Origin of the sequence: Actinomadura monticuli, from assembly GCF_041463655.1 — a bacterium.
Lineage (GTDB): Bacteria > Actinomycetota > Actinomycetes > Streptosporangiales > Streptosporangiaceae > Spirillospora > Spirillospora monticuli.
In genome coordinates, this window is the sequence record NZ_JAXCEI010000021.1 from 55,582 (window position 1) to 111,385 (window position 55,804).

At 75.1% G+C, this 55,804-nt stretch carries 55 protein-coding genes and 1 riboswitch (2 of these 56 running past the window's edge); of the genes, 30 read left to right on the plus strand and 25 right to left on the minus strand.

Annotated features, from left to right (window positions below; all coding sequences use genetic code 11):
* From SM611_RS32950 to tsaA, 4 genes are all read right to left on the minus strand, one after another.
* Positions 1–991, minus strand: partial view of a sugar phosphate nucleotidyltransferase gene (locus SM611_RS32950; RefSeq protein ID WP_371954241.1) — the 5' portion only. Its footprint begins 1,508 nt before the window's first position; only the first 991 of its 2,499 coding nucleotides appear in the window; it begins with the start codon at positions 989–991; its stop codon lies beyond the left edge, outside the window.
* Entirely contained in the window at positions 988–1,689 is a 702-nt protein-coding gene (gene clsA, locus SM611_RS32955) for a cardiolipin synthase ClsA (protein WP_371954242.1), read from the minus strand. The genes SM611_RS32950 and clsA overlap by 4 nt, the downstream gene beginning before the upstream one ends.
* A gap of 230 nt (positions 1,690–1,919) precedes the next feature.
* The gene (locus SM611_RS32960) at positions 1,920–2,453 is read right to left on the minus strand and encodes a sensor histidine kinase (RefSeq protein WP_371954243.1); all 534 of its coding nucleotides are present in this window, start codon (positions 2,451–2,453) and stop codon (positions 1,920–1,922) included.
* A 397-nt stretch (positions 2,454–2,850) separates the two neighbouring features.
* Positions 2,851–3,273 (minus strand): tRNA (N6-threonylcarbamoyladenosine(37)-N6)-methyltransferase TrmO, encoded by a 423-nt coding sequence (tsaA, locus tag SM611_RS32965; RefSeq protein ID WP_371954244.1) that lies wholly within the window; start codon positions 3,271–3,273, stop codon positions 2,851–2,853.
* Positions 3,274–3,363: 90 nt separating this feature from the next.
* Positions 3,364–3,477: riboswitch (TPP riboswitch) on the plus strand.
* Here tsaA and thiC point away from each other — a divergent pair.
* Both thiC and SM611_RS32975 read left to right on the plus strand, forming a co-directional pair.
* Positions 3,473–5,194 (plus strand): phosphomethylpyrimidine synthase ThiC, encoded by a 1,722-nt coding sequence (gene thiC, locus SM611_RS32970; RefSeq protein ID WP_371954245.1) that lies wholly within the window; start codon positions 3,473–3,475, stop codon positions 5,192–5,194. (Overlaps the previous riboswitch by 5 nt.)
* 172 nt (positions 5,195–5,366) lie before the next feature.
* Entirely contained in the window at positions 5,367–5,951 is a 585-nt protein-coding gene (locus SM611_RS32975; protein ID WP_371954246.1) for a TetR/AcrR family transcriptional regulator, read from the plus strand.
* A 12-nt stretch (positions 5,952–5,963) separates the two neighbouring features.
* On the opposite strand, the gene SM611_RS32980 is transcribed toward SM611_RS32975, so the two are convergent.
* The 3 genes from SM611_RS32980 to SM611_RS32990 form a co-directional block, all read right to left on the minus strand.
* On the minus strand, positions 5,964–6,800 hold the full coding sequence (locus tag SM611_RS32980) for a metallophosphoesterase family protein (protein WP_371954247.1): 837 nt from the start codon (positions 6,798–6,800) through the stop codon (positions 5,964–5,966).
* A 190-nt stretch (positions 6,801–6,990) separates the two neighbouring features.
* On the minus strand, positions 6,991–7,494 hold the full coding sequence (locus SM611_RS32985) for an anthrone oxygenase family protein (RefSeq protein WP_371954248.1): 504 nt from the start codon (positions 7,492–7,494) through the stop codon (positions 6,991–6,993).
* 2 nt (positions 7,495–7,496) lie between these two features.
* Positions 7,497–8,342: an NAD(P)H-binding protein gene (locus SM611_RS32990; RefSeq protein ID WP_371954249.1), complete on the minus strand. Its 846-nt coding sequence runs from the start codon at positions 8,340–8,342 to the stop codon at positions 7,497–7,499.
* 82 nt (positions 8,343–8,424) lie between these two features.
* Here SM611_RS32990 and SM611_RS32995 point away from each other — a divergent pair, with 82 nt between their 5' ends.
* Positions 8,425–9,360 carry an AraC family transcriptional regulator gene (locus SM611_RS32995; RefSeq protein WP_371954250.1) on the plus strand — a complete coding sequence of 312 codons (936 nt, stop codon included), beginning with the start codon at positions 8,425–8,427 and terminating at the stop codon, positions 9,358–9,360.
* Between the two features lie 76 nt (positions 9,361–9,436).
* On the opposite strand, the gene SM611_RS33000 is transcribed toward SM611_RS32995, so the two are convergent.
* Entirely contained in the window at positions 9,437–10,552 is a 1,116-nt protein-coding gene (locus SM611_RS33000; protein ID WP_371954251.1) for a carbohydrate kinase family protein, read from the minus strand.
* A gap of 317 nt (positions 10,553–10,869) precedes the next feature.
* Here SM611_RS33000 and SM611_RS33005 point away from each other — a divergent pair, with 317 nt between their 5' ends.
* The 6 genes from SM611_RS33005 (at position 10,870) to SM611_RS33030 (ending at position 14,940) form a co-directional block, all read left to right on the plus strand.
* Positions 10,870–11,604, plus strand: a complete 735-nt coding sequence (locus SM611_RS33005) for a GntR family transcriptional regulator (RefSeq protein ID WP_371954252.1) — start codon at positions 10,870–10,872, stop codon at positions 11,602–11,604.
* A gap of 12 nt (positions 11,605–11,616) precedes the next feature.
* Positions 11,617–13,083: a PTS ascorbate transporter subunit IIC gene (gene ulaA, locus SM611_RS33010; protein WP_371954253.1), complete on the plus strand. Its 1,467-nt coding sequence runs from the start codon at positions 11,617–11,619 to the stop codon at positions 13,081–13,083.
* Between the two features lie 28 nt (positions 13,084–13,111).
* Positions 13,112–13,414, plus strand: coding sequence for a PTS sugar transporter subunit IIB (locus tag SM611_RS33015; RefSeq protein ID WP_371954254.1), 303 nt, complete (start codon positions 13,112–13,114; stop codon positions 13,412–13,414).
* The gene (locus SM611_RS33020) at positions 13,411–13,848 is read left to right on the plus strand and encodes a PTS sugar transporter subunit IIA (protein WP_371954255.1); all 438 of its coding nucleotides are present in this window, start codon (positions 13,411–13,413) and stop codon (positions 13,846–13,848) included. Before SM611_RS33015 ends, SM611_RS33020 begins: the two co-directional genes overlap by 4 nt.
* Entirely contained in the window at positions 13,841–14,584 is a 744-nt protein-coding gene (locus tag SM611_RS33025) for a sugar isomerase domain-containing protein (RefSeq protein WP_371954256.1), read from the plus strand. Before SM611_RS33020 ends, SM611_RS33025 begins: the two co-directional genes overlap by 8 nt.
* 98 nt (positions 14,585–14,682) lie before the next feature.
* The gene (locus SM611_RS33030; protein ID WP_371954257.1) at positions 14,683–14,940 is read left to right on the plus strand and encodes an EF-hand domain-containing protein; all 258 of its coding nucleotides are present in this window, start codon (positions 14,683–14,685) and stop codon (positions 14,938–14,940) included.
* A 105-nt stretch (positions 14,941–15,045) separates the two neighbouring features.
* On the opposite strand, the gene pgi is transcribed toward SM611_RS33030, so the two are convergent.
* Positions 15,046–16,692 carry a glucose-6-phosphate isomerase gene (gene pgi, locus SM611_RS33035; protein WP_371954258.1) on the minus strand — a complete coding sequence of 549 codons (1,647 nt, stop codon included), beginning with the start codon at positions 16,690–16,692 and terminating at the stop codon, positions 15,046–15,048.
* A gap of 192 nt (positions 16,693–16,884) precedes the next feature.
* Here pgi and SM611_RS33040 point away from each other — a divergent pair, with 192 nt between their 5' ends.
* From SM611_RS33040 to SM611_RS33050, 3 genes are all read left to right on the plus strand, one after another.
* Complete coding sequence (locus tag SM611_RS33040) at positions 16,885–17,679, plus strand: acyl-CoA thioesterase (RefSeq protein WP_371954259.1); 795 nt, start codon at positions 16,885–16,887, stop codon at positions 17,677–17,679.
* A 173-nt stretch (positions 17,680–17,852) separates the two neighbouring features.
* Entirely contained in the window at positions 17,853–18,872 is a 1,020-nt protein-coding gene (locus SM611_RS33045) for a lactonase family protein (RefSeq protein WP_371954260.1), read from the plus strand.
* 115 nt (positions 18,873–18,987) lie between these two features.
* Positions 18,988–20,367 (plus strand): NADP-dependent succinic semialdehyde dehydrogenase, encoded by a 1,380-nt coding sequence (locus tag SM611_RS33050; RefSeq protein ID WP_371954261.1) that lies wholly within the window; start codon positions 18,988–18,990, stop codon positions 20,365–20,367.
* A 21-nt stretch (positions 20,368–20,388) separates the two neighbouring features.
* On the opposite strand, the gene SM611_RS33055 is transcribed toward SM611_RS33050, so the two are convergent.
* Positions 20,389–21,366: an ornithine cyclodeaminase family protein gene (locus tag SM611_RS33055; RefSeq protein WP_371954262.1), complete on the minus strand. Its 978-nt coding sequence runs from the start codon at positions 21,364–21,366 to the stop codon at positions 20,389–20,391.
* 111 nt (positions 21,367–21,477) lie between these two features.
* Positions 21,478–23,535, minus strand: a complete 2,058-nt coding sequence (gene paaZ / locus SM611_RS33060; RefSeq protein WP_371954263.1) for a phenylacetic acid degradation bifunctional protein PaaZ — start codon at positions 23,533–23,535, stop codon at positions 21,478–21,480.
* Positions 23,536–23,663: 128 nt separating this feature from the next.
* Between paaZ and SM611_RS33065 the strand changes: the two genes are divergently transcribed.
* The 4 genes from SM611_RS33065 (at position 23,664) to SM611_RS33080 (ending at position 27,470) form a co-directional block, all read left to right on the plus strand.
* Positions 23,664–25,238: an AMP-binding protein gene (locus SM611_RS33065; RefSeq protein ID WP_371954264.1), complete on the plus strand. Its 1,575-nt coding sequence runs from the start codon at positions 23,664–23,666 to the stop codon at positions 25,236–25,238.
* A 332-nt stretch (positions 25,239–25,570) separates the two neighbouring features.
* Entirely contained in the window at positions 25,571–26,596 is a 1,026-nt protein-coding gene (gene mgrA, locus SM611_RS33070; RefSeq protein ID WP_371954265.1) for an L-glyceraldehyde 3-phosphate reductase, read from the plus strand.
* 21 nt (positions 26,597–26,617) lie between these two features.
* Positions 26,618–27,091, plus strand: a complete 474-nt coding sequence (locus SM611_RS33075; RefSeq protein WP_371954266.1) for a YbhB/YbcL family Raf kinase inhibitor-like protein — start codon at positions 26,618–26,620, stop codon at positions 27,089–27,091.
* A gap of 4 nt (positions 27,092–27,095) precedes the next feature.
* Positions 27,096–27,470, plus strand: coding sequence for a DUF6343 family protein (locus tag SM611_RS33080; RefSeq protein WP_371954267.1), 375 nt, complete (start codon positions 27,096–27,098; stop codon positions 27,468–27,470).
* Between the two features lie 33 nt (positions 27,471–27,503).
* On the opposite strand, the gene SM611_RS33085 is transcribed toward SM611_RS33080, so the two are convergent.
* On the minus strand, positions 27,504–28,403 hold the full coding sequence (locus tag SM611_RS33085) for a helix-turn-helix transcriptional regulator (RefSeq protein WP_371954268.1): 900 nt from the start codon (positions 28,401–28,403) through the stop codon (positions 27,504–27,506).
* Between the two features lie 108 nt (positions 28,404–28,511).
* On the opposite strand from SM611_RS33085, the gene SM611_RS33090 reads away from it, so the two are divergent.
* Positions 28,512–29,951: an MFS transporter gene (locus SM611_RS33090; RefSeq protein ID WP_371954269.1), complete on the plus strand. Its 1,440-nt coding sequence runs from the start codon at positions 28,512–28,514 to the stop codon at positions 29,949–29,951.
* Positions 29,952–29,970: 19 nt separating this feature from the next.
* Here the strand turns inward: SM611_RS33090 and SM611_RS33095 are convergent, their stop codons facing one another.
* Positions 29,971–30,825 carry a glycosyltransferase family 2 protein gene (locus tag SM611_RS33095; RefSeq protein WP_371954270.1) on the minus strand — a complete coding sequence of 285 codons (855 nt, stop codon included), beginning with the start codon at positions 30,823–30,825 and terminating at the stop codon, positions 29,971–29,973.
* A gap of 226 nt (positions 30,826–31,051) precedes the next feature.
* On the opposite strand from SM611_RS33095, the gene SM611_RS33100 reads away from it, so the two are divergent.
* Genes SM611_RS33100 through SM611_RS33145 form a run of 10 tightly spaced genes read left to right on the plus strand, consistent with a single transcriptional unit; the run spans position 31,052 to position 42,031 of the window.
* Positions 31,052–32,701, plus strand: a complete 1,650-nt coding sequence (locus SM611_RS33100; RefSeq protein WP_371954271.1) for a carbamoyltransferase family protein — start codon at positions 31,052–31,054, stop codon at positions 32,699–32,701.
* On the plus strand, positions 32,695–34,197 hold the full coding sequence (locus SM611_RS33105; RefSeq protein WP_371954272.1) for an HAD-IIIA family hydrolase: 1,503 nt from the start codon (positions 32,695–32,697) through the stop codon (positions 34,195–34,197). Before SM611_RS33100 ends, SM611_RS33105 begins: the two co-directional genes overlap by 7 nt.
* On the plus strand, positions 34,194–35,201 hold the full coding sequence (locus SM611_RS33110) for a glycosyltransferase family 9 protein (protein WP_371954273.1): 1,008 nt from the start codon (positions 34,194–34,196) through the stop codon (positions 35,199–35,201). Before SM611_RS33105 ends, SM611_RS33110 begins: the two co-directional genes overlap by 4 nt.
* Positions 35,198–36,193 carry a glycosyltransferase family 4 protein gene (locus SM611_RS33115; protein WP_371954274.1) on the plus strand — a complete coding sequence of 332 codons (996 nt, stop codon included), beginning with the start codon at positions 35,198–35,200 and terminating at the stop codon, positions 36,191–36,193. The genes SM611_RS33110 and SM611_RS33115 overlap by 4 nt, the downstream gene beginning before the upstream one ends.
* Entirely contained in the window at positions 36,190–37,425 is a 1,236-nt protein-coding gene (locus SM611_RS33120) for a glycosyltransferase (RefSeq protein WP_371954275.1), read from the plus strand. The genes SM611_RS33115 and SM611_RS33120 overlap by 4 nt, the downstream gene beginning before the upstream one ends.
* Positions 37,426–37,475: 50 nt before the next feature.
* A complete protein-coding gene (locus SM611_RS33125) occupies positions 37,476–38,027 on the plus strand; it encodes a D-sedoheptulose-7-phosphate isomerase (protein WP_371954296.1) in 552 nt (183 codons plus the stop codon).
* On the plus strand, positions 38,020–39,438 hold the full coding sequence (gene rfaE2, locus SM611_RS33130) for a D-glycero-beta-D-manno-heptose 1-phosphate adenylyltransferase (protein ID WP_371954276.1): 1,419 nt from the start codon (positions 38,020–38,022) through the stop codon (positions 39,436–39,438). The genes SM611_RS33125 and rfaE2 overlap by 8 nt, the downstream gene beginning before the upstream one ends.
* Complete coding sequence (locus SM611_RS33135) at positions 39,435–40,112, plus strand: SDR family oxidoreductase (protein ID WP_371954277.1); 678 nt, start codon at positions 39,435–39,437, stop codon at positions 40,110–40,112. Before rfaE2 ends, SM611_RS33135 begins: the two co-directional genes overlap by 4 nt.
* Positions 40,103–41,065: a glycosyltransferase family 9 protein gene (locus tag SM611_RS33140; protein ID WP_371954278.1), complete on the plus strand. Its 963-nt coding sequence runs from the start codon at positions 40,103–40,105 to the stop codon at positions 41,063–41,065. Before SM611_RS33135 ends, SM611_RS33140 begins: the two co-directional genes overlap by 10 nt.
* A gap of 9 nt (positions 41,066–41,074) precedes the next feature.
* Positions 41,075–42,031: an NAD-dependent epimerase/dehydratase family protein gene (locus tag SM611_RS33145; protein ID WP_371954297.1), complete on the plus strand. Its 957-nt coding sequence runs from the start codon at positions 41,075–41,077 to the stop codon at positions 42,029–42,031.
* A gap of 83 nt (positions 42,032–42,114) precedes the next feature.
* Here SM611_RS33145 and SM611_RS33150 read toward each other — a convergent pair whose 3' ends face one another.
* The 5 genes from SM611_RS33150 to SM611_RS33170 form a co-directional block, all read right to left on the minus strand.
* Positions 42,115–42,519 (minus strand): DUF2267 domain-containing protein, encoded by a 405-nt coding sequence (locus tag SM611_RS33150; protein WP_371954279.1) that lies wholly within the window; start codon positions 42,517–42,519, stop codon positions 42,115–42,117.
* A 55-nt stretch (positions 42,520–42,574) separates the two neighbouring features.
* Entirely contained in the window at positions 42,575–43,471 is an 897-nt protein-coding gene (locus SM611_RS33155; RefSeq protein ID WP_371954280.1) for a polysaccharide pyruvyl transferase family protein, read from the minus strand.
* Between the two features lie 202 nt (positions 43,472–43,673).
* Entirely contained in the window at positions 43,674–44,030 is a 357-nt protein-coding gene (locus tag SM611_RS33160) for a fluoride efflux transporter FluC (protein ID WP_371954281.1), read from the minus strand.
* Entirely contained in the window at positions 44,027–44,503 is a 477-nt protein-coding gene (locus SM611_RS33165; RefSeq protein WP_371954282.1) for a fluoride efflux transporter FluC, read from the minus strand. Before SM611_RS33165 ends, SM611_RS33160 begins: the two co-directional genes overlap by 4 nt.
* 128 nt (positions 44,504–44,631) lie before the next feature.
* A complete protein-coding gene (locus tag SM611_RS33170) occupies positions 44,632–45,132 on the minus strand; it encodes an SRPBCC family protein (RefSeq protein WP_371954283.1) in 501 nt (166 codons plus the stop codon).
* 159 nt (positions 45,133–45,291) lie between these two features.
* On the opposite strand from SM611_RS33170, the gene SM611_RS33175 reads away from it, so the two are divergent.
* Positions 45,292–46,077, plus strand: coding sequence for a SigB/SigF/SigG family RNA polymerase sigma factor (locus tag SM611_RS33175; protein ID WP_371954284.1), 786 nt, complete (start codon positions 45,292–45,294; stop codon positions 46,075–46,077).
* 25 nt (positions 46,078–46,102) lie between these two features.
* Here SM611_RS33175 and SM611_RS33180 read toward each other — a convergent pair whose 3' ends face one another.
* The 5 genes from SM611_RS33180 to SM611_RS33200 form a co-directional block, all read right to left on the minus strand.
* Positions 46,103–46,972: a trypsin-like serine peptidase gene (locus tag SM611_RS33180; RefSeq protein ID WP_371954285.1), complete on the minus strand. Its 870-nt coding sequence runs from the start codon at positions 46,970–46,972 to the stop codon at positions 46,103–46,105.
* Positions 46,973–47,082: 110 nt separating this feature from the next.
* Positions 47,083–48,600: a glycerol kinase GlpK gene (gene glpK / locus SM611_RS33185; RefSeq protein ID WP_371954286.1), complete on the minus strand. Its 1,518-nt coding sequence runs from the start codon at positions 48,598–48,600 to the stop codon at positions 47,083–47,085.
* A gap of 34 nt (positions 48,601–48,634) precedes the next feature.
* A complete protein-coding gene (locus SM611_RS33190) occupies positions 48,635–49,471 on the minus strand; it encodes an MIP/aquaporin family protein (protein ID WP_371954287.1) in 837 nt (278 codons plus the stop codon).
* A 172-nt stretch (positions 49,472–49,643) separates the two neighbouring features.
* On the minus strand, positions 49,644–51,344 hold the full coding sequence (locus tag SM611_RS33195; RefSeq protein ID WP_371954288.1) for a thiamine pyrophosphate-binding protein: 1,701 nt from the start codon (positions 51,342–51,344) through the stop codon (positions 49,644–49,646).
* The gene (locus SM611_RS33200; protein ID WP_371954289.1) at positions 51,341–52,114 is read right to left on the minus strand and encodes a cyclase family protein; all 774 of its coding nucleotides are present in this window, start codon (positions 52,112–52,114) and stop codon (positions 51,341–51,343) included. Before SM611_RS33200 ends, SM611_RS33195 begins: the two co-directional genes overlap by 4 nt.
* A gap of 449 nt (positions 52,115–52,563) precedes the next feature.
* On the opposite strand from SM611_RS33200, the gene SM611_RS33205 reads away from it, so the two are divergent.
* Entirely contained in the window at positions 52,564–53,412 is an 849-nt protein-coding gene (locus tag SM611_RS33205; protein ID WP_371954290.1) for a siderophore-interacting protein, read from the plus strand.
* A 16-nt stretch (positions 53,413–53,428) separates the two neighbouring features.
* Here SM611_RS33205 and SM611_RS33210 read toward each other — a convergent pair whose 3' ends face one another.
* Both SM611_RS33210 and SM611_RS33215 read right to left on the minus strand, forming a co-directional pair.
* The gene (locus tag SM611_RS33210; protein WP_371954291.1) at positions 53,429–54,802 is read right to left on the minus strand and encodes an ABC1 kinase family protein; all 1,374 of its coding nucleotides are present in this window, start codon (positions 54,800–54,802) and stop codon (positions 53,429–53,431) included.
* A gap of 91 nt (positions 54,803–54,893) precedes the next feature.
* The gene (locus SM611_RS33215; protein ID WP_371954292.1) at positions 54,894–55,532 is read right to left on the minus strand and encodes a QsdR family transcriptional regulator; all 639 of its coding nucleotides are present in this window, start codon (positions 55,530–55,532) and stop codon (positions 54,894–54,896) included.
* Between the two features lie 91 nt (positions 55,533–55,623).
* On the opposite strand from SM611_RS33215, the gene SM611_RS33220 reads away from it, so the two are divergent.
* Positions 55,624–55,804 carry the start of a cyanophycinase gene (locus tag SM611_RS33220; RefSeq protein ID WP_371954293.1) on the plus strand. 656 nt of this gene lie beyond the right edge of the window, so only the first 181 of its 837 coding nucleotides appear in the window; its start codon is at positions 55,624–55,626; the stop codon falls past the right edge of the window.

Here is a 55,804-nt window from a genome sequence, read left to right on the forward strand (position 1 = left end):
CGGCCATGATGTCGGTGTTCTTGCCGACGACGCAGCCGCGCAGGTTCGTGGACGGCGCGACGAACACGTTGTCGTGGACGATGGCGCGGTGCAGGAACGCGCCCTCCTTCACGACGACGTTGCTGCCGAGGACGGTGTACTCGCGCAGTTCGACGCCCGCCTCGACCTTGGCGTAGTCGCCGATGTAGAGCGGCCCCTTGAGGACGGCCTCGGCGTCCACCTCGGCGCCCTCGGCGACCCACACGCCGGGCGACATCTCGAAGCCGTCCAGTTCGATGCCGACCTGGCCGGACAGCATGTCGGCCTGGGCCTTGAGGTAGCTCTCGTGGGTGCCGACGTCCTCCCAGTAGCAGTCGGCCACGTACCCGAACAGGCGGGCGCCCTCGGCGAGCAGCTTCGGGAACACGTCCCCGGACCAGTCGACGGACTCGCCCTCCGCGACGTGCTCGAGGACCTCGGGCTCCATCACGTAGATGCCGGTGTTGACGGTGTCGGAGAAAACCTGCCCCCAGGTGGGCTTCTCCAGGAACCGCTGCACGCGGCCCTCGTCGTCCACGATGATGATTCCGAACTCGAGGGGGTTCGGGACGCGCTTGAGCCCGATGGTGACGAGCGCGTCGTTCTCCTCGTGGAACCGCACCATGTCGGTGAGGTCGATGTCGGTGAGGGCGTCGCCGGAGATGACGAGGAACCGGTCGTCGCGCAGCGCCTCCTCGGCGTTCTTGACGCTGCCGGCGGTGCCGAGCGGGATCTCCTCCGTCGCGTAGCTCAGCGACATGCCGAGCTCCTCGCCGTCGCCGAAGTAGTTGCGGATCAGCGCGGCCAGGAACTGGACGGTGACGACGGTCTCGGTGAACCCGTGCCGCTTCAGCAGCCGGAGCACGTGCTCCATGATCGGCCGGTTGACGAGCGGCAGCAGCGGCTTGGGCTGGTTGGCGGTCATCGGACGCAGCCGCGTCCCCTCGCCTCCCGCCATCACGACGGCCTTCATCGGGGGGTCTCAGCTCCCTTCTGGTCGCCGGCCGGCGGTTCCGCGCCCGGGTCGCCCCGCCGCCCCGGTGCGGGCGCCGGGTCCGGCCCCGGAACCGCCCCGGGGCCCGGGGGCGAGCCGCGGCCGGCCAGCACCAGTTGCCGCGTCTGCTCCCAGTAGAGGACGGCCGACCACCAGTACAGGCCCGTCCCCCAGATGGCGAAGGACCATCCGGTGACCTTCGCCGCGGTCGCCGCGCCGCCGCCGTGGTCGCCCAGCAGCAGCAGCGGGAAGGCGTACAGCAGGCACATGGTGCCCGCCTTGCCGATGAAGTGGACGGGGAGCGTGCCCCCGTACCCGAGCCGCCGGACGATCGGCGCGATCGGCGCGATCGCGAACTCCCGGGCGACCAGCAGCACCACCAGCCACAGCGGGATGATGTCGCGGATGGTGAGCCCGACGAGCGTCGCGAGGATGTAGAGCCGGTCGGCGGCCGGGTCGAGCACCGTCCCGAGCTTGCTCGTCTGGTTCAGCACGCGCGCCAGCTTGCCGTCCAGCCAGTCGGACAGGCCGGCGAACACCAGCACGCCGAGCGCCCACCAGTCCGCCTCGGCGAGGACGAGCCACAGGAACAGCGGGACGCCGACCAGCCGCGCCAGGCTCAGGATGTTCGGCACCGTGAGGATCCGGTCCTGCGGGGCCTCCTGCAGTGTGCTCACCGACGCGTTCGCCTCCCCTGGTCCCCTTGATCCTGACCCTACCGGTAAGGGTTTGAAAGCCCTCGGGAGCGTCCGTCCGTGCGACGGGGACCGCCGGACGGCGCTCATCGGGCGGCTCTGCTTCATCAGCGGCCGGCGGGGTTGGGAGGTTCCCGGCGGACGTGCCGAACCGGGCGAAGACCCCCCGGAGGGCCGGCCAAGGCGGGGGCGGAGCGGTGCGCGCCGGCCCGTCAGCGCGGGCTGACGGCGTCCGCCAGCGGGAGGACCGCGGTGACGACGAACCCGCCGTGCTCCCCCGGGCCCGCGTCCAGGGTGCCGCCGACGCTGCGCGCCCGCTCGATCATCCCGAGGATCCCGAACCCGCCCGGGACGCCGCCGGACGGCCCGCGCCCGTCGTCGGAGACGCGCACGACGAGCCCGCCGCCGTCGCGCGTCACGGTCACCGCGGCGCGCTCGGCGGCGGCGTGCTTGACAACGTTGGTCAGGGCCTCCTGGACGATCCGGTACGCGGCGACGCCGATCTCCGGCGGCAGCGTCCCGAGGCCGCCGGCGGAGACCTCCACGTCGAGCCCGCCGTCGCGCGCGGCGCGCACGAGGCCGCCGATGCCCTCCGGGCCGGGCAGCGCCCCGGGCGCCTCCACGTCGGTGCCGCGCAGGACCTGCAGGGTGCCGCGCAGCTCCGTCCGGGCGTCCCGGCAGGTGCCCGCGATCGAGGCGAGCGCGTCGGCGATCTCCGTCCGGTCGAGCGGCCGGTCCCCGCGCACCAGGTGCGCGGCGGCGGGTCGCCGAGGACGATCCGCACCCGCCGCCCGAGGACCGCGTACGCGAACGGCGCGATCACCTCGGCGGGCACCAGCGCGTGGTGCTGGTACTGCGCCAGGTGGTACGGCAGCACGATGATCACCAGGGCGGCCAGCCCCGGCGCCGGCCACCGCCGGATCACCGCGAGCGGCACGTGCGCCGCGACCAGCAGCAGGGCCCCGGCGGCGTCCAGCCCCCGGACGCCCGGCCAGGCCACCGCCGCCACCGCCGCGAAACCCGCCAGCGCCGCCGCGAGCAGGGCGTCCCCTGCCGTCACACCGATCCGAGGAAGCCTCACCACCCGTCCATCTTCCCGGCCGCCCCCGGCCACCGCGCACCGCCCCGCCGCTCCGGCGGCCGTTATGCGCCGGGCTCGCTGGGGAGGACCGGCTTGACGTCCAGGATCGGGGTGCCGTCGAGGGCCTCCAGGTCGCGGACGAGGACGCGGCGGCCGATCACCCGCACGACCTCGACCGGGTGCAGCCCGATCGGGTTGGGGCGGTCCGGGGAGCGCGTCGCGAACACGCCGCGCATCGGGGCGGCCGGGTCGTCGCGCGGGTGGACGCTCAGGACGTCGCGGGGCGACAGGTGCAGCCAGGTCAGCACGAAGACCCGGTCGCCCGCGCGCAGGCCGTCCAGCGCCGGGAGGACGGCGGGCTCGAAGACCAGCCATGCCTCCGGCGCGCCCTCCGTCCCCTGCTTGGGCGCGGACGCCCGGTCGGTGAGCGCGGACGACACGTGGCCGACCGGGGTGAGCGTGAACTCCTGATGAGGGTCGGTCATGCCCCGATCCTGCCAGGCTCCGCGCGCGGGCGCGTTCTACCTCGGCGGCGGCGGTTGCGGCAACGGGGGTGCGGCGGGTTAGCGTCGGGCACGACAGATCGCGGGGGCCCGGCGAACCGGGCTGAGATAGCGGCTGGGACGGCCGCTGACCGCATGAACCTGACCGGGTAATGCCGGCGTAGGGAGAGATCGAGTCGTCATGACAGAACGTGTGGTTCCGGCTGCCCGCAAGACCTACCTCCAGGGCGCGCGCCCGGACGTCCGGGTCCCGATGCGGGAGGTGCCGCTGACCAACGGCGACGTCGTCGTCCTGTACGACACGTCGGGGCCGTACACCGATCCGGCGCGGGAGACCGACGTCCGGCGGGGGCTGCCCGCGCTGCGGGAGGCGTGGATCGCCGAGCGGGGCGACACCGCGCCGTACGCGGGGCGGGCCGTCCGCCCGGGGGACGGCGGGCGGGGCGCGCCCGTGCGGGAGGACGTCCTGCCGCGCCGGCCGCGCCGCGCGACGGGCGGCGCGGTGACGCAGCGGGCGTACGCGCGGCGCGGCGAGATCACCCCCGAGATGGAGTTCGCGGCGCTGCGCGAGGGCGCGGCGCCGGAGTTCGTCCGGGACGAGCTGGCGGCGGGGCGGGCGGTCCTGCCCGCGAACGTCAACCATCCCGAGAGCGAGCCGATGGTCATCGGGCGGAACTTCCTCGTCAAGGTGAACGCGAACATCGGCAACTCGGCGGTGGCGTCGTCCGTCGAGGACGAGGTCGAGAAGATGACGTGGGCGACGCGGTGGGGCGCCGACACGGTCATGGACCTGTCGACGGGGCGGGACATCCACACGACGCGGGAGTGGATCCTGCGCAACTCGCCGGTGCCGGTCGGGACCGTCCCGCTGTACCAGGCGGTGGAGAAGGTCGGCGGCGACCCCGCGGAGCTGACCTACGAGGTCTTCCGCGACACGGTGATCGAGCAGGCCGAGCAGGGCGTGGACTACATGACCGTCCACGCCGGGGTGCTGCTGCGGTACGTGCCGCTGACGGCGCGGCGCAGGACGGGCATCGTGTCGCGCGGCGGGTCGATCATGGCGGCGTGGTGCCTGGCGCACCACGAGGAGAACTTCCTGTACACGCATTTCCGGGAGCTGTGCGAGATCTTCGCCGCCTACGACGTCACCTGGTCGCTCGGGGACGGGCTGCGCCCCGGCTCGATCGCGGACGCCAACGACGAGGCCCAGTTCGCCGAGCTGCGCACGCAGGGCGAGCTGACGAGGATCGCCGCCGAGTACGGCGCCCAGGTGATGAACGAGGGGCCGGGCCACGTCCCGATGGACAAGATCAAGGAGAACGTCGACCGGCAGCAGGAGTGGTGCGACGGGGCGCCGTTCTACACGCTCGGCCCGCTGACCACCGACATCGCGCCCGGCTACGACCACATCACCTCGGCGATCGGCGCCGCGATGATCGGCTGGCACGGCACCGCGATGCTCTGCTACGTCACGCCGAAGGAGCACCTCGGGCTGCCGGACCGCGAGGACGTCAAGGCCGGCGTCATCGCCTACAAGATCGCCGCGCACGCCGCCGACCTGGCGAAGGGGCATCCGGGGGCGCGGGCGTGGGACGACGCCCTCTCGGACGCGCGGTTCGGCTTCCGGTGGGAGGACCAGTTCAACCTCTCGCTCGACCCGGACACCGCCCGCGCGTTCCATGACGCCACGCTCCCGGCGGCCCCGGCGAAGACCGCGCACTTCTGCTCGATGTGCGGCCCGCACTTCTGCTCGATGAAGATCACCCGGGACGTCCGGCGGTACGCCGAGGAGCGCGGGCTGGACGGCGAGGCGGCCCTCGGCGCCGGCCTGCGGGAGAAGGCGGCGGAGTTCCGGGCCGCGGGCGGCCGGCTCCACCTGCCCCTGTCCCCCGGCGGCTCCTGACCGCGGACGCGGGCCCGCGCCGGCCCGCCGCGGCGGCGACCGCGGCGGGCCGGCGCATCCCCGGCGCGGGTCCGGACACCCGGCGCGGCTACTATCGAAGGACCGTTCCAAAGCCGCGGATCCCCCGAAGCGCCGCCGGCCCGTACCCGCCGGGAAAGGATCGACAACCCACGTGACCAGCGACGACACGCCGAAGGCCCCCGCCCGCGCGGTGCGCGCCGACGTGCGCCGCAACCGGGCGCGGCTGCTCGCCGCGGCCCGCGAGACCTTCGAGCGCGACGGGGCGGACGCGTCCCTGGAGGGCGTCGCCCGGCTCGCCGGCGTCGGCATCGGGACGCTCTACCGCCACTTCCCGACCCGCCGGCACCTCCTGGAGGCGCTCCTCGCCGACGCCTATGAGGAGCTGGCCGGGACGGCCCGCGACCTCCTGGTGTCCGCCGCGCCCGGGGAGGCGCTGATGACGTGGCTGCGGGCGTTCGTGGCGCGGGTGACGGTGTTCCGCGGGCTCGCGGCCTCGGCCGTGGTGTCGCTGCGGGACGAGCCGCCGGAGCCGGCCCGCTCCCGGCGGGCGATGTTCGAGGCGGGCGAGGCGCTGTTCGCCCGCGCGCAGCGGGCCGGGGACGCGCCCGAGGGCGCGCAGTTCGCCGACGTCCTGTGGCTCACCGGCGCGATCGCGTCGGCCACCGAGCGGGAGCCGGAGGCCGCCGGGCGGCTGCTGTCGCTCGCCGCCGCGGGCATGGCGCCGGGCAAGCCGTAGCCGGACCGGCCCTCAGTCCGTCTCGGGGACGGGCAGGATCCGGCGCGGGCCGCGCGGCGCCCCGCCGCGCTTGCGCCATTCGCGCGGGTAGCCGACCGACACCTCGATGTGCGGGACGTCGCCGGTCCAGATCGTCCGGGGGATGTGCAGGTGCCCGTACACGACGGAGGCCGCGCGGAACCGGTCGTGCCAGCCGGCGGTGCGCACGGTGCCGCACCACTGCGCGAACTCCGGATACCACAGGACGCGGGTGGGCTCCCGGACGAGCGGCCAGTGGTTGACGAGCACGGTCCGCGTGCCGGGCGCGAGGGCCGACAGGCGCTCCTCGGTGTAGGCGACGCGGGCGTCGCACCAGGCGTCGCGCGTCGGGTACGGGTCGGGATGCAGGTAGACCTCGTCGGTGCACACGACGCCCGTCTCGTGCGCGTACTCCAGGGCCTCCTCCTTGGTGGACGTCCCCTCGGGCCGGAACGTGTAGTCGTAGAGGACGAACAGCGGCGCGATCGTCACGGGCCCGCCGTCGCCGTCCCAGACGGGGTACGGGTCCTCCGGGGTGAGCACGCCCAGGCCGCGGCACATGTCGACGAGCCGCCGGTAGCGGGCCTCGCCGCGCAGCCGCACGGGATCGTCCTTGACCGTCCACAGCTCGTGGTTGCCGGGGACCCACACCACCGTGGCGTAGCGCTCGGCGAGCGTGCGGAGCGTCCACTCGACGTCGGCGAACCGCTCGGCGACGTCGCCCGCGACGATCAGCCAGTCGTCCGCGGAGGCGGGCCGCAGCCCGTCGGTGAACGCGCGGTTCTCGGGGAATCCCACGTGCAGGTCGCTGATCGCGTAGACACCGGCCATCCAGAGATCGTAAGCCCCGGCCGGGTTCGGCGGCCGCCGGCGGGCAGGGTGAACGGGCGGATGCGGACGGGGCGCGCGCCGGGCGCGGTGCATCAGGGCCCGTTCTCCCCCGGACGCGAAGAGGCCCGCGCTCCGGCATGGAGCGCGGGCCTTCCCCGGCTTCTCGTCCTCAGCGTCCGTCTCCGGCGCCTCAGTCGTTCCCGCCCCAGAGGTAGACGCCGAGGCTCATCGCGAGCAGGCTCGCCCAGCCGGCCACCGCCCTGAGGTTGTTCCAGGCGGTCCAGCGCCCGGAGTAGTCCGACCAGATCCTCGCCGCCTCGGCCGCGTCCCCCGGGATCGTGACGCGGTCGATGCCGTTGTTCAAGGGGATGTTCACGGCGAAGCTCGGGACGAGCGCGCCCGCGAAGTACACGGCCGCCGCGACGAAGAACAGGACCGCCGCCGGCTTCTGGCCGAGCGTCAGCAGCAGCACGCCCGCCGCGACCGCCAGCACCGGGACCAGCAGGAACATCGCGATGAACAGCGGGTTCTGGATCTTCTGGTTGATGCCCTGCATCGCGTCGATCGCCGACTGCGGCCGTGCCGCGTTCAAGCCCGGCATCACGCCGGTCGAGAAGCCGAAGAACGTCCCGGCCATGCCGGCCGCCATGATGAGGGAGAGCGTCACCGAGACGCCCGCGAGCGCGTTCCTCATGGTCACTCCGTCCAGGTCCAGATGCCGCTGGCCGCGGCGTCGCGTGCGTATTCGGCGAAGTCGCGGGGCGCCCGGCCGAGCGCCCGCCGGACCCCGTCGGCGGGCTCGGCGTTGCGGCCGTCCAGCACCGTGGTGAACAGGTGCGTCAGGAACCCGGTGATCTCCTCGGGCAGGCCGTGCTCCCTGAGGACCGCCGCGTAGTCGTCCGCGCCGACCCGGACGAAGGCGATCTCCCGCCCGGACGCGCGGCCGATCTCGGCGACCGCCTCGGCGAAGGTGAGCGCGCGGGGGCCGGTCACCTCGTAGACCTCGCCCGCGTGGCCGTCGCGGGTGAGGGCCGCGGCGGCGACGTCCGCGATGTCCTCGGCGTCCACGAACGGCTCGGGCACCTCGCCCGCCGGGAGGGCGACCTCGCCGGCGCGGACGGGGTCGAGGAGGTAGTCCTCGCTGAAGTTCTGCGCGAACCAGCTCGCCCGCACCACCGTCCATTCCAGGCCCGACGCCCGGACGATCTCCTCGCACCGCAGCGCCCCGGGCTCGCCCCGCCCGGAGAGCAGGACCACGCGCCGCACGCCCGCGTCCGCCGCCTCCGCCGTGAACGCGCCGACGGCCTCCGGCGCGCCGGGCGCCGCCAGGTCCGGGTAGTAGGACAGGTACACGTTCCCGACGCCCCGCAGGACGGGCGCCCAGGTGGCCTCGTCCTCCCAGTCGAAGGCCGGCGACGCCGACCGCGAGCCCATCCGGACCGGGACGTCCATGGCCTCCAGCCGCTCCACCACGCGGCGGCCGGTCTTGCCGGTACCGCCGAGGACGAGGGTCGGGCCGTTCTCCGCTTCCGTGTTCGTCATGCCCTCGAGTCAACAGCGCGGCGGTTCCAGCGACCATCGTTGAGAAGCCGGCCCGCATACGCGAGCGTCTAGGCTGGCGGTCGTGGACGCTCTCACCGACCTCCTCGACGGCCCGCGCGCCCGGGGGGCGTTCATGCTCCGCTCGACCCTCGCGCCGCCGTGGTCCCTCCGCATCCAGGACGAGGCGCCGCTGACGCTGCTGTCCATGGTCGCGGACGACGCGTGGCTCGTCCCGGACGACGCGGAGCCGCAGCGCGTCGGCCCCGGCGACATGGTCGTCTTCCGCGGGCCCGACCCCTACACGGTCAGCGACGACCCGGCCACCGAGCCGCAGGTCGTCATCCATCCCGGCCAGCGCTGCACCACCCCGGACGGGACGAGCCTGTCGGAGGCGATGGACCTCGGCGTCCGCGCCTGGGGCAACGACCCCGACGGCACCGCGGTCATGCTGATCGGCACCTACCAGATGCGCGGCGCCGTCACCCGGCGGCTGCTGTCCGCGCTGCCGCCGATCGCGATCGTCCGCGGCGACGCCTGGAAGTCGCCGCTCGTCGACGTGCTCGGCGAGGAGATCGGCAAGGACGAGCCCGGCCAGGACGTCGTCCTCGACCGGCTCCTCGACCTGCTGCTCATCGCGACGCTGCGCGCCTGGTTCTCCCGCCCGGACGCCGAGGCGCCCGGCTGGTACCGCGCCCACGGCGACCCCGTCGCCGGGCCCGCGCTGCGGCTCCTGCACGACGACCTCGCGCACCCGTGGACGGTCGCGGACCTGGCCGCCCGGGTCGGGACGTCCCGCGCGGCGCTGGCGCAGCGGTTCGCGAAGCTGATCGGCGAGCCGCCCATGGCCTACCTGACCGGCATCCGCCTCGCGCAGGCCGCCGACCTGCTGCGCGAGAGCGACGCGACGCTGGACGCCATCGCGCGCCAGGTCGGCTACGGCACCGCGTTCGCGCTGAGCACCGCGTTCAAGCGCGAGCGCGGCGTCAGCCCGCAGGAGTACCGCGCCGGCCGCGGCTAGTGCCGGGTGCGGCCGGTACCGGGTGCGGTTAGTGCCGGGTGCGGTCAGTGCCGGGTGCGGTCAGTGCCGGGTGCGGCTAGTGCTGGGTGCGCAGCGTGGGCTCGGCGCGGACGACCGAGTCGGCCGCCGCGTCCGGGATGAAGGGGATCACGAAGGCGTACTCCGCCAGCACCGCCTCGGGGACCTCCGCCGACTCGCCGAACGCGGCGATCTCCCCCCAGCAGGGCGAGCCGAGGGAGCCGCTGCGGTGCCGCACCGACAGCCCGGCGCACAGGTTCGCGAACCGGAGCCGCTCGGCGAGGGGCAGCCCGGCGAGCGTGGCGAACACGAACCCGGCGGCGAACACGTCGCCCGCGCCCGTCGGATCGAGGGCCTCCACCGGCAGGGCGCCGACCTCGGCCCGCTCCCCCGTCCGCGCGTCGATCGCGAGGGCGCCGTCGCCGCCGCGCTTGACCACCACCACCGGCACCCGCCCGGCGAGCGCCTCGGCCGCCTCCGCCGGGCTCGCGGTGCGGGTGTAGGCCATCGCCTCGGCGGCGTTCGGCAGGAAGACGTCGACGTGCGCGAGGCGGTCGAGGACCTCCGCCGGCCAGGCGCCGGTCTGATCCCAGCCGAGGTCGCCGAACACCAGCGCGCCCCGTGCGCGCATCTCCACCGCCCACGGCGGGACGGGGCGGTCGACGTCGACGAAGCAGGCCCGCGCGTCCGGCGGCGGCGCGCCCAGGTCGTCCAGCGGGGATGGGACGGGCTTGACGAACGTCACCATGGCGCGGTCGGAGTCGTAGGCCATGGAGACGGTGACGGGCGTCGACCAGCCGGGCACCCGCCGCGACAGCCCGAGGTCGACGTCCTCCTGCTCGGCGAGGGTGCGCCACAGGTAGGCGCCGAACATGTCGTCGCCGAACGGCGCCGCCAGCCCGACCCGCAGTCCGAGCCGGCTCATCGCGACCGCGATGTTGGCGACGCCGCCGGGCGCCGAGCCCAGCCCGTCGGTGACGATCTCGGTTCCGGGCGGCGGCGGCCCCGGCAGCCCGGTGAAGATCATGTCCATGAAGACCTGGCCGGACAGGAACACGTCCAGGCGCGGGCCGGCCCCGCCGGCGTGCAGCCGCTCCCCGGCGGGCTCCCGCTCCGCGCAGGGGTCGGCGAGGGACGGCTCGGGCGCCCGTCCCGTCGCGGTCTCCTGAGTCACGAGGCCCCCCGTGGCGAGGCGTGGGCTGGATCTCCCGGACCCTACCCGCCGCCTCCGACATCCGACGTCTACTCAGGAACGTACAACCGGATGTCGTCCACCTGCGCCTTTCCCCCGTGGAGTTCTCTCCTCCAAGATCGAGGAGGCGAACCGCGCCTGTGTTCGGCGAGCATCGTCCACCAGTCGCGCAACAGGTTCCACTGACGGGGCGAGCCCGGCATGGACCACGGCGAACATCGCCAAAGTGGTATTGACCAGTCGACTTAATCGGACATACGGTGTGCTGCGACAGGAACAACCCCCAGGAGGTGGACGGCGTGCCATCTGGCGGTGAGGCCCGGTCCGGGAGCACGAAACGGCAGGCGGTGCGCCGCGAGCTCCTCGCCATGCTGGACGGCATGGAGGCCGGGGACGCCCTCCCGCCCGAGCGCCGGCTCGCCGGGGAGCTCGGCGTCTCACGGCCCACGCTGCGCCAGGCCATCGACGGGCTCGTCGCCGACGGGCTGCTCGACCGGCGGCACGGCAGCGGCACCTACGTGGCCGAACCCCGGATCGCGGTGTCGCTGACGATGACGTCGTTCACCGAGGACATGCTCAGGCGCGGCATGAAGCCGGGCGGGCGCGTCCTGTCGTTCCGCACCGGGACGGCGGGGGCGCGGATCGGCAGGCGGCTCGCCCTCCCGCCCGAGGAAGAGGTATTTACCATTCGGCGGCTCCGGCTGGCCGACGGGGCGACGATGGCCATCGAGACCCTCTACCTGGCGCGCGCGCTGATGCCGGGCCTGCGCCGGCACGACCTGGAGGGTCAGTCGTTCTACGACCTGCTGCGCGGCGCCGGCGTCGTGATCGCCTCGGGCACCGAGACGATCGAGCCGACCGTCACCACCCCCGAGGAGGCCGCCGAGCTGGGCGTGCCGGTGCACACGCCGGCGTTCCTGTTCGAGCGGATCACCAGGGACGCGGGCGGGCGGCCCCTGGAGTACGTCCGGTCCGTCTACCGCGGCGACCGCTACCGCCTGGAACTCGACCTGCGACCACCCCCCGGGAAGTGAGGCGACCCCACCATGGACGTCGTCAAGGACATCCTCACCTTCCTGGCCGACAACGTGTTCGGCCAGGTCCCCATCCTCATCGGACTCATCACCCTGATCGGCCTGATCCTCCAGCGGAAGCGGTTCGAGGACGTCTTCGCGGGCGCGCTGCGCGCCACGATCGGCGTCGTCATCCTCTTCATCGGCGTGGAGGTGTTCACCGGCGGGCTGACCAGCTTCCAGACCGTCCTCGCCAGCGCGATGGACACCACGCCCCCGAAGGCCGACAACACCCTCGCCGACTTCCTCACCGACCAGGGCGGGACGGTCGCGCTCGTCATCACGGTCGCGTTCCTGCTCCACGTGCTGGTCGTCCGGCTGTTCCCGGCGGCCCGCTACCTCTACCTGACCGGGCACCTGATGTTCTGGATCAGCACGGTGACCGTCGCGTCGCTGGTGACGATCGCGCCGGGCGCCGACCAGCTCACGCTGGTGCTGTGCGGGGCCGGGTTCGTCGCCGCGTACTGGACGCTGCAGCCGCTGTGGATGCGCCCGCTGATGCGCCGCGTCATGCCCGACGACCGGTTCGGTTTCGCCCACACCAGCTCGCTCGCGTGCCTGATCACCGGATACGCGGCGCGCCCGCTCGGCAGCCGCGAGAAGCACGACACCGAGAAGCTGAGACTGCCCCGCCAGCTGTCGTTCTTCAAGGACGTCAACGTCAGCACCGCGCTCATCATCACCGTGATCATGCTGATGGGGGTCGCGCTCGCCGACGACGGCGTGGTGACCCGGGCGGCGGCCGAGATGGACGACAAACTGTCCCCGTGGGTGTGGGCGATCCTGGTCGGCCTCCGGTTCGCGGGCGGCATCGCGATCCTGCTGTTCGGCGTGCGGATGTTCCTCGGCGAGATCGTCCCGGCGTTCAAGGGATTCAGCGACCGGGTCATCCCCGGCACCCGCCCGGCGCTGGACGCGCCGACCGTGTTCCCCGTCGCGCCGACCGCCGTCATGGTCGGGTTCGTCTCGTCCACGGCGGTGTTCCTGGTCTGCCTGGGCGTGTTCGCGGGGGCCGGCTGGTTCACCCTCGCGCCGCCCATGATCATGCTGTTCTTCGTGGGCGGCGCGGCGGCGCTGTTCGGCAACGCGGTGGCGGGCTGGCGCGGCGCCGTCCTCGGCGGCGTGATCACCGGGCTGATCCTCGCGGCCGGGCAGGCCGTCACCTGGGACCTGTACGAGAAGACCGCGCCGGAGCTCGCCACCCTCGCCGACCCCGACTGGTACGCGATCGCGTGGCTGCTGAAGGCCGCGGACCCCGTCGCCGGCGGCGGCGCGGTCTGGCTCGTGCCCGGGGTCGCGCTCGCCGCGATGGTCGCGACGCTGCTCCTGCTCGGCCGCGCCGAGAAGCGCCGGGCCGCGAGCGAGGGCGGCGCGCCCGGGGACGGCGCGGACGGGGACGAGGGCACCGCGCCCGAGGACACGGCCGCCGCGCGGGCCTGACGACACCTACGACGGGAGAGGAACCGAGATGGCACTGGACCGGCAACTGGAGGTCCTCGCGGTCTGCGGCGTCGGCATGGGCTCCAGCCTGATGCTCAAGATGACCGCCGAGGACGCGCTGCGCTCGCTCGGCGTGGACGCGCGGGTGGAGAACACCGACGTGTCGACGGCGCGCGGGATGTCGCCCGACGTGGTGATCGGGCAGGGCATGCACACCGAGGAGATCGCCGAGCTGGCGCCCGTGGTGATCACGATCAGCGACTTCCTGGACAAGGAGGGCCTGGAGGCGCGGTTGCGCGAACGCCTGACCGAGCGGGGCTGGCTCTCGTGACGGTCATCGCCGCTCTGGACGGCGTGGCGGCGCACGGCTGGCGGGAGGCCGTCCGGGAGGCGGCCTCCGCGCTGGTCGGCGCGGGCGCGGCGGCCGAGGGCTACCCGGACGCGTGCGTCCGCGTGGTCGAGGAGAACGGCCCGTACATCGTGCTGACCAAGGGCCTGGCGCTCGTCCACGCGCGTCCCGAGGAGGGCGGGCTGGCCGTCGGCGTCGGCGCGGCCCGGCTGGCGGCGCCGGTCGAGTTCGGCCATCCCGACAACGACCCCGTCGACCTGCTGCTCGCCTTCTGCACGCCCGGCGCCGACGCGCACGTCGGCGTCCTGTCCGGGCTGGCGCGCGCGCTGTCCGGCGGCCTGGCCGACCGGCTCCGCGCTGCGTCCGGCCGCGACGGCCTGGCCCGCACCCTGGAGGAGGCACTGCCCGATGCCTGACACCGCCCGGACGGGTTTCCCCGACCGGGTGCGGGCCCTGCTGGACGACCTCGACGCGGCCTCCGGCACGGCGGTCGGCGCCGCCGCCGCGGCCGTCCTGGAGGCGGTCGAGGCCGGCGGGATCGTGCACGTCGCCGGGGCGGGGCATTCGCTCGCCATGGTGTTCGAGACGTTCTACCGGGCCGGGGGCCTCGCGGCCGTCCGGCCGATCTGGGACCCGGGCGTGGTCCCGCTCGGCGACGCGGTGCGCAGTACCCGCGTCGAGCGGGAGGCCGGGGTCGGGCGCGCCGTGGTCGAACGGGCGGCGCCGGCCCCGCCCGACGTGGCGGTGGTGTTCTCCACCAGCGGCCGCAACCCGTACCCGGTCGAGGTCGCGGCGGAGTGCCGGGCACGGGGGGTGCCGGTGATCGCGGTGACGTCGGCGCGGGCGGCGGAGGGCGCGGCGGCGCGGGCGGAGACGACGCTCGCCGACCACGCCGAGATCGTGCTGGACACGCGCGTCCCGCCCGGCGACGTGCTGCATCCGGCGGCGGCGCCGCGCACCGCGGCGGTCTCCACGATCCTCGCCGCGTACGCGTGGTCGCGGGTGCTGGCCGCCCTGGACGACCTCGCGGCGGCGCGCGGGGCGGACCCGCCGCGCTGGACGAGCGCGAACGTCCCCGGCGGCGACGAGGTGAACGCCGCGCTGCTCGCGCGCTACCGGCACCGCGTCCCCGAGCTGACCGGGGATGAATAGCCGGAAACCTGGGCACTTCCCTGTGGCGTTTCACCTATGGCCGGGGTTGCTCCCTGTGACATGATGCGTGGCCACCATCGCACAGAACGAGGAGCGAGATGACGACACGACCGACCGAGGACGACCTTCTGGCGCTGTTCACGCGCGCGGACCTCGGCGGCGACCAGAAGCTCGACCTGATGGAGTTCACGCTCGTGCTGGACGAGCTCGGGCTCGCCTGGACGCGCGCCGAGACGCAGGACAGGTTCGAGAAGGCGGACGGCAACCTCGACGGGTTCATCTCCTACGAGGAGTTCCGCGCCATCCTGGACTCCCAGGGCTGGGCCGGGGGCCCGCTGCCGGCCGCCGGAGCCTGACCCGGCGCCGGCCGGAGCCTGACCGACGACGGAGCCTGACCGACGACGGAGCCTGACCGACGAGGGCCCGCCGGCGCGGCCGGCGGGCCCTGGCGCGTGCCGGGGTCAGACCCGCCGGCCGCGCAGCTCCCGATACCGGCGGACGAGCGCGGCCGTGGACGCGTCGGGCGCCTGCGCGGGCGGCTCCGGCGAGGTGAGCGCGGGCGCGAGGTCCATGGCCATGACCTTGCCGAGTTCGACGCCCCACTGGTCGAAGGAGTCGATGCCCCAGATCGTCCCCTCGACGAACACGACGTGCTCGTAGAGCGCGACGAGGCTGCCGAGGGTCTTCGGGGTGAGCTTCGGGACGAGGATCGTGCTGGTCGGCCGGTTGCCCGGCATGACCTTGTGCGGCACGACCGCGGCGGGCGCGCCCTCGGCGGCGATCTCCTCGGCGGTCTTGCCGAACGCGAGTGCCGACGTCTGCGCCAGCATGTTCGCGGTGAGCAGGTCGTGCATGCCGGCCCGCCCGTCGGCGGCGGGCTCCGCGAACGGCTCGGCGAAGCCGATGAAGTCGGCCGGGACGAGCCGGGTGCCCTGGTGCAGCAGCTGGTAGAAGGCGTGCTGGCCGTTGGTGCCGGGCTCGCCCCAGAAGATCGCGCCGGTCTGCGCGACGACGGGCGCGCCGTCGGCCCGCACGGACTTGCCGTTCGACTCCATCGTGAGCTGCTGCAGGTAGGCGGGGAAGCGCGCCAGCCGCTGGCTGTAGGGCAGCACCGCCCGGGTCTGCGCGCCGAAGAAGTCGGTGTACCAGACGCCGAGCAGGCCCATCAGCACCGGCATGTTCGCCTCGAACGGCGCGGCGCGGAAGTGCTCGTCGATCTCGCGGAAGCCGGCGAGCATCTCGCGGAACGCCTCGCCGCCGATCGCGATCATCAGGGAGAGGCCGATGGCGCCGTCGAAGGAGTACCGGCCGCCGACCCAGTCCCAGAAGCCGAACATGTTGGCGGTGTCGATGCCGAAGTCGGCGACGCGCTCGGCGTTCGTGGAGACGGCGGCGAAGTGCCGGGACACGGCCTTGTCGTCGCCGAGCCGCTCGACGAGCCACCGCCGGGCGGCCCGCGCGTTGGTGAGGGTCTCCAGCGTGCCGAACGTCTTGGAGCTGATCACGAAGAGGGTCTGCTCGGGGTCGAGCCCGGCGAGCGTCCCGACGATGTCGGCGGGGTCGATGTTGGAGACGAAGCGGCAGGCGATCCCGGCGTCGGCGAAGTCGCGGAGGGCCTCGTAGGCCATGGCGGGGCCGAGGTCGGAGCCGCCGATGCCGATGTTGACGACCGTCGTGATGCGCTTGCCGGTGAAGCCGGTCCACTCCCCCGAGCGGACGCGTCCGGCGAAGTCGGTCATCTTGTCCAGGACGGCGTGCACGTCGCCGGCGACGTCCTGGCCGTCCACGGTGAGGGCCTCGCCGGGCGGGAGCCGCAGCGCGGTGTGCAGGACGGCGCGGTCCTCGCTGACGTTGATGTGCTCCCCGGTGAACATCGCCTCGATCCGGGCGCGCAGCCCGGCCCGCTCGGCGAGCGCCACGAGGAGCGCCAGCGTCTCCCCCGTGGCGCGGTGCTTGGAGTAGTCCAGGTGGAGGTCCCCCGCGGTCACCGTCATGCGGTCGACGCGCCCCGGATCGTCCGCGAACAGGTCCCGCAGGTGCCGCCCGGCGAGCGCGGCGTGGTGCTCGGCCAGCGCGGACCATTCAGGCGACTCGGTGATATCTGCCATTGCCTCTCTCATCTCCTCGCGGGGCGGGCGCCGAAGTCCCCCGGGCGCCGTCCCCACGGCGATCATAGGTCGGCCGCGCGCGTGACCGTATCAGTGCCGTCCCCCGCCGCGCAGGCGACCGCCCCGGCCGGCCGCGCCCGCCCGGCGCCCCAGTAGGGTCGCCGCGACGGCGCAGGTTGCAGGAGGGTTCCCATGGGCGATGGCATCACGCGAATGTTCGACCTGGCCCCGCTCGGCGAGGACTCCTTCCAGGCCACCTCGCCGTCGGTGGGGCGGCCGAGGCTGTTCGGCGGGCAGGTCGCGGGGCAGAGCCTGCGCGCCGCCTGCCTGACCGCCGGCGGGCGCCCGCCGCACTCCCTGCACGCCTACTTCATCCGGCCGGGATCGCCGGACGAGCCGCTGACGTTCGACGTGGCCCGCACCCGCGACGGCCGCTCGTTCTCGACCCGGCACGTCACCGCCAGCCAGGGCGGCAAGCCGATCCTGGAGCTGATCGCCTCGTTCCACGACCCGGAGGACGGCTTCGACTGGCAGCCGGACCCGCCGTCGGGCGTGCCGGGCCCGGAGGGGCTGGGCGAGTCGGTGATCCCGTCCTTCCTCAAGCACCCCGCGGGCTTCGACATCCGCGTGGTGGACCCGCCCGGCGGCGACGAGTTCCCGCTGGCGCACCCGTTCTGGGTCCGGGCGTCCGCGCCGGTCGGCGACGACCCCGCCCTGCACGCGTGCCTCATCACCTACCTGTCGGACATGGCGGTGGTCAGCAGCGCCCGCGCGCCCGGCTCGCCGAGGCGACTCGTCACCGCGGTCACGCTGGACCACGCGATGTGGTTCCACCGCCCGCCCCGCGTCGACCAGTGGCTGCTCTACTCGGTGGACCCGGTCACCAACCACGGCGCCCGCGGACTCGCGCGCGGAACGCTCCACACGGCGGACGGGACCCTCCTGGTCTCGGTGGCGCAGGAGGCCCTGCTGCGGCCCGGGTCCTGACGGCCCACGTCGACCAGGCCACCACATCGTTGAGCTGCGGCGTGTTGTTGCTTCAGGCGCGCTCATACCAACAACACGCCGCAGCTCAACGCACTCGGTGAACCTTGGTGGACAGCGCACTAGGCTCGCCTCGGCCGCGGCGGCGGACGGATCACGATCGGGGTGGGGACCGGGTGGGCGAACGGGCGTTCTGGATCGGCACGTACACCGGCGGGGCCGGGCACGGCGCGGGGATCTACCGGGTGACGCGGCGCCCCGACGGGACGCTCGGCGCCCCCGAGCTCGCCGCCGAGGCGGTGTCCCCGTCCTACCTGGCCGCGCATCCGGGCAAGGACGTCCTCTACGCGGTCCACGAGGAGGACGAGGGCGGGGTCGCCGCCTACGAGGCGGCCGGCGGGCGGCTCCGGGAGATCGGCCGGCGGGCGGCCGGGGCCCTCCCCTGCCACCTGTCCGTGACGCCGGACGGCGCGCGGCTGATCGCCGCCGACTACGGGTCCGGGACGGTCCGGGCCTACCCCCTGGCACCGGACGGCGGGTTCGCCGGTGACGCCTCCGTCGCCGCGGGCCACGGCCGGGGGCCCCGCTCCGACCGCCAGGAGGGCCCGCACGCCCACATGTCCGCGCACGCCCCGGACGGGACCGTCCTGACGACCGACCTCGGCGCCGACCTCGTCCGCTCGTTCCGGCTTGAGGGCGGCGCGCTGCGGCTCACCGGGGAGACGCCGCTGCCGGCCGGGTACGGGCCGCGGCACCTGGTCGTCCACCCGGGCGGGTTCGTGCACGTGCTCACCGAACTGGCCGCGGCGGTACTCGTCCTGCGCCCGCTGGACGGGTACGCGGCGCTGGAGGTCGCGGCGGAGTCCCCGGCCACGGCGGGGCCGGCGGGCGACCCTGCCCAGGGCGCGGCCGTCAAGCTCGGCGACGGCGGCCGGTTCGTCTACACCACGATGCGCGGCACGGACGTGGTGACGGCCCACCGGGTCCTGGACGGCGGCGCGGCGCTCCGGCCCGTCGCCGACGTCCCCTCGGGCGGGCACTGGCCGCGCGACCTGCACGTGGACGGCGACGGGATGCACGTCGCGAACGAGCGGAGCGGCACGGTCACGACGTTCCGCATCGGCGGCGACGGCGTCCCGGTGCCGGCGGGGCCGCCGCTGAGCGTCCCGTCGCCGGTGTGCGTGGTCCCCGCCTGACGGGCACCGGCCCGACGGACGCCGGCCTGACGGGCACCGGCCCGACGGGCGTTTCCCGCAGGGGCTCACGGGCACGTCCGGACCAACGGGCCGGACACGCAGGGAGCATCCCGACATGACGACGATCGCCACGACCAACCCCGCGACCGGGGAGATCGAGAAGACCTTCGACGCGCTGACCGACGAGGAGGTCGACCGGCGCGTCGCGCGGGCGGCGGACACGTTCGCCTCGTACCGCGAGACCCGGCTGGAGCAGCGCGCGGAGTGGATGAACGCGGCGGCGGACATCCTCGACCGGGAGGCCGAGCAGATCGGCGCCATGCTGACGACGGAGATGGGCAAGACGCTGAAGGCCGCCGGGGCGGAGGCGCGGAAGTGCGCCCAGGCGTGCCGGTTCTACGCCGCGCACGCGGCGGAGTTCCTGGCCGACCGGCGGCCCGCCGATCCGGGCCGCGTGGGGGCGTCCGACGCCTACGTGCGCTACCGGCCGCTCGGGCCGGTGCTGGCGGTCATGCCCTGGAACTTCCCGCTCTGGCAGGTGATCAGGTTCGCGGCGCCGGGGCTGATGGCGGGGAACGTGGGGCTGCTGAAGCACTCCTCGAACGTCCCGCAGACGGCGCTGTTCCTGGAGGACCTGTTCCGCCGCGCCGGGTTCCCCGAGGGCGCGTTCCAGACACTGCTGATCGGCTCGTCGAAGGTGGAGCGGGTGCTGCGCGACCCGCGGGTGAAGGCGGCGACGCTGACCGGCAGCGAGCCCGCCGGGCGGTCGGTCGCCGCGATCGCCGGGGACGAGGTCAAGCCGACGGTGCTGGAGCTCGGCGGCAGCGACCCGTTCGTGGTGATGCCGTCCGCCGACATCGAGGCCGCGGCCCGCACGGCGGCGGAGTCGCGCTGCCTGAACAACGGGCAGAGCTGCATCTCGGCGAAGCGGTTCATCGCCGACATCGGCTGCGCGGACGAGTTCGAGCGGCTGTTCGTGGAGAGCATGCGCGCGCAGCGGGTCGGCGACCCGATGGACGACTCGACCGACGTCGGTCCCCTCGCCAGCGAGCGGGGCCGCGCCGACGTCGAGGAGCTGGTCGCGGACGCGGTGGGCAAGGGCGCGACCGTGCTGTGCGGCGGGGAGCGGCCGGACGGGCCGGGCTGGTTCTACCCGCCGACCGTGGTCTCCGGCGTCACGCCGGACATGCGCATGTACCACGAGGAGGTCTTCGGGCCGGTCGCGTCGCTGTTCCGGGTCCGCGGGGTGTCGGAGGCGGTGGAGGTCGCGAACGCGACGGGCTTCGGGCTCGGCTCGAACGCCTGGACGCGGGACGACGCCGAGCGGGAGCGGTTCGTCCGCGAGCTGGACGCCGGGCAGGTCTTCATCAACGGCAAGACGACGTCGTATCCGGAGCTGCCGTTCGGCGGGGTGAAGCGCTCCGGGTACGGACGCGAGCTGTCGGCGGACGGCCTGCGCGCCTTCTGCAACGCCAAGACGGTGTGGGTCGGCTGAGCCGCGCCGCGGGCGGCCGCGTCACAGCTCCACGTGCCGTCCGACGCCCGCCGCGCGGGCGCGCTCGACGATGACCGAGGCCGCCGCCGTGTCCTGCACGCCGACGCCGACGCTGTTGTAGAAGACGATGTCGCCGGGCGACTCCCGGCCGGCGGCCAGGCCCGCGACGACGGGTCCGAGCGGCCGCACCTCCTCCGGGCTCAGGTGCCCGGCGCGGACGGCGGCGACGACGGGACCGGCGTGGTCCAGCGCGGTGGGCACGTCGTCCACGACGACGGCGGCGGCGCGGGTGAGGACCTCGTCGTCGACCTCGGCCCGGTCCGGGGCGAAGGACCCGACGCTCAGGACGGTGCAGCCCGGGTCGAGCCAGGCGCCGAAGACGACCGGTTCGGTGCTGGTGGTGGCGGTGACGACGATCTGCGCGCCCTCGACCGCCTCCCGGACCGACGCCGCCCGCTCGACCGGGATCCCCAGCTCGTCCGACAGCCCGGCGGCGACGGTGCACGTGTCGGGGTGGCGGCAGGCCAGGACGACCCCGCTGACCGGGCGGACCGCCGCCATCGCCGGGACGTGCGCGCGGCCCTGGACGCCGCACCCGACGACGGCGAGCCGGGACGCGCCCGGCGCCGCGAGATGGTCGGCGGCGACCGCGCTCGCCGCCGACGTGCGCAGCGTCGTGACGGCCTCCCCCTCGATGATCGCGACGGGCCGCCCGTCGACCGGGTCTTGGGCGGTCACGAGGGCGGCGACGGTGGGCAGCCCGCGCGCCGCGTTGCCCGGGTTGACGCTGCCGAACTTGGCGACGGCGCCGGTGCCGGGCAGCCGGGAGACGTAGCAGAACGCGACGTCGCCGTCCGGGCCGTCCAGCAGCAGCCGCGGCGCGAGCCGCGCCTCCCTGCGGCCGAGCGCGCCGAACGCGGCCCGCTGCGAGGCGATCGCCGCCGGGAGGTCGAACACCGCGCGCACGTCGGCGCCGGAGAGCAGCAGGACATCGGCCATGGGGCGATCTTCGCGAGCGCGGCGCGGCGCTGTCGAGGGGAGAAGGGCAAGCGGTTCTTATCGATCACTACATGAGATGGCATGCTCGCCCGTCTCGACGGCCGGCGCCGGTCAGCCGTGCCTCGGGCGTTTGGCCACCAGGGTCAGCACGTCGTACTTGGCGACCGAGGCGCCCTCCTGGTTGGTGACGTCGGTGTCCCAGCGGACCTCGCCGAAGTCGGCGCCCTCGCGCGGCGTGATCTGCTTGGCGGTGAGGGTGACGGTCAGCTCGTCGCCCGGCTTGACCGGCGTGAGGAACCGCAGCCTCTCCAGCCCGTAGTTGGCGAGGACGGGCCCCGGGGACGGCTCGACGAACAGCCCGGCCGCGAACGACACGACCAGGTAGCCGTGCGCGACGCGCCCGCCGAAGAAGGGGTTCGCCGCGGCGGCCTCCTCGTCGGTGTGGGCGTAGAAGGTGTCGCCGGTGAACTCCGCGAAGTGCTCGACGTCGCCGAGGGTGACCGTGCGGGGGCCGCCGACGGCGGTGTCGCCGACGCGGAGGTCCTCCAGGTGCTTGCGGAACGGGTGCTCGTCGGTGACGGTCCGGTCGGTGCCGGGCACCCAGCGCCCGGTGATGGAGGTCAGCATCGCGGGCCCGGACTGGACGGCGGTGCGGCGCATGTGCTGCACGACCCCGCGGACGCCGCCCATCTCCTCGCCGCCGCCGGCGCGGCCGGGGCCGCCGTGCACGAGCGGCGGCAGCGGCGACCCGTGCCCGGTGGACTCCCCGGCGTCCTCGGCGTTCAGCACGAGCAGCCGCCCGTGCCAGGGCGCGGCGCCGAGGACGACGTCCCGCGCGAAGTCCGGGTCGCCGGTCACCACCGACCCGGCGAGGCTGCCGCGCCCCCGCGCGGCCAGCGCGACCGCCTCCTCGGCGCCCTCGTACGGGAGCAGCGTGCTGACCGGGCCGAACGCCTCCACCTCGTGCGGCTCGGCGCGGGAGGCGTCGTCGGCGCGCAGCAGGACCGGCGAGAGGAACGCGCCGCGCTCGGCGTCCGCGCCGACGACGTCGACGCGCCCGGGGTCGCCGAAGACGGCGCGGCCGGCGTCCATGAGCGCCTTCAGCGAGCGCCGCACCTCCTCGCGCTGGCCGAGGGTGGCGAGGGGGCCCATCCGCACCGCCGGGTCGGCCGGGTTCCCGACCGTGACCTCCGCCAGCCGGTCGCGGACGGCCTCGGCGACGTCGTCCATGAGCGCGGCGGGCACGAGGGCGCGGCGGATCGCCGTGCACTTCTGGCCCGCCTTCACGGTCATCTCCGTGACGAGCTGCCCGACGTAGAGGTCGAACTCCCTCGTGCCGGGCACGGCGTCGGGGCCGAGGACCGAGCAGTTCAGCGAGTCGGCCTCGGCGTTGAAGCGCACCGCGTTCGCGACGATCGCCGGGTGGGTGCGCAGCAGCCGGGCCGTGGACGCCGACCCGGTGAAGGCGACGATGTCCTGCTCGGTGAGGTGGTCGAGCAGGTCGCGGGGGTCGCCGCAGACCATCTGCACGGTGCCCTCGGGGAGGATGCCCGACTCGACGATCAGCTCGACCAGCCGGGCCGTCAGGTAGGCGGTCTGGCTCGCCGGCTTGATCAGGCTCGGCACCCCGGCGAGGAACGCGGGCGCGAGCTTCTCCAGCGGCCCCCACACCGGGAAGTTGAACGCGTTGATCTGCACCGCGACGCCCCGCGCCGGCGTGCACAGGTGCTGCCCGACGAACGTCCCGCCCTTGCCGAGCGGCTCGACGTCCCCCTCGATCAGCACCCGGTCGTTGGGCAGCTCCCGCTTCCCCTTGCCGGCATAGCCGAACAGGACCCCGATGCCGCCGTCGACGTCGAACCTCGCGTCGTCCAGCGTCGCGCCCGTCCGGGCCGACAGCGCGTAGAGCTCCTCGCGGTGCTCCCTCAGATGAGAGGCAAGCGCTTTCAGCAGCGCCGCGCGCTGGTGGAACGTCAGCTCCCGCAGCACCGGGCCGCCGGCCGCCCGCCCGTACTCCAGCGCGGCGCGCATGTCGACCCCCGCCGAGGAGATCCGGGCGACCTCCTCCCCCGTGACGGCGTCGGGCAACGGCACGCCCGCGTCCGCGGGGGCACGCCATGAACCCGACACGTAACTGCGCAGCACGACCACCGGGACCTCCTCGTCCATATCTCCTGAGTCTTCTTGCCACTTTCGGGCCCCGTTCACGCCTCGCAGAGATGACAGCCGGCGGACGCTCCGTTTGTGTACTCCTGGGCGGTGTCAGGTGAATCAGCGGGCTTCACTACGCTGCGGGCATGCTGCCGCGCACCCGTGCCATCGCCGAGTTCACCGCGCTCCGGGCCGCCGTCCGCGCCGGGATGATCGGCCCGATGCCGCCGCGGGCCCTCGCCGCCACGGCCCGGGCGATGCGCGCCTACGGTCCGCTCGGCGCCGCCACCGCCCTGCCCGCGCACCGCTTCCCCGGCCGGACCGGCCTCGTCGACGACCGCGGGAGCCTCACGTTCGGCGAGCTGGAGCGCCGCTGCAACGCCCTGGCCAACGCACTCCTGGCCCGCGGTGTCGGCGCCGGCGGGACGGTCGGCGTCCTCTGCCGCAACCACCGCGGCCTCCTGGAGGGGATGTCGGGGGCGGCCAAGACGGGGGCGTCCGTCCTGTTCCTGAACACCGACTTCGCCGCGCCGCAGCTCCGCGACGCCGTACAGCGCGAAGGCGTCACCGCCCTGCTGCACGACGACGAGTTCACCCCGATCGTGGACGGCCTGGACCTCCCGCGCTTCACCGAGTCCGACATGGACGGCCTCATCGCCGGCGCGGACGACGCGCCGCCGCCCGCGCCGCCCCGGCACGGGTCCATGGTGATCCTCACCAGCGGCACGTCGGGACGCCCGAAGGGCGCGCCGCGCGCGCAGCCGCGGTCGCTGGCGCTGCCGGGCGGCATCCTGTCGAAGGTGCCGTTCCGCGGCGGCGAGGCGATGTTCGTCGGACCGCCCCTGTTCCACGGCCTCGGCCTCACCTCCGCCCTCCTCGCGCTGAGCCTCGGGTCGACGCTCGTCCTGCGCCGCCGCTTCGACGCCGCACGGGTGCTGGACGACCTGGAGGAGCACCGCTGCACGTCGTTCGTCGCCGTCCCGGTGATGCTGAGCCGGATCCTGGCCACGCCCGGCCTGGAGTCCCGCGACCTGTCCCGGCTCACGGTCGTCATGACGGGCGGGGCGCGGCTCGACGGCGCGCTCGGCGGCCGCGCGCTGGCGGCGTTCGGCCCGGTCCTCTACAACTTCTACGGCTCGACCGAGGCATCCTGCATCACGATCGCCACCCCGGACGACCTGGCCGCCGCCCCCGGCTGCGTCGGCCGCCCGCCCGCCGGCACGACCGTCGCGGTCCTCGGCGACGACGACCGCCCCGTCCCGCCCGGCGCCACCGGCCGGATCTTCGTCGACACCCCGGCCCGGTTCGGCGGCTACACCGGCGGGGGCGGCAAGGAGGAGGTCGGCGGCCTGATGGCGGTCGGCGACCTCGGCCACCTCGACGCGGCCGGCCGCCTGCACGTCGACGGGCGCGCCGACGACATGATCGTGTCCGGCGGCGAGAACGTCCACCCGGGCGAGGTCGAGGACCTCCTCGCCGCCCACCCGGCCATCGCCGAGGCCACCGTCGCCGGCGTCCCCGACGAGGAGTTCGGCCAGCGCCTCCGCGCCTACGTCGTGGCGCGCGGCCTCACCGAGGACGACGTGAAGAAGCACGTCGCGGCGAACCTCGCCCGCCACAAGGTCCCCCGCGACGTGGTCTTCCTCGACGCCCTCCCCCGCAACCCGGCCGGCAAGGTCGTCAAGAACGCCCTCCCCGGCGCCGGCTCCCCGTCCGCGTGAGCGCGGCATCAGCCGCGCGAAGGGCCGGGCGATCGCGGCCGTCTTCTTCACCGCTTTCTGCCTGCTCGCCCTTGTCCCGGAAGTGCGCCTGCAGAGCAACGGAGCGGAGGCCGACGCCGTCGCCGTGGCGGTGGCTTCGCGATCTGGGCCTACCGGGTCCGGCGCAGGGGCAGGGCTCGATGAACCAGCCCCCCACCTGCGGCGCCGCGCCTCACGCCCCTGCGGCACCGGTGTGACACCGGAGGCGTTCCGGTGAAAGAGTGGTGGACGGCGGCGCCCCCGGTGGCGGCCGCCTTTCCCTTGACGGCGGGGTCACCACGGAGGACATCCCGATGACTTATGCGGCGGACGCCGAGCGGTACGAGCGGATCCCCTACCGGCGGTGCGGGCGCAGCGGGCTGCGGCTCCCGGCGATCTCGCTGGGGCTGTGGCACAACTTCGGCGACGACCGCCCGATCGACGTCCAGCGGGCCATCCTGCGGCGCGCGTTCGACCTCGGCGTGACGCACTTCGACCTGGCCAACAACTACGGGCCGCCGTACGGGTCCGCGGAGGTCAACTTCGGCCGGATCCTGCGCGAGGACTTCGCGCCGTACCGGGACGAGCTCGTCATCTCGACGAAGGCCGGGTACGACATGTGGCCGGGCCCCTACGGTGAGTGGGGGTCGCGCAAGTACCTGCTCTCCAGCCTCGACCAGTCGCTGCGGCGGATGGGCGTCGACTACGTCGACATCTTCTACAGCCACCGGTTCGACCCGGAGACGCCGCTGGAGGAGACGATGGGGGCGCTGGACCGGGCCGTCCGGTCCGGGAAGGCCCTGTACGCGGGCATCTCGTCGTACTCCCCGGAGCGGACGGCGGAGGCCGCGGCCATCCTGCGGGAGATGGGGACGCCGCTGCTGATCCACCAGCCGTCCTACTCGATGCTCAACCGCTGGATCGAGGGCGGGCTCCTCGACACGCTCGGCGCGGAGGGCGTCGGCTGCATCGCGTTCTCGCCGCTCGCGCAGGGGATGCTGACCGACAAGTACCTCGACGGCATCCCGGAGGGGTCGCGGGCCAGCAAGGGCACGTCGTTCGCCTCCAGCCTGCTCACCGAGGAGAACCTGCGGCACGTCCGGACGCTCGGCGAGATCGCGAAGGGGCGCGGGCAGTCGCTCGCGCAGCTCGCGCTGGCCTGGTCGCTGCGGGACGGCCGGGTCACCTCCGCGCTGATCGGCGCGAGCAGCGTCCGGCAGCTGGAGGAGAACCTCGCGGCCCTGGACCGGCTCGACTTCACCGCCGACGAGCTCGCCGCGATCGACCGGGACGCGGTCGAGGCGGGCATCAACATCTGGGCGGCCTCCAGCGCCGGCTGATCACCTGTGCATCGACGGGGCGTGACCGGGCACGACCAGCGCATGGAGGAGATGACGCTGCGGAGCGCCGCTTTCCGCGATCACGCGCTGATGCCGTCGGAGTACTCGCACGACAGCGGGGACCTCTCGCCCCCGCTGGAGTGGTCGCCGGCCCCCGAGGAGGTGGTGGAGCTCGCCTTGGCCTGCGAGGACCCGGACGCGCCCGCCGGCACGTTCGCGCACTGGCTGCTCGCCGGCATCGACCCGGCGACCACCGGGCTGGACGCCGGGGAGCGTCCGGCGGAGGCCGCCGCCGGACGCAACGACTACGGCACCGAGGGGTACGGCGGGCCGAAGCCGCCGCCCGGCGACGGCCCGCACCGGTACTTCTTCCGGCTCTACGGGCTGTCGGAGCCGTCCGGGCTCCGCGACGGGTTCACCGCGGAGGACCTGCGCGACGCGATCGACGAGAAGATCGTGGCGTCCGGGACGCTCGTCGGCACGTTCGCGAGGTGATCCCGTGGGCGACCCCGAGCGGCGCGAGCCCGGACGGCCCGAGTCCGAGCCCCCCGAGACGGAGCGGCCCGAAGCGGGACGGCCCGAAGCGGGACGGCCCGGATTCGAGCCGTACGGGCCCGGCTGGCACGGCCCCGGCTCGCGCGGGCCCTACCCGCAGGAGCAGCCGCGCGGCAGCGAGCCGCTGAACGCGCGCAGCCCGCTGCGGCTGCGCGCGGTCCTGTCGGCGGTCGCGCTGGTCGCCGCGGTCGCCGCCGCGATCGTGTTCGCGGTGGGCGCGGAGGGGGACGGGTCGTGGGCGGCGGCCGCGATCTGCGCGGCCGTCGCCGTCATCGCGGCGGCCGACCTGGTCGTGATCGCGAGGCGCGCCCGGCACTGACCGCCGCCGGCCGGCCGGCACGGGCCCGGACCGTCAGTGGCGGTGGTCCGCGGCGGCGTTCTCGGGATGGGCGAGGAGCCAGCCGATCCGCTCCCCGCTCTCCTCGTCGATGGGCGTGTAGGTGACCAGCCGCGCGCCCGGCGCGGCGCTGACGTCGAGGTGCATGGTCCGGGTCCGGATCTCCCCGGCGGCGTGGTGCCGGAACACCTTGGTGCTCGACCCCGCCAGCGCGACCTCGTGGGACGCCCACAGCCGCGCGAACTCGGGGCTGACGGCCTGCAGGCGCCGCACGATGTCCTTCCAGCCCGGCTCGTCCAGATGCCGGCTGTAGCGGTGCCGGAACATCGCGACGAGCTCGGGCGCCGTCTCCGCCAGGTTCGCGACCGGGTTGCAGCACGGCGGCAGCGTGAACGCCATCCACATCGAGTTCCGCTCGCACGGCCGCGCGTGCTCGACGACGGGGAAGATCGCGGAGTAGGCGTCGTTCCAGGCGAGAATGTCGCAGCGGCCGTTGGCGACCGACGCGGGCAGGGGGCTGAGCGCGTCCAGGACCGTCTGGACGTCCTCGGGCAGGTGGTCGGCCCGCTCCTCCACCGCGGCGTCGGGGACGTCGGCGAGCCGGTACAGGTGCTCGCGTTCGGCGCCGTCCAGCCGCAGGGTGCGCGCCACCGCGTCCAGCACCTGCGTGCTCGCGTTGATCGGACGGCCCTGCTCCAGCCACGTGTACCAGGTCACGCCGACCCCGGCGAGCTGTGCGACCTCCTCGCGGCGCAGCCCCGGCGTGCGGCGCCGCAGGCCCGGCGGCATCCCCACGTCGTCGGGCGTGATCCGTTCGCGCCGGCTGCGCAGGAACGCGGCCAGCTCGGTGCGGCGGCGCGGCCCCGTCCCGCTCCGGCCCGCGGGCCCTCCGGCGGTGGTCTGCGCACTGCTCATCGTCACTCCCCCAGCCTGCATCCCGCCGGCGGCGGCTTCCAGGTGCTGTCAGTACCCGTATCGGCAGGCTCTCGTTACGGGTACCGGCGTCGCCGCACGCTTGGGCACATGACACAGACAACCGAACTGCGCGGGATCGTTCCCGGACGGGGGGCGCGGAACGGACCCGGCGGCCTCCTGCTGGCCGTCATCCTGCTCGGCCAGTTCATGGGCATCCTCGACACGAGCATCGTCAACGTCGCGCTGCCGACCATGCGCGCGGACCTGCACGCCTCCGCGGCGGGCCTGCAGCTCGTCGTGGCGGGCTACATCGTCTCCTACGCCGTCCTGCTGATCACCGGCGCGCGGCTCGGCGCGCTCGCCGGCCACCGCCGCATGTTCCATCTCGGCCTCGCCGGGTTCACGGTGGCGTCGCTGGCGTGCGGGCTGGCGCCGTCCATCGGCCTCCTGGTCGTGTTCCGCTTCGCGCAGGGCGCCGCCGCCGCGCTGCTGACGCCGCAGGTCATGTCGATGATCCAGCGGGACTTCGGCGGCGCCGCCCGGGCCCGCGCGCTCAGCCTGTACTCGGCCGTGATCGCGGGCGGCATCGTGGCCGGGCAGGCGGCCGGTGGGCTGCTGGTCAGCGCCGACCTGTTCGGCACCGGATGGCGGACGGTGTTCCTCGTCAACGTGCCGATCGGGATCGCGCTGCTGGCCGCCGGGCCGCGCGTGCTGCCCCGCGACGAGGAGCCGCCCCGCGCCGGGGGCCTGCGCCGGCAGCTGGACCTGCCGGGGCTGCTGGCGCTCGCCGCCGCGGTGCTGCTGTTCGTCGTCCCGCTGATCATGGGGCACGAGCTGGGCTGGCCGCTGTGGGGCTGGGCGTCACTGGCCGCGAGCGGCGTCCTCCTCGCCCTGTTCGTCGCCGTGGAGCGCCGCGTCGCCGCCGCCGGCGGGCGTCCGCTGATCTCGGCGCGGGTGCTGCGGGCGCCGCTGCTCGTGCCGGCCTGCGTCGCGATCGTGTTCGGGCCGGGCAGCTGGGCGTCGTTCCTGTTCACCACCACCCTGCACCTGCAGGGCGAGCTGCGGATGTCGCCGCTGGAGTCGGGCCTCGCGTTCGTTCCGTGCGTGACGGCGTTCGCGCTCGTCGGGCTGAACTGGCAGCGGCTCCCGGCGCGCTGGCACCGCCCGGTGATCCCGGCCGGGTTCGCGGTCGCCGCGGCCGGCTACCTGTGCGTCGGCCCGCTCGCCGGCGGCGGCGCGGCCTACGAGGCGCTCACCGTGGTGATCGGGCTGGGGCTCGGCGTGATGCCGATCATCATGACGACCGCGCTGCGGCACGTCCCCGCCGCGGACGCCGCCGACGCCAGCGGGCTGCTCCTGACGCTGATGCAGCTCGCCCAGGTGATCGGCATCGCCACCGCCGGCACGCTGTTCCTCGGCCTGGCCGAAGCCAGCGGCTCCACCCGGCACGCCGAGTACGGCACCGGCTGGGCGCTCGCCGCCGCGACCCTGGTCGGCGCCCTGTGCGCGCTGTTCCTCGCCCGCGGCCGGAGCGCCGCCCCGGCCTGACCGCTCAGCGCCCCGCCGCTCAGTACTCCGCCAGCCGGGCGCGGGCCGCCTCGACGGCGGGCGGCAGCGTGCGCCGCTCGCGGGCCACCCAGCCGAGCCCGGCGGCGGCCTCGGCGAGCGCCCCGGCGGTGACGCGGTCGCGCGGCAGCGTGCGCAGCAGCCGCGCGGTGCGGCGGACGGCGACCGGCAGCGGGCGGCGCAGCCAGGTGGACCACAGCGTGTTGCGGATGCCGTGGCGGCGCCGCAGGTGCGGCTCGCGGAGCCGGGACGGCTCGTGGTGCACGACGACGTCCTCGGCGTAGCAGAGCTGCCAGCCGAGCGCCATCAGGTCGGCGCTGAGCAGTTCCTCCTCGCCGCCGAGCCACAGCCGGGCGGAGAATCCGCCGGCCGCGCGGAACGCCTCCGTCCTGACCATCGAGGCCCCGGCGAGGAACGAGCCGAGCGCGGGGCCCGGCAGCCACGGCGGCCCGGGGACGGGCGAGTGCCGCAGCTCCGGGACGATCGGGTCCTCGCGCCCGCCGGGCTCGACCAGGATCCGGCCGGTGACGACCGCGAGCCGGGGGTGCGCGTCGAGCAGGTCGGCGGCGCGGGACGGGGCGTCCGGGTCCCACCAGGTGTCGTCGTCGCAGAACGCGATGTAGGGGGTGCGGACGTGGTCGGCCGCGACGTTGCGGCCGACCGCGCCCAGATTGGCCGGCGACCGGATCAGCGCGGCCTCGGGGAACCGCGCGGCGACGGCGTCGGCGGTCCCGTCCCGTGAGGCGTTGTCCACCACGATCACCGGGGCCGCCTCGGTCAGGGTCCGCGTGCGCGCGAGGGCGGCGAGCAGTCCGTCCCGGCGGTTCCGGGTGATGACGACGACGGTGAAGCGCATGGAACGGCGACTACCCGGCCTAAAGCCCTCTATGTGCGCACAACCTGCTCTACCTGGCACTTCGTCCACTCGGCGACCTTTCTGACTTGAGCGTTTAGGTCCACCGTTATCGGCAATGTCGAAATCACCTGTAGGGGATTCGCTCCCGCAAGACCGCCGAACGCCGATGCCTGCGACGAAGCCATCGGCCCCCACTCACCGAACGCTGCGCCGAAACGGGGCTCACATGCGCGTGCTCGGAATCAACGCGATCTTCCACGACCCGGCCGCCGCGCTGGTCGTCGACGGCGGGATCGTCGCGGCCGCGGAGGAGGAACGCTTCAGCCGCCGCAAGCACGGCAAGCGGCCGGTTCCGTTCGCCGGCTGGGAACTGCCGGAGGCGGCCGCCCGCTGGTGCCTGGAGGAGGCCGGGCTGGAGCCCGGCGACCTCGACGCCGTCGCCTACTCCTACGACCCCGCCCTCGTCGAGCCCGGCCTGGACGGGCACGACCGGCAGTGGGAGCGGCTCCGCACCCTGTACGCGCAGCGGGCGCCGAACTTCCTGGCGACGGCGCTGCCGGGGCTCGACCCGGGGATCGTCCGGTACGTCCCGCACCACGTGGCGCACGCCGCGTCCGCAGCGCTCGCCGCGCCCGGGCCAGGCGACGGCGACGTCCTGGTCCTGGACGGCCGGGGCGAGTCGCACTCGCACCTGGCCGGGACGTACGAGGACGGCGTCCTGACCCCCCTGCGTTCCCAGCGCCTCCCGCACTCGCTCGGGCTCATGTACGAGGACCTCACCGAGCACCTCGGCTTCCTGCGCTCCAGCGACGAGTACAAGGTGATGGCGCTCGCGTCCTACGGGGAGCCGCGGTTCCTGGACGAGCTGCGCGAGCACGTCCGCGCGACCGGCGACGGCGGCTTCGAGGTCGCCGCGATCGACTGGGGCTCGCTCGCCAAGGCCCGCGGGGCGGGCGGCGAGTGGACCCGCGACCACGCCGACCTCGCCGACCTCGCCGCCAGCGTCCAGGCCCGCCTCGAGGAGGTGCTGCTGGACCTCGCGGCCTGGCTGCACGGCCAGACCGGCTCCCGCCGGCTGATGCTCGCCGGCGGCGTCGCCCTCAACTGCGTCGCCAACTCCCGGCTGGCCGAGGCCGGCCCCTACGGCGACATCTGGGTGCAGCCCGCGGCGGGCGACGCCGGCACGGCGCTCGGCGCCGCGCTCCACCTCGCGCGGGACGGCGGCGACCCGCTCACCGGCATGCCCGGCGCCGACCTCGGCCGGCGGTGGGACGACCGGGCGATCGCCGAGCGGCTCGCCACCGCCCGGATCCCGTACGAGCGGCCGGACGACCTGGCCGCCACCGTCGCCGAGGCCCTCGCCCGCAACGAGATCGTGGCCTGGTTCCAGGGCCGCTCGGAGTTCGGGCCGCGCGCGCTCGGGCACCGCTCCCTGCTCGCCCACCCCGGCCACGCCGGCAACGTGGAGCGGCTCAACGACGTCAAGGGCCGCGAGCAGTTCCGGCCGATCGCGCCGATGGTGGCGCTGGAGCACGCGCCCGGCGTCTTCGAGGGCCCGATGCCGAGCCCGTACATGCTGTTCGTCCACCGCGTCCGGCCGGAGTGGCGCGCCCGCATCCCCGCGGTCGTGCACGTCGACGGCACCGCCCGCGTCCAGACCGTGGCGGCGGGCGACGAGCCGCTCGTGGCGCGCCTGCTGGCGGAGTTCCACCGCCGGACCGGCCTCCCGGTCCTCGTCAACACCAGCCTGAACACCGCCGGCCGCCCGATGGCCGACGACCCGCGCGACGCGCTGGAGTGCTTCGGCTCCGCGCCGGTCGACCTGCTCGCCATCGGGCCGTTCACGGTGCGCCGCCGGGAGGTGCCCGCTTGCTGAGCTACACGGTCGTCGTGCCCACCGTCGGCCGGGAGAGCCTGCGCGCCCTGCTGCACGCGCTGCTCGCCGGGCTGGACGCGGACCCCGGTCCCGGGCCGCACGAGATCATCGTCGTGGACGACCGGCCCGCGCCCGGCGCGCCGCTGCCGCTGCCGCCGTCGGCGGGGCCGGAGATCCGGGTCATCCGGTCCGGGGGCCGCGGGCCCGCGGCCGCGCGGAACGCGGGCTGGCGCGCCGCCGCGACCGAGTGGGTCGCGTTCCTGGACGACGACGTCGAGCCCGGGCCCGGGTGGCCCGCGCGGCTCGCCGCCGACCTCGCGGACCTGCCGCCCTCGGTCGGCGGATCGCAGGGCCGCGTCACCGTCCCGCCGCCGGACGGCCGCCGGCCGACCGACCGGGAGCGGAACACGGCCGGGCTCGCGAGCGCCGACTGGATCACCGCCGACATGGCCTACCGGCGCGGCGTCCTCGCCGAGCTGGGCGGCTTCGACGAGCGCTTCCGCCGCGCCTACCGCGAGGACGCGGACCTGGCGCTGCGCGCCCTGGACGCCGGCCACGGCCTCGTCCTCGGCGACCGGCGGATCACGCATCCCGTCCGGCCCGCCGGGTTCTGGGCGTCGCTGCGGGCGCAGGCCGGGAACGCCGACGACGTCCTCATGTGGCGGGTGCACGGGCCCGCCTGGCGCGCCCGCGCCGGCGAGGGCCGCGGCCTGCTCCGCCGGCACGCGCTCACCACCGCCGCCGCGCTCCTCGCGGTCGCGGCCGCCCCGAGGAGCCGGGCCGCCGCCGCGGCCTCCGCGGGCATGTGGGCGGCGCTCACCGCGCGGTTCGCCTGGGAGCGGATCCGGCCCGGCCCGAGGACTCCCGGAGAGGTGACGACGATGCTGGCCACCAGTGCCGCCATCCCGCCCGCCGCGATCTGGTACCGGGCGCGGGGCCTGGCCGCCCACCGCCGGGCGCGGAGCTGGGGCGGGCCCCGGGTCGTGCTCTTCGACCGCGACGACACGCTGATCAGGGACGTGCCCTACAACGGGGACCCGGCGCGGGTCGAGCCGATGCCGGGCGCGCGCCGCGCCCTCGACCGGCTCCGGAGCCACGGCGTCCGGATCGGGGTCGTGTCCAACCAGTCCGGGGTGGCCAAGGGACGCATCGGCGCCGGGGACGTGCGGCGCGTCAACGCCCGCGTCGAGGAGCTGCTCGGGCGCGTCGACGTGTGGGAGTTCTGCCCGCACGACGACGGCGAGGGCTGCGGGTGCCGCAAACCGGAGCCCGGCATGATCGAGCGGGCCGCGGAGCGGCTCGGGGTGCTGCCGTCCGACTGCGCCGTCATCGGCGACGTCGGCGGCGACATCGAGGCCGCCGCCGCGGCGGGGGCGCGCGGCATCCTCGTCCCGACCGGGCGGACCCGGCCGGTGGAGATCGCGCGGGCGCCGGAGACGGCGCCGACGCTGGACGCCGCCGTCGATCTCGTCCTCGGCGGGAGGCGGCGCCGATGAGGGTCCTCGTCGCACGCCAGGACAACCTCGGCGACGTGCTGCTCGCCGGCCCCGCGGTGCGGGCCGTGGCCGGGCGCGCCGACGAGGTCGCGGTGCTGTGCGGGCCGCGCGGGCGCGCCGCCGCCGGCCTGCTGCCCGGCGTCGACCGCGTCATCGAGTGGCGCGCCCCCTGGATCGACCCCGACCACGTGCCCGTCGAGCAGGCCGAGATCGACCGGATCGTCCGCGAGCTGCGCGGCTTCGACCGGGCGCTGATCCTGACCTCGTTCCACCAGTCGCCGCTGCCGCTCGCACTGCTGCTGCGGCTCGCCGGGACGCCCTGGATCGGCGGCATCAGCGAGGACTACCCGGGTTCGCTGCTCGACCTGCGGCACCGGCCCGACACCGACGTCCCCGAGCCGCTGCGGATGCTCGCGCTCGCGGAGGACGCCGGGTTCCCGTCCCCGGCCGACACGCGGCTGCGCGTCCGGGAGCCGCTGCCCAACACCGACCACCTCACCGGCGGGCCCGGCTACGTCGTGGTGCATCCCGGGACGTCGGTGCCCGCGCGCGCCTGGCCGCCTGGCCGCTGCGCCGAGGCCGTCCGGCTGCTGCGCGCCGCGGGCCGCCGGGTCGTCGTCACCGGCCACGCGGACGAGAAGGAGCTGACCGCGCTCGTCGCCGGCGAGGACGGCCTCGACCTCGGCGGGCGCACGTCCCTGCCGGAGCTGGCGTCCGTGCTGGCGGGCGCGTCCGCCGTCGTCGCGGGCAACACCGGACCCGCGCACCTGGCGGCGGCGGTCGGGACGCCGGTCGTGTCGCTGTTCGCGCCGACCGTGCCGGCCGCCCGGTGGGCGCCGTTCGGCGTCCCGCTGGCGCTGCTCGGCGACCAGCGGGCGCCCTGCAAGGACAGCCGCGCCCGCGAGTGCCCGGTCGACGGCCACCCCTGCCTGTCGTCCGTCACCGCCGACGAGGTCGCCGCGGCCGTCGAGATCGTGGCGTCGGAGGAGGTGCCCGCGCGATGAGAGTCCTGATGTGGCACGTGCACGGCTCGTGGGCGACGTCGTTCGTCCACGGCCCGCAGACCACGCTCGTCCCGGCGACCCCGGACCGCGGACCGGACGGCCGGGGGCGCCCGGACACCTTCACCTGGCCCGACCGGGCGGTCGAGGTGGCCCCCGGGCGGCTCCGCGACGAGGACGTGGACGTCGTCGTCCTGCAGCGCCCGCACGAGCTGCGGCTGGCCGAGGAATGGCTCGGCCGCCGCCCCGGCCGCGACGTCCCGGCCGTCTACGTCGAGCACGACACGCCGCGCCGCACCCCGTCCGACGCGGGCCTCCCCGAGGAGGTCGTGCCCGACAGCCGGCACCTCCTGCACGACCGCTCCGACATCCCGGTCGTGCATGTCACCCACTTCAACCGGCTGTTCTGGAATTGCGGCCGCGCCCCGACCACGGTCATCGAGCACGGCGTCGTCGACCCCGGCTACCGGTGCACCGCGGACATGCCGCGCGCCGGCGTCGTCATCAACGACCCGATCCGGCGCGGCCGCGTCGCCGGGACCGACCTGCTCGCCGAGCTCGCGTCGGCCGTCCCCCTCGACCTGTTCGGCATGAACGTCGCCGGCGTCCCCGGGCGCCTCGGCATCCCCCCGGAGTCGCTCTGGACGTTCGAGGACCTGCCGCAGGCGAGGATGCACGAGGAGCTCGCCCGGCGCCGCGTCTACGTCCACCCCTACCGGTGGACCTCCCTCGGTCTCGCGCTGATCGAGGCCATGATGCTCGGACTGCCGGTGGTGGCGCTCGCCACCACCGAGGCGGTCGAGGCAGTGCCGCCGGAGGCCGGGGTGCTGTCCACGCGGGTCGCCGCCCTGGCGGAGACCGCGCGGGCCCTGGCCGCCGACCCGCCGCGTGCCCGCCAGATGGGCAAGGAGGCGCGGGCCCACGCCGTCGACCGGTACGGGCTGCCGCGTTTCCTGCGCGACTGGCGGCGGACTCTCCAGGAGGTAACGCGATGAGGATTGCCATGATCTCCGAGCACGCCAGTCCCCTCGCCGCCAGGGGCGGCCCCGCCGGCAAGGGCCTGGGCGGGGCGGACGGCGGCGGGCAGAACGTGTTCGTCGCGGAACTGGCCACCGAGCTCGGCCGCCAGGGGCACTACGTCACGGTCTACACGCGCCGGGACGCGCCCGCCCTCCCGCACCGGGTGCGGCTCGCGCCCGGCGTGACCGTCGAGCACGTCCCGGCCGGGCCGCCCGAGCGCATCGCCAAGGACGACCTGCTGCCCTGGATGCACGACTTCGGGACGTACCTGGGGCGGCGCTGGGCCGCCGAGCCGCCCGACGTCGCGCACGCCCACTTCTGGATGAGCGGCCTCGCCGCGATCCAGGCCGGGCAGGCGGCGGGGTCGCGGCGCGTGCCCGTGGTGCAGACCTTCCACGCCCTCGGCACCGTGAAGCGCCGCCACCAGGGCGGCAAGGACACGAGCCCCGCGTCGCGCGTCCGGCTGGAACGCGCGATCGGGCGCGGCGCCGACGCCGTCATCGCCACCTGCTCCGACGAGACCGCCGAACTGGCGGCGATGGGCGTCGACCGCGACCGGGTCCGGGTGGTGCCGTGCGGGGTCGACCTGGCCCTGTTCACCCCCGCCGGCGCCCCCGCCGCGGGGGGCGGGGAGCCGCACCGGCTCGTGGTGCTGTCCCGGCTGGTCGAGCGCAAGGGCGTCGACACCGCCATCCGGGCGCTCGCGCACCTGCCGGACGCCGAGCTGGCCGTCGCCGGCGGGCCGCCGCGCGGCGACCTCGGCGGCGACCCGGAGGCGCGCCGGCTGCGGCAGGTCGCCCGGGACGCCGGCGTCGCCGGGCGGGTGGAGTTCCTCGGCCGGCTCGGCCGCGAGGACGTGCCGCCGCTGCTGCGGTCGGCGAGCCTCGTGGTCGCCCTCCCGTGGTACGAGCCGTTCGGCATGGTGCCGCTGGAGGCGATGGCCTGCGGCGTGCCCGTGGTGGCGAGCGCCGTCGGCGGGCACCTCGACACGGTCATGGACGGCGTCACCGGCGCGCTCGTCCCGCCGCGCGACCCGGAGGCGGCCGCCCGCACGATCCGGGCGCTGCTGGACGACCCGGCGAAACGCGCCGCGATGGGGTTCGCGGCGGGCGGCCGGGCCCGCGAGCGCTACTCGTGGGCGCACGTCGCCGCCGGGACCGCCGAGGTCTACCGGCACGCCGCCGCCCTGAGCGAGGTGGCCGCGTGACCGCGCGGACCGGGACCCGGACCAGGACGTCCACCGTCCACGACCGGCGGCTGGAGGCGCTCGCCGAGGCGGCGCTGCGGTTCCGCGACCAGGTCCCGACGGTCGAGGCGTGGGGCCGCCGGCTCGCCCGCGTGCTGCGCGCCGGCGGTCGCCTGCTGGCCTGCGGCAACGGCGGCAGCGCCGCCGAGGCGCAGCACCTGACCGCCGAGCTCGTCGGCCGGTTCGAGGGCGAGCGGTGCCCGCTGTCGGCGATCCCGCTGCACGGGGACGCCTCGTCCGTCACCGCGATCGGCAACGACTACGGCCCGGTCACCGTGTTCGAGCGGCAGGTGCAGGCGCACGGCCGTCCCGGGGACGTGCTGGTGTGCCTGTCGACGAGCGGCCGCAGCCCCAACGTGGTCGCGGCGGCGCACCGCGCCCGGCGGCTCGGGCTGTCGGCCTGGGCGGTCACCGGCCCGGGCCCGAACCCGCTCGCCGAGGCGTGCGACGACGCCGTCACCGTCGAGGCGGGCGCCGCCTCGACCGTCCAGGAGATCCACCTCGCCGCCGTCCACCTGCTGTGCGGGGTGGTCGACGAGACCCTGGGGGTGGCCGATGCCTGAACGGAGCACCCGCGGCGCAGGGCCGCTCGTGGTGGTCGGCGACGTCCTGCTCGACGTCGACATCGTCGGCACCAGCAGCCGGCTGTGCCCGGACGCGCCGGTCCCCGTCGTCGAGCAGGCCGAGGAGCGGCCCCGCCCCGGCGGCGCCGGCCTCGCCGCGCTGCTCGCGGCGGCCGGAGGCCGCGAGGTCGTGCTCGTCACGGCGCTCGCCGACGACGACGCCGGCCGGCGGCTGCGCGCGATGCTGGAGCGGCACCTGGAGGTCGCGGCGTTCCACCTGCACGGCGGCACGCCCCGCAAGCTGCGCATCCGGTCCGGAGGACAGTCGGTGGCGCGCCTGGACGCCGGGGAAGGGCAGGCCCTCGACGGGCCCGTCGGTCCGCGCGTCACCGACGCGATCGCGGGGGCCGGTTCCGTGCTGGTCTCCGACTACGGCCGCGGCGTCACCCGGCACCGCGCGGTCCGCTCCCTGCTCGGGGAGCTGGCCGCTGACGTGCCGGTCGTGTGGGACCCGCATCCGCGCGGCGCGCCGCCCGTCCCGGGGGTCCGGCTGCTCACCCCGAACGAGGAGGAGGCCGCCCGGCTGGCCGCCGCCGACGGCGCCGAGATCAGCGGGTTCGGGCTGTCGGCGGCCGGGCGGCGCGGCCGCCACCTCGGCCGGGCCTGGGGCATCGGGGGCGTCGCGGTGACGCTCGGCTCCGACGGCGCGCTGCTGTGCGACGGGTCCGAGGCGCCGTTCCTCGCGCCCGCGGAGCCGGCCCGGGGCGACTCCTGCGGCGCGGGCGACAGCTTCGCCGCCGGGGCCGCCGGCGCGCTCGCCGACGGCCGGGCGCTCACCGCCGCCGTCACCGAGGGCGTCCGGTGGGCGTCGGAGTTCGTCCGGGCCGGGGCCGCCGCGGGGCTGTCGGCGCGGCTCACCGAGACCGGCACGGCCCGGCTCGTGCCCGAGCGCGGCGAGGACGCCCGCGACGTCGTCGAGCGGGTCCGGCGCGCGGGCGGGACGGTGGTGGCGACCGGCGGCTGCTTCGACCTGCTCCACGCCGGGCACGTCGACCTGCTGCAGCGGGCGCGGCGGCTCGGCGACTGCCTGGTCGTGTGCGTCAACTCCGACGCCTCCGTCCGGCGGCGCAAGGGGCCGACGCGCCCGGTGACGCCCGCCGCCGACCGCGTCCGGGTGCTGGAGGCGCTCAGCGACGTCGACGCCGCGGTGGTGTTCGACGACGACACCCCGGCGCCGCTGCTGGAGCGGCTGCGGCCCGACGTGTGGGTGAAGGGCGCCGACTACGCCGGGACCGCGCTGCCCGAGGCGGAGACCGTCCGGGCGCACGGCGGCGAGATCGTCCTGCTCCCCCTGCTGGAAGGGCGCTCCACCACGCGCCTGCTGTCGACCACGAAGGGAAACGCGTCATGAACGTGCTCATCACCGGCGGTTCGTCCGGACTCGGCGCGGCCGTCGCGCGGAAGGTCGCCGCCGACGGCGGGCGCCCGCTGATCCTCGACCGGCACCCGCCGAAGGACGACTTCGAGCACATGCAGGCCGACCTCGCCGACCGCCGGTGCGCCGAGCGGGCCGTGCACGGCCTGGCGCGCGCGGCCGGCGGGCTGAACGCCGTCGTGACCGCCGCCGGCATCGACGCGTGCGGGGCGCTGAACGACGTCCCCGCCGAGGACTGGGAGCGGGTCGTCCAGGTGAACCTGCTCGGCACCGCCGCCGTCGCCCGCGCCGCGATCCCCTACCTGGAGAACGAGCCGCACGGGCGGATCGTGACCGTCGCGTCCACGCTCGGGTTCCGCGCGGTGGGCGACGCCACCGCGTACTGCGCGTCCAAGTTCGGGGTCGTCGGGTTCACCCGGGCGCTCGCCGCCGAGCTGGCCGGGAGGGTCGCCGTCACGATGATCGTGCCCGGCGGCATGGACACCGCGTTCTTCGACGACCGCCCCGACCGGTACAAGCCGGGCGCGGACGCCGAGCTGAACCGGCCCGAGGACGTCGCGGCGACCATCGCGTTCGCGCTCGCCCAGCCCACCGGCTGCGAGGTGCGCGAGCTCGTCGTCTGCCCGTCCGGCGAGCCGTCGTGGCCGTGACGGCTCCCCGCGTCCTGGCGCTGCGCGCGCTCGGGCTCGGCGACCTGCTGACCGCCGTCCCGGCGTTACGGGCGCTGCGGCGCGGGATGCCGGACGCCCGGATCACGCTCGCCGCCCCGGCCGGGCTCGCCGTCCTGGCCCGCGCGACGGGCGCGGCCGACGCCGTCCTGCCGGCGGACGGCCTGGACGCCCCGCTCCCGGCCGCCGGGCCGGTGGACGTGGCCGTCAACCTGCACGGCTCGGGGCCGCGGAGCCACCGGCTCCTCGCGGCCCCGGCGCCGGCCCGGCTGCTCGCCTTCGCCTGCCCGGACGCGCCGCACAGCGGCGGGCCCTCCTGGGATCCCGGCGAGCACGAGGTGGCGCGCTGGTGCCGGCTCGTGGCGTCCTACGGGTTCCCCGCGGATCCCGGCGACCTCGACCTGCCCGTTCCGGCGGTGCCCTCGCCCAGGCCGGGGGCCGTCGTCGTCCACCCCGGCGCGGCGTCCGGGGCGCGCCGCTGGCCCGCCGAGCGGTTCGCGGCGGTCGCGGCGGCGCTGCGGGACCGCGGCGAGCGCGTCGTCGTCACCGGCGGCCCCGCCGAGACGTCCCTCGCGCGCCGCGTCGCGGACCTCGCCGGGCTGGGTCCGGCCGCCGACCTCTCCGGCCGCACTCCCCTGCCGGAGCTCGCCGCGCTCGTCGCGGCGGCCCGGCTGGTGGTGTGCGGCGACACCGGCGTCGCGCACCTCGCGACCGCCTTCCGCACGCCGTCGGTGCTGCTGTTCGGCCCGACGCCGCCCGGCCGCTGGGGGCCGCCGCCCGACCGCTGCGAGCACCGCGTCCTGTGGGCGGGGCGGCACGGCGACCCGCACGGGCGCGAGCCCTGCCCCGGCCTGCTGGAGATCTCCGCGGACCGGGCCGCCGAGGCCGCCGAGGCCGTGCTCGCCCGGGGGGGCACGCCCGCCGAGACCCGATGAGGGGGAATGATGAGACATCCACGCGCCGTCGTCACCGGAGGATCCGGCTTCCTCGGCTCGCACCTGTGCGAGGCGCTCCTCGCCGAGGGGATCTCGGTGGTGTGCCTGGACAACCTGCTCACCGGGACGTCCCGCAACATCGCGCACCTGGCCGGGCGGCGGGACTTCCGGTTCCTGAAACGCGACCTCACCGAGCCGGTGCACGTCCCCGGCGAGGTCGGCTACGTCTTCCACCTCGCCTCGGCCGCGTCGCCGGCCGACTACCTGCGCTTCCCGATCCAGACCCTGGAGGTCGGCAGCCAGGGCACCCGCAACGCGCTCGAACTGGCCGAGGAGAAGGGCGCGCGGTTCGTCCTGGCCTCCACCTCGGAGGTGTACGGCGACCCGCTGGTGCACCCGCAGCCCGAGTCGTACTGGGGCAACGTGAACCCGGTCGGGCCGCGCAGCGTGTACGACGAGGCCAAGCGGTTCGGCGAGGCGCTCACGTCGGCGTTCCGGCACTCCCGCGGCCTGCCCGCCGCGATCGTGCGGATCTTCAACACCTACGGGCCGCGGATGCGCCCCGACGACGGCCGGGCCATCCCGACGTTCCTGCGGCAGGCGCTGACCGGCGAGGACCTGACCATCACCGGGGACGGCTCGCAGACCCGCTCGATCTGCCATGTGGACGACACGGTCCGCGGCATCCTCGCGCTCGCCCTGTCCGGCCATCCGGGGCCGGTCAACATCGGCAGCCCGTACGAGATCTCCATGGCCGGCCTCGCGCGGCTGATCATCGACCTGACCGGCTCGCCGTCCCAGCTGCGGTTCATCGACCGGCCGGTGGACGACCCGCGCGTCCGGCGCCCCGACACCGCGCTCGCCGAGAAGGCGCTCGGCTGGCGCCCCCGCGTCACCGTCGAGGAGGGCCTGCGCGGCACCATCGAGTGGTTCGGCAGGGAACCGCTCATCGCGCGGCCCGCGTGACCGCCCGACCCGGACCCGTCAAGGACGGGGCCGGAGCGCCGCCCGCGCGCGTCCCGGCCCCCTCCGGTCCCGGGGGCGTCCGGTCATCGGCCGGAGCCGCCCGCCGGGACCAGGTCCCGGATGTCGGGCGGCAGCGCGTGGCGCACCTTCGCGGTGATCGAGCCCTGGGTGGCGTCGTCCACCACCCCCAGGACGCTGCGCGCGAGGAACGCGGCCCGCGCCTCGCTGGTCCCGGCGCGCACGGCGACCCGCTCCACGAAGTCGTGCTTGTCGAACCGCTCCCCGCTGCCGGCGCCGCCGTAGACCTCGGTCCGCCGCAGGTGCTCGCCGATCTCGTGCGGGAGTTGCGCCGCGAGGTTGTCGGCGAGGCCCTCCGGGACCCGCTCGCCGAGCGTCTCCAGGGTCGCGCGGGACGCCCGCTCGGCGTCGCCCCAGCCCGGCAGGCGGGCGCGGTCCTGGACCTGTCCGATGAACTCCTCATGCCGCATGACGGACGCTCCTTCCTACGTCTGAAATGCGAAAACTTCCCGATATGCGGGGTTTTTAACGCGCGCCGAGCACGTCGAGCAGCTCGCCGATCACGGCGTCGTCCGCCGTGACCATCGGGGCCCGCCCGGCCCCCGCGGGCGACAGCGCCCAGTCCCACCACCGGCCGAGCTCCCCGGCGTCCAGGACCGGTGCGCCCTCGCCCCGCGGCTCCGGGACCGTCACGACGGCCGGCCACGACCACGCCCGCGCCTGCGCGGTCACCTTCGCGCCGCCGCCCACCGGGTCGACGGCCAGGGCGGGCACGCCGTTCTTCAGCGCCAGGACCAGGCCGTGCAACCGGGTCGTCACCACCAGGTCGAGCCGGCGCAGCACCGACTCCAGCTCGGCCGCCGTGCCGAACAGGCGCCAGTCGCGCGGATCGAGCCGCGTGTCGAGCGGCAGCCGCGCGCAGGCGCGGGCGGCGAGCCAGTCCGTCAGCTCCCGCTCGACCTGGTCGTGCAGCCGCCGCTCGCCGTACTCCCGCTGGCCGGGCGCGAGGACGACCCCGACGACGGGCACGGACGGCGTCGCCGGCAGCGCCGCCAGATCCCGCCTGGGCGCCTGCACCGGCGCGTCCCGCGCGAGGACGGCGTCGAACCCGGTGACCGCCGGGTCGTCCGGGTCGATGACCGACACGCCCACGGCGACGCGGGTGCAGCGCGCGTACCGGCGGTGCAGTTCCTCGACCTGCGGCCCGTGCAGCGGTCCGCAGGCGAACACCACATGCGTGTAGGACGCGGGGTCGGCGCGGTCGAGGTCCAGCCTGCCCGGCCGGAAGACGGGGCTCCACGCCAGGTCGCAGTCGACCCGCGCCCCGGCGAGCGCCCGCCGCACCGCCTCCATCGCCAGGACGTCGCCGGCCGTGGCCTCGCCGTGCAGGAAGCTCGGCCACCCGGTCACCAGGACCCGCATCGCCCGGCCCCCTCGTACGCCTCCGGCCGCGCACCGCACGCCACGTCGCCCTGCCCCTCGCGTGATAGTTCAGACACTTTCCGGTTTACGGACACGGCCTTATGGGCAGAGTCACCAAGCGGCCCACTCGCGAGCTCGGAGCCATGTGCCCCGAACTGCGAGCCTGGGCCGCGCCACGTTTCACGGTCGCCTCCGCGGCGTCTCACAGCGCCTGCGCGACGACCGTCCCGCAGTAGGCCGCTCCCAGCCCGGCGGCGATGCTGGCCACCGCGTTGAGCGCCGCGTAGGCGCGGGCGCCGTCCTCCGCCAACCGCAGCGTCTCGTACCCGAATGTGGAGTACGTACTCAGGGCGCCGCAGAAGCCCGTCCCGGCGAAGGCCATCACCCCGCCGCCCGCGGGGAGCGCCGCCAGGAGGCCCAGCACGAACGACCCCGCGACGTTGACGGTGAACGTTCCCCAGGGGAACACCGAGTCGTGCCGGGCCTGGACGGCACGGTCGGTCAGGTAGCGCAGCGGAGCGCCGAACGCGGCGCCCAGCGCGATCAGCAGGATCGTCACCCGGCGTCCTCCGCGGCCCGGCGGCCGGTCAGCGCCCGGGTCAGCCGCACGCCCGCGAGGACGGCGGCGAGCGCGGCGGCGAGCGTCAGCGCGAGGTAGGCCAGGCCCACCCGCGGCGCACCGTGCTCCACCGCCCGCTGGACGTCGACGGCGTAGGTCGAGAACGTGGTGTACCCGCCGAGCACCCCCACCCCGAGGAACGGCCGGACGAGCCGGTGCGCCGGCCGCCACTCGGTGATCAGCACCATCAGCACGCCGATCAGCAGGCAGCCCGAGACGTTCGCCCAGAAGACCGGCCAAGGGAACTCCCCCGGCCCGTACGGGAACGCGGCGCTCAGCCCGTACCGCGCGAGCGCCCCGAGCACGCCGCCCGCCGAGATCGCCCCGAGGGTTCGCCAGGGCGCCCGCCGCAGCTCGGCGCGCTGCTCCGGGACGTGCAGATCGACATCGGAGTCCACGGGAGGGCCGGGCATGGCGTACTCCTACCAGTAGCGGGCGTTCACTGGCAGGGACCGTTGGCGGACGTCCTCCGCGGTTCACCCCGGGCCGGGATCGGCGGGCCCCACCGCCACTTCCCCGGCACGCCGGGGCCCGCCCGAGTCTACCGGCGATCAGGCGCCGGACCGGCCGGCCCGGCGCCGCCGGCCTGGACGTCGGCCTGGACGTCGGCCTGGGCTCCGGCCTGGGCTCCGCGCGACTCGACGAACTTCTTGAAGCGCCGCAGGTCGCCCCGGACCCGGTGGGTCAGGGCGCCGAGCCGGTCCCCCGCCTTCGCGGCGAAGCCCGCCGGGTCGATCTCCAGCTGCGCGGTGACGCGGGTGGTGGTCTCGTCCAGCCGGTGGAACGTCACCACGCCGGCGTGGGTGGGGCCGTCCAGGGACTTCCACGCGACGCGCTCGTCGGGCCGCCGCTCGGTGATGCGCGCGTCGAACTCGCGGACGACGCCCGCGACGCGGGTCGTCCAGCGCAGGGTCGTGTCGTCGATCCGGCGGATCTCCTCGACGCCGTCCATGAACCGCGGGAACGTCTCGAACCGCGTCCACTGGTCGTAGGCCGTGCGGATCGGGACGGTGACGTTGACCGATTCGGTGATCGTGCTCACGGCTCCACCTCCTGCCTCACCGCCCGGTTACCCGCCTGAGGTGCGTCTATCCGCAGCGCCTCCGCGACGCCGTGTGATCGCCCATCTCCCGGGTAGGGGGTCGGCACCGAGCGATAGCCCCCGCCCTCGCCGGCCTCGTCCGCAAAGGAGAGCACTCGCATGACGTCGGCGCAGACCACACGGTTCAACGACGGGCAGACCGAGATCCTTCTGGAGGAGATGAACCGGCTCGCGGAGGACGATCCCCGGCGGGAACGGCTCCGGGCGCGCATCGTCGACATGCACGCCCCGCTCGTCCGCGGCGTGGCGCGCCGGTACGCCAACCGCGGCGAGCCGCTGGACGACCTCCAGCAGGTCGCCTACCTGGGGCTGGTCAAGGCCATCAACCGGTTCGACCCGGGCATCGGCGACCGCTTCGTCACCTACGCCTACCCGGTGGTGACCGGGGAGGTGAAGCGGCACTTCCGCGACAAGACGTGGGGCATCCGGGTGTCGCGCCGCATCCAGGAGCTACGGCCGATCCTGCAGCGCACCGTGCAGGACTTCACCCGCGAGCACGGCCGCTCCCCCACCACCGCGCAGATCTCCGACCTGATGGGCATCACCCAGGAGGAGACCGTCGAGGTCATCATCGCCTGCGACGCCTACCGCCCGCTGTCCCTGGAGGCGCCGGCCGACGGCTCGCCCGGCGGCGAGAACGGCACCGTGGGCGAGTACCTCGGCTCCGACGACCCCGCGCTGGACGCCTTCATCGACGGCCACGCGCTCGGACCGCTGATCGACGACCTGCCCGAGCGCGAGCGGACGATCCTGCTGCTGCGGTTCTTCGGCAACAAGACCCAGACGCAGATCGCCGAGCAGATCGGGCTGTCGCAGATGCACGTCTCCCGCCTGCTGCGCGCCACCCTCGACCGGCTCCGCATGGGCCTGCTCGCGGAGGGCTGAGCCGGACGGCCGGGGGCCTGGACCGTCAGGGCTTCGGCAGCGCGCACGTCCCGCGCAGCACGACGTCGCCGCCCTCGCCGAGGCAGCGGGCGAGCAGGTACGTCTGCTGGCCGTAGTGGACGCCCCGGCGGACCGTGATCCTGCCTCCGCGGTCGACCTCGCACGGGTTGTCGAGCGTGCACCGCTCGCCGTCGTCGTTGCCGGTGTTGTTGACGCCGACGACCTGGCGCGTCCGGACGTCGATGACCGGCGAGCCGGACGTGCCGTGGACCGTCTCGCACCGCGGCGTGTACCGGAGGGAGTCCCTCCAGGTCCAGCCGGCCTCGCGCAGCCGGTACACGGTCGCGTCGATCCTGCACCCGTAGATCTTGCGCCAGTAGCCGGACACGACGCGGATCTCCGTTCCGTCGTGCGGCCTGGCGGTGGACAGGCGGAGCGCGGAGACCCCGTACCGCCTCCGGATCGCCGCGTACGTGGCGTCCAGCCGGTAGACTGTCACGTCGGTGTCGGTCATGGTGGCGTACTCGATCCTGGTCGCCCTGAGGGTGCCGAGGTCGCTCCCGCCCGTCCGGTCGAGGAGCGTGAACGTCCTGGAGGACGCCCGGTCCACGATGACGCGGCCCGGCGCGGGCATCCCCGACTCCAGGCAGTGGCCGTTGGTCAGGACGAGCGCGGCGTCGGTGTCGCGGGAGCGCGGCCCCCGCACGAGCGACCCCGAGCAGTTGCCGAGCGCGACGATCCCGGTGAAGTCGACGCCCGCCCGGCGCTGGTGCGGCGCCCCCGCCCGGCCGTGGTCCGGAGCCTCCGGCGGGACGGCGGCGGCCTGCGCGGTGCTCGTGGCGAGCGTCCCGGCGCACGCGGCGGCGGCGAGCACTGCGGCAAGGCGTCTGGTCATGCGGGTCCTCTCGGCGGGCCGGAGCGTCTACGGTCGGTGACGACGCTGTCACCGGCGGATGCTAGATCATCTCCGGCCCGCGGAGAAGGACCGCCGCCTCCCCGGCGCGGTCAGTCCACGTCCACCCAGCCGTAGGTCCGCTCGACGGCCTTCTTCCAGCCGGCGTAGCCGATCCGGCGCTGGTCGTCGTTCCAGGTGGGCTCCCAGCGTTTGTCCTCGTTCCAGTTCCGGCGCAGTTCGTCGGTGGTGGTCCAGAAGCCGGTGGCGAGGCCGGCGGCGTAGGCGGCGCCGAGTGCGGTGGTCTCGGCGACGACGGGGCGCGAGACCGGGACGCCGAGGATATCGGCCTGCATCTGCATGCACAGCTCGTTGGCGGTGACGCCGCCGTCGACCTTGAGGACGTCCAGGGAGACGCCGGAGTCCTCGTGCATCGCCTCCACCACGTCGCGCGACTGGTAGCAGATCGATTCCAGGGTGGCGCGGGCCAGGTGGGCGTTGGTGTTGAAGCGCGACAGGCCGACGATCGCGCCGCGCGCGTCCGAGCGCCAGTACGGCGCGAACAGGCCGGAGAAGGCCGGCACGAAGTACACGCCGCCGTTGTCGTCGACCTGCCGGGCCAGCGACTCGCTCTGCGCGGCTCCGGAGATGATGCCCAGCTGGTCGCGCAGCCACTGCACCGCCGACCCGGTCACCGCGATCGAGCCCTCCAGCGCGTACACGGCCGGGTGGTCGCCGAACTTGTAGCAGACGGTCGTCAGCATCCCCGCCTTGGACCGGACGAGTTCCTCACCGGTGTTGAGCAGCAGGAAGTTGCCGGTGCCGTAGGTGTTCTTGGCCTCGCCCACCGCGAAGCACACCTGGCCCACCGTGGCGGCCTGCTGGTCGCCCAGGATCCCGGTCAGGGGCACCTCGCCGCCGAGCGGCCCGTCCGCGCGGGTCACGCCGTACGGCTCGGGCGCCGAGGACGGTTTGATCTCCGGCAGCATCGAGCGGGGGATGCCGAAGAACGACAGGAGCTGGTCGTCCCAGTCGAGGGTCTCCAGGTCCATCAGCATGGTGCGGCTGGCGTTGGTCGGATCGGTGACGTGCACACCGCCGTCGGTCCCGCCGGTCAGGTTCCACAGCACCCACGAGTCGATGTTGCCGAAGATCGCGTCGCCGTTCTCGGCGGCCTCGCGGACCCCGTCGACGTTCTCCAGGATCCACTGGACCTTGCCGCCGGAGAAGTACGTGGCCGGCGGCAGCCCCGCGCGGTGCCGGATCGTCTCGCCCCGCCCGTCGCGGTCCAGCGCGGACGCGATGCGGTCGGTGCGGGTGTCCTGCCACACGATCGCGTTGTAGTACGGGCGGCCGGTGCGCCGGTTCCACACCACGGTCGTCTCGCGCTGGTTGGTGATGCCGAACGCCGCCAGGTCGGTGTGGCTCAGGTTCGCCTTGTTCAGCGTGCTCTGGACGACCGCCCGGGTCCGCTCCCAGATCTCGGTCGGGTTGTGCTCCACCCAGCCCGCCCTCGGCAGGATCTGCTCGTGCTCCAGCTGGTGGCGGGCGATCTCGTTCCCGCCGTGGTCGAAGATCATGAAACGGGTGCTCGTCGTGCCCTGGTCGAGCGCCCCGACGAAGTCGGCCATCTCTCTCCCTTTCCGCCGGCGGGGACGGGCCCCGTCAGGCAACGTCGTACTCCGGGCTCGGCTCGGGCTCCTCGTCCTCGTCCGGGATGTTCCGCCCGATGAGCAGAATGTAGAGGCCCGAGCCGAGCACGCCGCCGATCAGGGGCGCGACGAGGGGTACCCAGAAGTAGAAGTCCCCGTACTGGTCGCGCCACGCCGTCCCGTATCCGGTGATGTACTGGGCGAGCCGCGGCCCGAAGTCGCGGGCCGGGTTGATCGCGTAGCCGGCGGCGGACCCGAACGCCATCCCGATCGCCACCACCACGAGACCGATGATCAGCGGCCCCAGGTTGGCCAGCGGCGGCGCGTTGCGCAGGTCGGTGAGCGCGAGGACCAGGAAGAGCAGGATCGCGGTGCCGATGATCTGGTCGCGGAAGGCGCCCCAGGTGTGGATGGGCAGCGACCCGTTGCCGGGCATGGTGGAGAACACGAACTGCGTCTTGGCCGTCAGGCCCGGGTCGAACTTGTTCAGGATCTCGGTGTAGTTCCACCGGACGATCAGCGCGGCGACGAATGCGCCGAGCACCTGCGCGAAGCAGAACGGCAGCACCTTGCGCCACGGGAACCCCTTGAACACGGCGAGCGAGACGGTCACGGCCGGGTTGATGTGCCCGCCGCTGATCCGCGCGGAGACGTACACGCCGAGCGTCACGGCGATGCCCCACGCCCAGGCGATGGCGTCGTGGCCGCCGAGGCTCTGCGGCTCGCCGAGGCCGCTGCCCGCGACGGCCTGGGCGACCACGCCGCAGCCGAACAGGATGAGGATCATGGTGCCGGCGAACTCGGCCATCATCTCGCGGGCGAGTACGGGGACCCTCGGCGGTCGCGTCATCGCTCCTCCTCAAGGACGTGTGACGTGAGGCACGACCGCCGCGAACGCAAGGACGCCTGGCGAGACGGGTCGACACGTCCTTGACGGCAGCGCCGGCACCCGGTGCCGTCCAGCCACATGATCACAATGGCGGGATGGTTCCCATCGGGAGCCGGGCTACACGGCCCGCAGGTCAGTGGCCGCGGAACGCCTCCGCCAGCCACCAGGCGGGCCGGCCCCGCGTGACCTTGGCGTCCACGACCATCGGCCGGTCCCGCGGGCCCGCCAGCCAGTCGGCCACCGCGGCCAGGTCGTCCGCGCGCCGGACGGTCGCCGCCGCGCAGCCGAAGCCGCGCCCGATCGCGGCCAGGTCCGCCGGCGGGAACGTCACCGTGTCCAGCGGATGCCCGCCGGGGCCGAAGTGGTGCACCTCCGCGCCGTACGCCTCGTCGTCGTAGACGACCACGAGCAGGCCCAGCCCGAGCCGGACGGCGGTCTCCAGCTCCGCGACCGACATCAGCGCGCCGCCGTCGCCGAGCGCCGCGACGGTGAGCCGGTCGGGACGCGCCACCGCGGCGCCGATCGCGGTGGCGAGGCCGAGGCCGACCGACTGGAACGCCTGGGTGAACACGAGGCCGTCGCCGTCGGGGACGTCGAGGAACATCGCCGGGTAGCCCATGAAGTTGCCCGAGTCGACGGCGACCGTGCGCTCGCGGGGCAGCATCGCGTCGAGGGCGATCGTCAGCGTCCGCGGGTCGACGCGCGGCCCGCCGGCGCCGTCCTTGCCGTCCGGGTGCTCCTCGTACGGGACGTCCTGCCAGCGGCCCTCGCGGGCGAGCCGCTCGGCCACCTCGGGCGTCCGGTAGCCGGTCGCAGCGTGCCCGCGCGCCGCCAGCTCGGCGAGCACGGCCCGCGCGGTCTCGGCGGCGTCGCCGATCAGGCCGAGGTCGACCGGGCGGTGCGCGCCGAGGGCGCGGGCGTCCGCGTCGACCTGCACGACCGTCGCGTCCGGGCCGATGAGGGCGCCGTGCCGCGTCGTCCACATGGTCAGCGAGCAGCCCCAGCCGACGACCAGGTCGGCGCCGCAGATCAGCTCCGCGGCGGCCGGGGTGGCGAACCCGCCGCTGACGTCCAGCGCGAACGGGTCGCCGGCGAACAGGCCGCGCGCGACGGCGGACGTCGCGGGCAGCGCGCCGCAGCGCCCGGCCAGCTCAGCGAGCGGCTCGCGCGCCTCCGACAGCCGGGCGCCGCGCCCGGCGATGAACACCGGCCGCCGCGCCGCCTGCAGCGCGTCGGCGAGCCGGGCGACCGCCGCCGGCGGCGGCACCGGCAGCGGCGGGATCTGCGCCGGCCGCGGCCGGTAGCCGGCGGGCGGCGCGGCGGACCGGCGCTCGCCCTCGTCCGGGAGGGCGGCGCCCTGCACGTCCAGCGGCAGGCCGAGCAGCACCGTGCGGCGCTCGGCGACGGCCGTCCGGCAGGCGCGGGCCACGTCGTCCAGCGCGGTCTGCGGCGAGTGGACCCGCTCGGGGACGGCCCCGACCGCCGCCGCGATCGCCGCCTGGTCGATCCGGAAGTTGGAGCGGACCGCGCCGGCGGCGACCTCGCCCGCGACCACCAGCAGCGGCGTGCGGCTCTTGGCCGCCTCGGCGATGCCAGTGACCGCGTTGGTGAGACCCGGCCCCTGGTGGACGCTGACGACGCCGAGGCCGCCGCCCACCCGCGCGTACGCGTCCGCCATCGTCACGGCGCCGCCCTCGTGCCGGGCGGCGACGTACCGGGCGCCGCCCGCGACGAGCGCGTTCGTGACGTGGAAGTTGCCGCTGCCGACGACCCCGAAGACGGTGCGGGCGCCGAGCCGCGCGAGGGCCTCCCCCACGGCCTCCGCGACGTTCATCGCTCGATCAGCGCGAGCACGCGGGCGGGGCTGCCGGAGCCGCCGACGATCGGCAGCGGCGAGGCGAGCAGCACGGCGCCGCGGGCCGGGAGCCGGTCGAGGTTCTGCAGCTGGGTGAGGCCGTACTTGCCCGCGCCGAGGAAGTAGGAGTGGCACGGGAACGGCGGTTCGAAGCCGTGGGCGGCGCCCGCGTCGGTGCCGACGGTCTCCGTGCCGAGGCCGATGACGGGGGTCTCCTCGGCGAGCCACCGGGCGCACTCGGCGGAGATCCCGGGCGTGTGCGGGCCGTTCTCGTCGGCGTTGAGGAAGGCGTCCTGGTCGGCGGAGCGCGCGTCCCAGCCCGTCCGGTAGAGGAGCCAGCCGCCGTCCGGGAGCGGGCCGTTGGCCTTCTCCCAGTCGCGGACGTGGTCGACCTCCAGCAGGAAGTCGGGGTCGCCGGCGACGTGCTCGGAGGCGTCCAGCACCACGGCGGGGGCGACGAGGCGGCGGGGCGGGACCTGCGCGACGTCCTCGCCGTCGCGGCCGGTGGCCCAGTGCACCGGCGCGTCGAAGTGCGTGCCGACGTGCTCGCCGGTCTCGATGTCGTTCCAGTACCAGGCGGGGCCCCGGTCGTCGTACCGGCTGATCTCCTTCAGCCGGAACGGGACGGTGTTGGCGAACGGCTCCGGCAGCTGGAGGATCGGCGTCCGCTCCGACAGCGGCGCGGTCAGGTCGACGATCTCCACCGAGCCGTCGGCGACGGCGGTGAGCAACTGGGCGAGGACGGACATCGTTCCTCCGGGCACGGGCGGCTGAGGGGGTCTCGGGGTCCCCCGAACGTACCGCAGATGGCCCTGTTCGGAGGGTGACCCGGCCCAGGCCGCCGGCCGTTCGCCCGTCCGCCGGGCCGGCCGCGGGATTTCGTCGCCGGATGCGTAGACGCGCGGTGGCCGCTCGCTCACCATCGGGGGCGGAACCCCAGCGGCTTCTCCGCCAGCGGGCTCGGCGGCCAGCTCATCTGGGTCTCGCCCCGGCACGGCGTCGTCATCGTGAAGTCGACCCTCGCGACGCTCCTCGCCGGCGAGGAGACCGACGCCGCGTTCGAGGCGCTCGCCGCCGAGGTCGCCCGGACCCGCGGCTGATCGCCGCCGCTCCTCCGCGAGCGGGACTGGAACAAAACGGCCGCGCCCGCGGGTTGGGGTTGCCTGAGTACTGTGATCCAGCTCATCGGAGGACTCGCATGGCGGCGGAACCGGAACGCAAGGGACGCAGGCTCCACCGGGGGACGGTGCTGCGCACCGAGCGCCTCGCACCGCACATGATCCGCGTGGTCCTGGGCGGTCCCGGGCTCGCGGAGTTCGGCGCGGGCGAGTTCACCGACCACTACGTGAAGCTGCTGTTCCCGCGCCCGGACGTCGCCTACCCCGAGCCGTTCGACATGGAGCGGGTGCGCGCCGAGCTGCCGCGCGAGCAGTGGCCCAGCACGCGCACCTACACCGTCCGCGCGTGGGACGCCGAAACGCGCGAACTGACGATCGACTTCGTCTACCACGGCGACACGGGGCTCGCCGGGCCGTGGGCCGCGAACGCGCGGCCGGGAGACGAGATCCTGTTCAACGGCCCCGGCGGCGCCTACGCCCCGCGCCCCGGCGCCGGCTGGCACCTGCTGGCCGGGGACGAGAGCGCCCTCCCGGCGATCGCGGCCGCGCTCGAACGCGTCCCGGACGGCGCGGCGGCCCGCGTCTTCGTCGAGGTCGCCGGCCCCGAGGAGGAGCAGCGCCTGCCGGCGCCCGCCGGGGCCGAGATCGTCTGGCTGCACCGGGGCGCGGGCCGGGTCGGCGACCTGCTGGTCGAGGCCGTCCAGAAGCTGGACTTCCCGGCCGGCGAGGTGCACGCCTTCGTCCACGGCGAGGCCGGATTCGTCAAGGCGCTCCGCCGCCACCTGCGCGTCGAGCGCGGCGTGCCCCTGGACCAGCTGTCGATCTCCGGCTACTGGCGCCGCGGGCGCGACGAGGACGGCTGGCAGTCGGGCAAGCGCGACTGGAACCGCCAGGTCGAGCAGGAGGAGGCCGCGGCGCTCCAGGGCTAGGTGCGGCTAGTAGTAACTAGGCGGTGGCCTCGGTCTGGTCGTCCAGCGGGGGCCGGTCGTCCAGGGGCGGGTTGTCGTCGGCGAAGCCGGGGAGCCAGCGCTCGGCCTCGGCGCGGAAGGCGCCCTCGGCCTCCAGCTGGCAGAGGACGCCGCCGCAGCCGGACAGGGCGCGGCTGACGGCGAGGTACTGGGGCGGCAGGCGGAAGGCGCGCGCCAGGGCGCCGGGCCTCATGTCGGAGGCGAGGCCCAGGCCCCGCGAGGTCTGCTCGCGGAGCCATTCGCGGGTGTAGCGGAAGCGCTCCACGGCGAAGGGGGCGGCGTGCGGGGCGACGAGTTCGGCGATCTCGTCGGGGTCGACCTCGGCCTCGGGGGCGAGGAAGCCCTCCTCGCACAGGGCGTCGACGATCTCGTCCGGGTCGCCCAGGGTCCCGATGCGCAGCAGCCGGCCGATGGACCACTGGAGCTCCGCCGGGACGCGGGCGGCGCCGCCGAAGTCGAGGACGCCGAGGCGCCCGTCGTCCAGGAGGCGGAAGTTGCCCGGGTGCGGGTCGATGTGGATCATCTCGCAGCGGGCCGGGCCGGAGAGCAGGAAGCGGAACAGCAGGAGCCCCGCGCGGTCGCGGGCGTCCTGGTCGTCCCCGGCGATGACCTTGGCGAGCGGGGTGCCGTCCAGCCACTCGGTGACCAGCACGTTGCCGGACTGGGCGACGACGGCGGGGACGGCGAAGTCGGGGTCGCCGGCGTAGGCGTCGTGGAAGGCGGTCTGCGCGCGGGCCTCGTCGACGTAGTCGAGCTCCTTCTCCAGGCGGCGCTTGAGGTCGGCGACGACGGGCTTGACCTCGACGCCCGGGAACAGCGGCGTGAAGAGCCTGCTCAGCCGGGCGATCTGGGTGAAGTCGCTCATCAGGGCCTGCGCGGCGCCGGGGTACTGGACCTTGACCGCGACGGTGCGGCCGTCGTGCCAGACGGCCTTGTGGACCTGCCCGATGGACGCGGCGGCGGCCGGGCGGTCGTCGAACTCGGCGAAGTGGTCGCGCCAGTCGTCGCCCAGGCCCTCGGCGAGCACCTTGTGGGTGGTCGCGGCGGGCATCGGGGGCGCCGACTCCTGGAGCCGCGTCAGGCTGGCCCGGAACGGGCCGGCGATCTCCTCGGGCAGCCCGGCCTCGAAGATCGACAGCAGCTGGCCGACCTTCATCGCGCCGCCCTTCAGCTCGCCGAGCACGGCGAACAGCTGCTCGGCGGTGCGCCGCTGGACCTCCAGCGCGACGGCCTCGGCGGGGCGGCCGAGGGTCCGCTTGCCGAGCCCGAGGGCGGTGCGCCCGGCGAAGCCCAGCGGCAGGGTCGCCAGCTTGGCGGTGCGCGTCACCGCGCGGCGGGGGATGTCACTCACGGCCCGGCCGTCCCTCTTTCGACGATGCGTCCAATGACTTAGCCTCTCACGCCGAGCGGATGCCACAAAGCGGTCATCGCCCGTCAAACATTCAGCGTTCGGCCGGGCCCGAAGATTCCCCGCCGTTCGTCCCGCCGCCCGGCGCGCACGGGCGCAGCATCAGCGCGACCACCTCCAGCGCCTGGTCGATCTCCGGCCGGTTGCCGCCCAGGTAGTGGGCGTACATGAACGAGTCGGCGACCCGGACGATCGCCTGCGCGAGCGTCCGGGTGGGCAGCGGGACGCGCAGCGCGCCGCGGTCGATCTCCGCCTGCAGCTCCCGGGTCAGCAGCTCGGTCGCGCGGTCCTCGATGGTGCCGGGCATGGTGGCCAGCCGGATGAACAGCCGCGGCTCGCGCTCGGTGAACGCCTTCAGCGGCTCCGCGGTCACGACCGCGCGCATGAAGCGCTCCAGCACGGCGAGGATCCGCGCCGCGCCGGTGCCGCCCACGCCCAGCACGGCGACCCGGTACGTCCGCTCGGTCATCTCGGCGAGCACCGTCCCGATGAGTTGCTCACGGCTGCCGACCCACCGGTACAGGGTCGCGCGGCCGACGCCCAGCTCGGCGGCGAGCGCCGACATGTCGATCGGCTCGCCCCGCAGATAGTGGGCGGACGCGGCGGCGAGCGCGGCGGGCGGCCCGGCCGGGGACCGGGCGGGGACGTCCGGGGGAACGGGGCTGCCGCTCATCCGCTCAGCATCGCACAGCGAAGGGACCGCTCCGGCCGGGGCTCCTCGCGATCGCGCGACTACAGGGGGTGATGAGGGGTAGTCAGTTGGTGTGAAGGACAAAAACGGGGGCGCCGGACGCAAGGGCCGGCTGCTGATCATCGGTGGGGCGGAGAACCGGACCTGCGGGGCGGGGCCGCTCGAGACGTTCGTGGAGCTGTCCGGGGCCGAGGACGCGCGGATCGTGGTCGTGACGACGGCGACGGAGGTGCCCGAGGAGGTCGCCGAGGAGT

Excerpts from the sequence above, each read along its gene's own strand:
- SM611_RS33205 (WP_371954290.1), top strand. The coding sequence starts at position 52,564 with ATGGCGGCGGAACCGGAACGCAAGGGACGCAGGCTCCACCGGGGGACG.
- pgi (WP_371954258.1), bottom strand. The coding sequence starts at position 16,692 with ATGGCAGATATCACCGAGTCGCCTGAATGGTCCGCGCTGGCCGAGCAC.
- SM611_RS33150 (WP_371954279.1), bottom strand. The coding sequence starts at position 42,519 with ATGCGGCATGAGGAGTTCATCGGACAGGTCCAGGACCGCGCCCGCCTG.
- SM611_RS33055 (WP_371954262.1), bottom strand. The coding sequence starts at position 21,366 with ATGGCCGATGTCCTGCTGCTCTCCGGCGCCGACGTGCGCGCGGTGTTC.
- SM611_RS33115 (WP_371954274.1), top strand. The coding sequence starts at position 35,198 with ATGAGAGTCCTGATGTGGCACGTGCACGGCTCGTGGGCGACGTCGTTC.
- mgrA (WP_371954265.1), top strand. The coding sequence starts at position 25,571 with ATGACTTATGCGGCGGACGCCGAGCGGTACGAGCGGATCCCCTACCGG.
- SM611_RS33195 (WP_371954288.1), bottom strand. The coding sequence starts at position 51,344 with ATGAACGTCGCGGAGGCCGTGGGGGAGGCCCTCGCGCGGCTCGGCGCC.
- SM611_RS33050 (WP_371954261.1), top strand. The coding sequence starts at position 18,988 with ATGACGACGATCGCCACGACCAACCCCGCGACCGGGGAGATCGAGAAG.
- SM611_RS33180 (WP_371954285.1), bottom strand. The coding sequence starts at position 46,972 with ATGACCAGACGCCTTGCCGCAGTGCTCGCCGCCGCCGCGTGCGCCGGG.
- SM611_RS33095 (WP_371954270.1), bottom strand. The coding sequence starts at position 30,825 with ATGCGCTTCACCGTCGTCGTCATCACCCGGAACCGCCGGGACGGACTG.
- SM611_RS33155 (WP_371954280.1), bottom strand. The coding sequence starts at position 43,471 with ATGCGGGTCCTGGTGACCGGGTGGCCGAGCTTCCTGCACGGCGAGGCC.
- SM611_RS33100 (WP_371954271.1), top strand. The coding sequence starts at position 31,052 with ATGCGCGTGCTCGGAATCAACGCGATCTTCCACGACCCGGCCGCCGCG.
- SM611_RS33085 (WP_371954268.1), bottom strand. The coding sequence starts at position 28,403 with ATGAGCAGTGCGCAGACCACCGCCGGAGGGCCCGCGGGCCGGAGCGGG.
- SM611_RS33175 (WP_371954284.1), top strand. The coding sequence starts at position 45,292 with ATGACGTCGGCGCAGACCACACGGTTCAACGACGGGCAGACCGAGATC.
- SM611_RS32990 (WP_371954249.1), bottom strand. The coding sequence starts at position 8,342 with ATGACGAACACGGAAGCGGAGAACGGCCCGACCCTCGTCCTCGGCGGT.
- glpK (WP_371954286.1), bottom strand. The coding sequence starts at position 48,600 with ATGGCCGACTTCGTCGGGGCGCTCGACCAGGGCACGACGAGCACCCGT.
- SM611_RS33090 (WP_371954269.1), top strand. The coding sequence starts at position 28,512 with ATGACACAGACAACCGAACTGCGCGGGATCGTTCCCGGACGGGGGGCG.
- paaZ (WP_371954263.1), bottom strand. The coding sequence starts at position 23,535 with ATGGACGAGGAGGTCCCGGTGGTCGTGCTGCGCAGTTACGTGTCGGGT.
- SM611_RS33025 (WP_371954256.1), top strand. The coding sequence starts at position 13,841 with ATGCCTGACACCGCCCGGACGGGTTTCCCCGACCGGGTGCGGGCCCTG.
- tsaA (WP_371954244.1), bottom strand. The coding sequence starts at position 3,273 with ATGACCGACCCTCATCAGGAGTTCACGCTCACCCCGGTCGGCCACGTG.
- SM611_RS33065 (WP_371954264.1), top strand. The coding sequence starts at position 23,664 with ATGCTGCCGCGCACCCGTGCCATCGCCGAGTTCACCGCGCTCCGGGCC.
- thiC (WP_371954245.1), top strand. The coding sequence starts at position 3,473 with ATGACAGAACGTGTGGTTCCGGCTGCCCGCAAGACCTACCTCCAGGGC.
- SM611_RS33190 (WP_371954287.1), bottom strand. The coding sequence starts at position 49,471 with ATGACGCGACCGCCGAGGGTCCCCGTACTCGCCCGCGAGATGATGGCC.
- SM611_RS33200 (WP_371954289.1), bottom strand. The coding sequence starts at position 52,114 with ATGTCCGTCCTCGCCCAGTTGCTCACCGCCGTCGCCGACGGCTCGGTG.
- SM611_RS33120 (WP_371954275.1), top strand. The coding sequence starts at position 36,190 with ATGAGGATTGCCATGATCTCCGAGCACGCCAGTCCCCTCGCCGCCAGG.
- SM611_RS33030 (WP_371954257.1), top strand. The coding sequence starts at position 14,683 with ATGACGACACGACCGACCGAGGACGACCTTCTGGCGCTGTTCACGCGC.
- SM611_RS33015 (WP_371954254.1), top strand. The coding sequence starts at position 13,112 with ATGGCACTGGACCGGCAACTGGAGGTCCTCGCGGTCTGCGGCGTCGGC.
- SM611_RS33040 (WP_371954259.1), top strand. The coding sequence starts at position 16,885 with ATGGGCGATGGCATCACGCGAATGTTCGACCTGGCCCCGCTCGGCGAG.
- SM611_RS32980 (WP_371954247.1), bottom strand. The coding sequence starts at position 6,800 with ATGGCCGGTGTCTACGCGATCAGCGACCTGCACGTGGGATTCCCCGAG.
- SM611_RS33135 (WP_371954277.1), top strand. The coding sequence starts at position 39,435 with ATGAACGTGCTCATCACCGGCGGTTCGTCCGGACTCGGCGCGGCCGTC.
- SM611_RS33215 (WP_371954292.1), bottom strand. The coding sequence starts at position 55,532 with ATGAGCGGCAGCCCCGTTCCCCCGGACGTCCCCGCCCGGTCCCCGGCC.
- SM611_RS32985 (WP_371954248.1), bottom strand. The coding sequence starts at position 7,494 with ATGAGGAACGCGCTCGCGGGCGTCTCGGTGACGCTCTCCCTCATCATG.
- SM611_RS33110 (WP_371954273.1), top strand. The coding sequence starts at position 34,194 with ATGAGGGTCCTCGTCGCACGCCAGGACAACCTCGGCGACGTGCTGCTC.
- SM611_RS33165 (WP_371954282.1), bottom strand. The coding sequence starts at position 44,503 with ATGCCCGGCCCTCCCGTGGACTCCGATGTCGATCTGCACGTCCCGGAG.
- rfaE2 (WP_371954276.1), top strand. The coding sequence starts at position 38,020 with ATGCCTGAACGGAGCACCCGCGGCGCAGGGCCGCTCGTGGTGGTCGGC.
- ulaA (WP_371954253.1), top strand. The coding sequence starts at position 11,617 with ATGGACGTCGTCAAGGACATCCTCACCTTCCTGGCCGACAACGTGTTC.
- SM611_RS33145 (WP_371954297.1), top strand. The coding sequence starts at position 41,075 with ATGAGACATCCACGCGCCGTCGTCACCGGAGGATCCGGCTTCCTCGGC.